Origin of the sequence: Arthrobacter pascens (assembly GCF_030815585.1) — a bacterium.
GTDB lineage: Bacteria > Actinomycetota > Actinomycetes > Actinomycetales > Micrococcaceae > Arthrobacter > Arthrobacter pascens_A.
Genome location: NZ_JAUSWY010000001.1, coordinates 1,999,682 through 2,055,489, shown reverse-complemented (window position 1 = coordinate 2,055,489; position 55,808 = coordinate 1,999,682). Strand labels below are relative to the sequence as shown.

At 64.0% G+C, this 55,808-nt stretch carries 56 protein-coding genes (1 of these 56 cut by a window edge); 26 read left to right on the top strand and 30 right to left on the bottom strand.

The features are described 5' to 3' along the window. Positions 1–21 precede the first annotated feature (21 nt). Entirely contained in the window at positions 22–936 is a 915-nt protein-coding gene (gene purU / locus QFZ30_RS09620; protein ID WP_307075646.1) for a formyltetrahydrofolate deformylase, read from the bottom strand. 121 nt (positions 937–1,057) lie between these two features. Here purU and QFZ30_RS09615 point away from each other — a divergent pair, with 121 nt between their 5' ends. Next, positions 1,058–1,738, top strand: a complete 681-nt coding sequence (locus QFZ30_RS09615; RefSeq protein ID WP_307075644.1) for a GntR family transcriptional regulator — start codon at positions 1,058–1,060, stop codon at positions 1,736–1,738. 366 nt (positions 1,739–2,104) lie between these two features. On the opposite strand, the gene QFZ30_RS09610 is transcribed toward QFZ30_RS09615, so the two are convergent. The 10 genes from QFZ30_RS09610 to QFZ30_RS09565 all read right to left on the bottom strand — a co-directional run bounded on the left by QFZ30_RS09610 (position 2,105) and on the right by QFZ30_RS09565 (position 13,622). Then, the gene (locus tag QFZ30_RS09610) at positions 2,105–4,261 is read right to left on the bottom strand and encodes an amylo-alpha-1,6-glucosidase (RefSeq protein ID WP_307075642.1); all 2,157 of its coding nucleotides are present in this window, start codon (positions 4,259–4,261) and stop codon (positions 2,105–2,107) included. Between the two features lie 214 nt (positions 4,262–4,475). Next, entirely contained in the window at positions 4,476–5,372 is an 897-nt protein-coding gene (locus QFZ30_RS09605) for a dihydrodipicolinate synthase family protein (protein WP_307075639.1), read from the bottom strand. Positions 5,373–5,508: 136 nt separating this feature from the next. Beyond that, the gene (locus QFZ30_RS09600; protein ID WP_307075637.1) at positions 5,509–6,414 is read right to left on the bottom strand and encodes an EamA family transporter; all 906 of its coding nucleotides are present in this window, start codon (positions 6,412–6,414) and stop codon (positions 5,509–5,511) included. 42 nt (positions 6,415–6,456) lie between these two features. Continuing rightward, positions 6,457–7,194, bottom strand: coding sequence for a B3/B4 domain-containing protein (locus QFZ30_RS09595; protein ID WP_307075634.1), 738 nt, complete (start codon positions 7,192–7,194; stop codon positions 6,457–6,459). Next, entirely contained in the window at positions 7,187–7,792 is a 606-nt protein-coding gene (locus QFZ30_RS09590; protein ID WP_307075632.1) for a helix-turn-helix domain-containing protein, read from the bottom strand. The genes QFZ30_RS09595 and QFZ30_RS09590 overlap by 8 nt, the downstream gene beginning before the upstream one ends. Positions 7,793–7,863: 71 nt before the next feature. Continuing rightward, positions 7,864–8,943, bottom strand: a complete 1,080-nt coding sequence (locus QFZ30_RS09585) for a LacI family DNA-binding transcriptional regulator (RefSeq protein ID WP_307075630.1) — start codon at positions 8,941–8,943, stop codon at positions 7,864–7,866. A gap of 38 nt (positions 8,944–8,981) precedes the next feature. After that, positions 8,982–9,887, bottom strand: coding sequence for a carbohydrate ABC transporter permease (locus QFZ30_RS09580; protein WP_307075628.1), 906 nt, complete (start codon positions 9,885–9,887; stop codon positions 8,982–8,984). Further along, positions 9,884–10,765, bottom strand: a complete 882-nt coding sequence (locus tag QFZ30_RS09575) for a carbohydrate ABC transporter permease (RefSeq protein WP_307075627.1) — start codon at positions 10,763–10,765, stop codon at positions 9,884–9,886. The genes QFZ30_RS09580 and QFZ30_RS09575 overlap by 4 nt, the downstream gene beginning before the upstream one ends. Before the next feature lie 43 nt (positions 10,766–10,808). Then, complete coding sequence (locus QFZ30_RS09570) at positions 10,809–12,143, bottom strand: ABC transporter substrate-binding protein (RefSeq protein ID WP_307075625.1); 1,335 nt, start codon at positions 12,141–12,143, stop codon at positions 10,809–10,811. A 42-nt stretch (positions 12,144–12,185) separates the two neighbouring features. Beyond that, on the bottom strand, positions 12,186–13,622 hold the full coding sequence (locus QFZ30_RS09565; RefSeq protein WP_307075623.1) for a GH32 C-terminal domain-containing protein: 1,437 nt from the start codon (positions 13,620–13,622) through the stop codon (positions 12,186–12,188). Positions 13,623–13,938: 316 nt separating this feature from the next. Here QFZ30_RS09565 and QFZ30_RS09560 point away from each other — a divergent pair, with 316 nt between their 5' ends. Both QFZ30_RS09560 and QFZ30_RS09555 read left to right on the top strand, forming a co-directional pair. Then, positions 13,939–14,574 (top strand): dihydrofolate reductase family protein, encoded by a 636-nt coding sequence (locus QFZ30_RS09560; protein ID WP_307075621.1) that lies wholly within the window; start codon positions 13,939–13,941, stop codon positions 14,572–14,574. Positions 14,575–14,657: 83 nt separating this feature from the next. Continuing rightward, positions 14,658–15,161, top strand: coding sequence for an AAA family ATPase (locus QFZ30_RS09555; protein WP_307075619.1), 504 nt, complete (start codon positions 14,658–14,660; stop codon positions 15,159–15,161). A 140-nt stretch (positions 15,162–15,301) separates the two neighbouring features. Here QFZ30_RS09555 and arfB read toward each other — a convergent pair whose 3' ends face one another. Further along, on the bottom strand, positions 15,302–15,724 hold the full coding sequence (gene arfB / locus QFZ30_RS09550) for an alternative ribosome rescue aminoacyl-tRNA hydrolase ArfB (RefSeq protein ID WP_307075617.1): 423 nt from the start codon (positions 15,722–15,724) through the stop codon (positions 15,302–15,304). Between the two features lie 72 nt (positions 15,725–15,796). Here arfB and QFZ30_RS09545 point away from each other — a divergent pair, with 72 nt between their 5' ends. Beyond that, positions 15,797–16,018 carry a nucleotidyltransferase domain-containing protein gene (locus tag QFZ30_RS09545; RefSeq protein ID WP_307075615.1) on the top strand — a complete coding sequence of 74 codons (222 nt, stop codon included), beginning with the start codon at positions 15,797–15,799 and terminating at the stop codon, positions 16,016–16,018. Positions 16,019–16,422: 404 nt separating this feature from the next. Here QFZ30_RS09545 and QFZ30_RS09540 read toward each other — a convergent pair whose 3' ends face one another. Continuing rightward, positions 16,423–16,725, bottom strand: a complete 303-nt coding sequence (locus tag QFZ30_RS09540) for an antibiotic biosynthesis monooxygenase family protein (protein ID WP_307075613.1) — start codon at positions 16,723–16,725, stop codon at positions 16,423–16,425. 66 nt (positions 16,726–16,791) lie between these two features. On the opposite strand from QFZ30_RS09540, the gene QFZ30_RS09535 reads away from it, so the two are divergent. Then, entirely contained in the window at positions 16,792–17,265 is a 474-nt protein-coding gene (locus QFZ30_RS09535) for a YybH family protein (protein ID WP_307075611.1), read from the top strand. Positions 17,266–17,305: 40 nt separating this feature from the next. On the opposite strand, the gene QFZ30_RS09530 is transcribed toward QFZ30_RS09535, so the two are convergent. Then, positions 17,306–18,319, bottom strand: coding sequence for a CapA family protein (locus tag QFZ30_RS09530; protein ID WP_307075609.1), 1,014 nt, complete (start codon positions 18,317–18,319; stop codon positions 17,306–17,308). A gap of 259 nt (positions 18,320–18,578) precedes the next feature. On the opposite strand from QFZ30_RS09530, the gene QFZ30_RS09525 reads away from it, so the two are divergent. The 8 genes from QFZ30_RS09525 (at position 18,579) to QFZ30_RS09490 (ending at position 31,352) form a co-directional block, all read left to right on the top strand. Beyond that, positions 18,579–19,919 (top strand): phosphoribosyltransferase family protein, encoded by a 1,341-nt coding sequence (locus tag QFZ30_RS09525; RefSeq protein WP_307075607.1) that lies wholly within the window; start codon positions 18,579–18,581, stop codon positions 19,917–19,919. Between the two features lie 295 nt (positions 19,920–20,214). Beyond that, the gene (locus QFZ30_RS09520) at positions 20,215–21,264 is read left to right on the top strand and encodes a LacI family DNA-binding transcriptional regulator (RefSeq protein ID WP_307075605.1); all 1,050 of its coding nucleotides are present in this window, start codon (positions 20,215–20,217) and stop codon (positions 21,262–21,264) included. A gap of 421 nt (positions 21,265–21,685) precedes the next feature. Further along, positions 21,686–22,681 carry an ABC transporter permease gene (locus tag QFZ30_RS09515; RefSeq protein WP_307075603.1) on the top strand — a complete coding sequence of 332 codons (996 nt, stop codon included), beginning with the start codon at positions 21,686–21,688 and terminating at the stop codon, positions 22,679–22,681. Next, positions 22,678–23,676 (top strand): carbohydrate ABC transporter permease, encoded by a 999-nt coding sequence (locus tag QFZ30_RS09510; protein ID WP_307075601.1) that lies wholly within the window; start codon positions 22,678–22,680, stop codon positions 23,674–23,676. Before QFZ30_RS09515 ends, QFZ30_RS09510 begins: the two co-directional genes overlap by 4 nt. A gap of 103 nt (positions 23,677–23,779) precedes the next feature. Further along, positions 23,780–25,336, top strand: a complete 1,557-nt coding sequence (locus QFZ30_RS09505) for a DUF3502 domain-containing protein (protein WP_307075600.1) — start codon at positions 23,780–23,782, stop codon at positions 25,334–25,336. Positions 25,337–25,375: 39 nt separating this feature from the next. After that, on the top strand, positions 25,376–27,205 hold the full coding sequence (locus QFZ30_RS09500) for an alpha/beta fold hydrolase (protein WP_307075598.1): 1,830 nt from the start codon (positions 25,376–25,378) through the stop codon (positions 27,203–27,205). A gap of 171 nt (positions 27,206–27,376) precedes the next feature. Further along, positions 27,377–30,733, top strand: coding sequence for an alginate lyase family protein (locus QFZ30_RS09495; protein ID WP_307075596.1), 3,357 nt, complete (start codon positions 27,377–27,379; stop codon positions 30,731–30,733). A 181-nt stretch (positions 30,734–30,914) separates the two neighbouring features. After that, positions 30,915–31,352 (top strand): VOC family protein, encoded by a 438-nt coding sequence (locus QFZ30_RS09490; RefSeq protein ID WP_307075594.1) that lies wholly within the window; start codon positions 30,915–30,917, stop codon positions 31,350–31,352. A gap of 101 nt (positions 31,353–31,453) precedes the next feature. On the opposite strand, the gene QFZ30_RS09485 is transcribed toward QFZ30_RS09490, so the two are convergent. From QFZ30_RS09485 to QFZ30_RS09435, 12 genes are all read right to left on the bottom strand, one after another. Continuing rightward, on the bottom strand, positions 31,454–32,005 hold the full coding sequence (locus QFZ30_RS09485; protein ID WP_307075592.1) for a hypothetical protein: 552 nt from the start codon (positions 32,003–32,005) through the stop codon (positions 31,454–31,456). Positions 32,006–32,192: 187 nt separating this feature from the next. Beyond that, positions 32,193–32,711 carry a hypothetical protein gene (locus QFZ30_RS09480; RefSeq protein ID WP_307075590.1) on the bottom strand — a complete coding sequence of 173 codons (519 nt, stop codon included), beginning with the start codon at positions 32,709–32,711 and terminating at the stop codon, positions 32,193–32,195. Between the two features lie 243 nt (positions 32,712–32,954). Next, positions 32,955–33,053 carry an SHOCT domain-containing protein gene (locus QFZ30_RS09475; protein ID WP_307075589.1) on the bottom strand — a complete coding sequence of 33 codons (99 nt, stop codon included), beginning with the start codon at positions 33,051–33,053 and terminating at the stop codon, positions 32,955–32,957. A 284-nt stretch (positions 33,054–33,337) separates the two neighbouring features. Next, positions 33,338–34,612 carry a cytochrome P450 gene (locus QFZ30_RS09470; RefSeq protein ID WP_307075587.1) on the bottom strand — a complete coding sequence of 425 codons (1,275 nt, stop codon included), beginning with the start codon at positions 34,610–34,612 and terminating at the stop codon, positions 33,338–33,340. Further along, positions 34,588–35,265, bottom strand: coding sequence for a dethiobiotin synthase (gene bioD, locus QFZ30_RS09465; RefSeq protein WP_307075585.1), 678 nt, complete (start codon positions 35,263–35,265; stop codon positions 34,588–34,590). Before bioD ends, QFZ30_RS09470 begins: the two co-directional genes overlap by 25 nt. Beyond that, the gene (locus tag QFZ30_RS09460; protein ID WP_373462888.1) at positions 35,262–36,434 is read right to left on the bottom strand and encodes an 8-amino-7-oxononanoate synthase; all 1,173 of its coding nucleotides are present in this window, start codon (positions 36,432–36,434) and stop codon (positions 35,262–35,264) included. Before QFZ30_RS09460 ends, bioD begins: the two co-directional genes overlap by 4 nt. 8 nt (positions 36,435–36,442) lie before the next feature. Then, positions 36,443–37,804 (bottom strand): adenosylmethionine--8-amino-7-oxononanoate transaminase, encoded by a 1,362-nt coding sequence (locus QFZ30_RS09455; RefSeq protein WP_307075582.1) that lies wholly within the window; start codon positions 37,802–37,804, stop codon positions 36,443–36,445. Next, positions 37,801–38,103, bottom strand: coding sequence for a biotin synthase auxiliary protein BsaP (gene bsaP, locus QFZ30_RS22110; protein ID WP_444875970.1), 303 nt, complete (start codon positions 38,101–38,103; stop codon positions 37,801–37,803). The genes QFZ30_RS09455 and bsaP overlap by 4 nt, the downstream gene beginning before the upstream one ends. Next, positions 38,100–39,158, bottom strand: a complete 1,059-nt coding sequence (gene bioB, locus QFZ30_RS09450) for a biotin synthase BioB (protein WP_307075580.1) — start codon at positions 39,156–39,158, stop codon at positions 38,100–38,102. Before bioB ends, bsaP begins: the two co-directional genes overlap by 4 nt. A gap of 173 nt (positions 39,159–39,331) precedes the next feature. After that, a complete protein-coding gene (locus QFZ30_RS09445) occupies positions 39,332–39,601 on the bottom strand; it encodes a hypothetical protein (protein ID WP_307075578.1) in 270 nt (89 codons plus the stop codon). 95 nt (positions 39,602–39,696) lie between these two features. After that, complete coding sequence (locus QFZ30_RS09440) at positions 39,697–40,281, bottom strand: histidine phosphatase family protein (RefSeq protein ID WP_307075576.1); 585 nt, start codon at positions 40,279–40,281, stop codon at positions 39,697–39,699. Between the two features lie 115 nt (positions 40,282–40,396). Then, entirely contained in the window at positions 40,397–41,743 is a 1,347-nt protein-coding gene (locus QFZ30_RS09435) for an alkaline phosphatase PhoX (protein ID WP_307075574.1), read from the bottom strand. A 33-nt stretch (positions 41,744–41,776) separates the two neighbouring features. Between QFZ30_RS09435 and QFZ30_RS09430 the strand changes: the two genes are divergently transcribed. After that, positions 41,777–42,715, top strand: a complete 939-nt coding sequence (locus QFZ30_RS09430; protein ID WP_307075572.1) for a 5'-3' exonuclease — start codon at positions 41,777–41,779, stop codon at positions 42,713–42,715. A gap of 116 nt (positions 42,716–42,831) precedes the next feature. Then, positions 42,832–43,257: a ChaB family protein gene (locus QFZ30_RS09425; protein WP_307075570.1), complete on the top strand. Its 426-nt coding sequence runs from the start codon at positions 42,832–42,834 to the stop codon at positions 43,255–43,257. Between the two features lie 49 nt (positions 43,258–43,306). Here the strand turns inward: QFZ30_RS09425 and QFZ30_RS09420 are convergent, their stop codons facing one another. Then, positions 43,307–43,894 (bottom strand): hypothetical protein, encoded by a 588-nt coding sequence (locus tag QFZ30_RS09420; RefSeq protein ID WP_307075568.1) that lies wholly within the window; start codon positions 43,892–43,894, stop codon positions 43,307–43,309. A 261-nt stretch (positions 43,895–44,155) separates the two neighbouring features. Between QFZ30_RS09420 and QFZ30_RS09415 the strand changes: the two genes are divergently transcribed. Together QFZ30_RS09415 and QFZ30_RS09410 are read left to right on the top strand one after the other, a co-directional pair. Next, on the top strand, positions 44,156–44,485 hold the full coding sequence (locus QFZ30_RS09415) for a YegP family protein (protein WP_307075566.1): 330 nt from the start codon (positions 44,156–44,158) through the stop codon (positions 44,483–44,485). 150 nt (positions 44,486–44,635) lie between these two features. After that, positions 44,636–45,121: an HAD domain-containing protein gene (locus QFZ30_RS09410; RefSeq protein WP_307075563.1), complete on the top strand. Its 486-nt coding sequence runs from the start codon at positions 44,636–44,638 to the stop codon at positions 45,119–45,121. 17 nt (positions 45,122–45,138) lie between these two features. Here QFZ30_RS09410 and QFZ30_RS09405 read toward each other — a convergent pair whose 3' ends face one another. Then, positions 45,139–45,507: a nuclear transport factor 2 family protein gene (locus QFZ30_RS09405; RefSeq protein WP_307075561.1), complete on the bottom strand. Its 369-nt coding sequence runs from the start codon at positions 45,505–45,507 to the stop codon at positions 45,139–45,141. A gap of 109 nt (positions 45,508–45,616) precedes the next feature. On the opposite strand from QFZ30_RS09405, the gene QFZ30_RS09400 reads away from it, so the two are divergent. The 3 genes from QFZ30_RS09400 (at position 45,617) to QFZ30_RS09390 (ending at position 50,104) form a co-directional block, all read left to right on the top strand. Next, entirely contained in the window at positions 45,617–45,820 is a 204-nt protein-coding gene (locus QFZ30_RS09400) for a hypothetical protein (protein WP_307075559.1), read from the top strand. Positions 45,821–45,907: 87 nt separating this feature from the next. After that, on the top strand, positions 45,908–47,797 hold the full coding sequence (locus tag QFZ30_RS09395; protein WP_307075557.1) for a gamma-glutamyltransferase family protein: 1,890 nt from the start codon (positions 45,908–45,910) through the stop codon (positions 47,795–47,797). A gap of 129 nt (positions 47,798–47,926) precedes the next feature. Beyond that, entirely contained in the window at positions 47,927–50,104 is a 2,178-nt protein-coding gene (locus QFZ30_RS09390; protein WP_307075556.1) for an amylo-alpha-1,6-glucosidase, read from the top strand. On the opposite strand, the gene QFZ30_RS09385 is transcribed toward QFZ30_RS09390, so the two are convergent. Then, on the bottom strand, positions 50,101–50,448 hold the full coding sequence (locus QFZ30_RS09385) for a DUF6510 family protein (protein ID WP_307075554.1): 348 nt from the start codon (positions 50,446–50,448) through the stop codon (positions 50,101–50,103). The genes QFZ30_RS09390 and QFZ30_RS09385 overlap by 4 nt on opposite strands. Before the next feature lie 149 nt (positions 50,449–50,597). Between QFZ30_RS09385 and dtd the strand changes: the two genes are divergently transcribed. Continuing rightward, positions 50,598–51,050, top strand: coding sequence for a D-aminoacyl-tRNA deacylase (gene dtd / locus QFZ30_RS09380; RefSeq protein ID WP_307075552.1), 453 nt, complete (start codon positions 50,598–50,600; stop codon positions 51,048–51,050). Between the two features lie 94 nt (positions 51,051–51,144). On the opposite strand, the gene QFZ30_RS09375 is transcribed toward dtd, so the two are convergent. Next, positions 51,145–51,645, bottom strand: a complete 501-nt coding sequence (locus QFZ30_RS09375) for a MarR family winged helix-turn-helix transcriptional regulator (RefSeq protein ID WP_307075550.1) — start codon at positions 51,643–51,645, stop codon at positions 51,145–51,147. Positions 51,646–51,830: 185 nt separating this feature from the next. Between QFZ30_RS09375 and QFZ30_RS09370 the strand changes: the two genes are divergently transcribed. The 5 genes from QFZ30_RS09370 to menE form a co-directional block, all read left to right on the top strand. Then, on the top strand, positions 51,831–52,769 hold the full coding sequence (locus QFZ30_RS09370; protein WP_307075548.1) for an SDR family oxidoreductase: 939 nt from the start codon (positions 51,831–51,833) through the stop codon (positions 52,767–52,769). Positions 52,770–52,774: 5 nt separating this feature from the next. Further along, the gene (locus QFZ30_RS09365; RefSeq protein WP_307075546.1) at positions 52,775–53,668 is read left to right on the top strand and encodes an amidohydrolase family protein; all 894 of its coding nucleotides are present in this window, start codon (positions 52,775–52,777) and stop codon (positions 53,666–53,668) included. Then, positions 53,669–54,844 carry an acyl-CoA dehydrogenase family protein gene (locus tag QFZ30_RS09360; protein ID WP_307075544.1) on the top strand — a complete coding sequence of 392 codons (1,176 nt, stop codon included), beginning with the start codon at positions 53,669–53,671 and terminating at the stop codon, positions 54,842–54,844. Between the two features lie 81 nt (positions 54,845–54,925). Continuing rightward, positions 54,926–55,381 (top strand): MaoC family dehydratase, encoded by a 456-nt coding sequence (locus QFZ30_RS09355; protein ID WP_307075542.1) that lies wholly within the window; start codon positions 54,926–54,928, stop codon positions 55,379–55,381. Between the two features lie 84 nt (positions 55,382–55,465). Then, a protein-coding gene (gene menE / locus QFZ30_RS09350) for an o-succinylbenzoate--CoA ligase (protein ID WP_307075540.1) crosses the window boundary here: on the top strand, positions 55,466–55,808 show its 5' portion. Its footprint extends 1,196 nt past the window's final position; the window shows 343 of its 1,539 coding nt (coding positions 1–343); its start codon is at positions 55,466–55,468; the stop codon falls past the right edge of the window.

Genomic DNA, 55,808 nt, shown 5'->3' with positions numbered 1-55,808 from the left:
CTGCTGGTTTGGTGGTTTTGCTTACCGGAACACGACGGTGCTGGTTTGATCCAGCAGTACTCGGTGTTCGCAGTGCCACCGCACGGCGCGGGACAGTGCCAGTGCTTCCGCGTCTTGGCCAACCGTTGAGAGGGCGATCGGTCCGTAGCTGTGGTCGACCCTGATGACTTCCTGTTCGATGATTGGCCCCTCATCCAGCTCCGCAGTTACGTAGTGGGCCGTGGCGCCCACCAGCTTGACCCCACGGTCGTAGGCCTGGTGGTAAGGGCGTGCACCCTTGAATCCGGGGAGGAAGGAGTGGTGGATGTTGATTGCCCGGCCTTCAAGGGAGCGGCAGAGGTCATCGGACAGGACCTGCATGTACCGGGCGAGCACGACGAGGTCGATGTTGTGCTCGTCCACCACTTCCAGGAGGCGCTGTTCGGCATCTGACTTCGTCTCGGGGGTCACTGGGAGATAGATGAAGGGGAGGCCGGCGGCCTCGGCCATGGCACGGTGGGTTTCGTGATTGGAAACTACCAGGACGATGTCGCCGCCGAGGCTTCCGCCCCGCCAGCGGAAGATCAGGTCGTTCAGGCAGTGGCCGAACTTGGATACCATCACGAGGACGCGTTGCTTGGTCTGGTCATGAAAGCTGAATTTCATGTCGAAGCGGTCAGCGATCGGACGGAATTCTTCCTGGAGCGTGTCCGGGGTGTGGATGGAGGAACCCGAGAATGCGGTGCGCAGATGCAGAGTCTGGCGGAGGCCGTCGTCGAACTGCTGGTGTTCGTCGATGTTGAAGCCACGCTCAAAGAGGAAGGTGGTGACCGCCTGGACGATGCCCGCGCGTTCTACGCACGACAATGTGAGCACGAACTTCTGGGCCTGGTCTTCCATGTGGGCCTCTGACTGAGGCAGCGTGCTGGTAGATGAGTCTGTCGCCATTAAGGTCATGTCTCCTCCTTTAGATATATTCTAAGAATCACGACTGATATATTAGGGTTGGTCTCAGCGTATACTGGTCAATGGGTGAGGTCAATAGCCTTCTTGGCTTGAACGGAAAGGGGTCCACGCTATGGCTGTAGAAGCTTTGGCAATCGCTGATGATGCCGCAAGGAGGTCATTGGCAGACGTGGCCTACGAACGCATCCGGGACCGTCTGCTGATGCTTGACATCAAGCCCGGCGATCTGCTTAATGACGACCTGCTCGCGAAGGACCTTGGCGTTGGGCGGACTCCGGTGCGTGAAGCCTTGAAGCGGCTGGAGCTCGATCGCCTGGTGGTTTCCTACCCGCGGCGAGGCACTTTCGCGACACGCGTGGAGGTCACTGATCTTGCGTTCATTTCCGAAATCCGCACCCAACTTGAGCCCCTTGCCGCTTCCCGGGCCGCGCGGGTGGCCACCGCATCGGCGAGGGAGAGGTTGCGGGATGTTATGCATGCCGTTGAGTCATTCGAAACAAGTGCGGCGTCAGTCGTCGAAACACTGCGGCTGGATGCCCGTGTGCATCAGGGCATCTATGCGGCTGCCGGCAATCCCCACCTCGAAGATGTCCTGATTCGCTACGACAATCTCGCAACGCGAATCTGGTGCATGGTTCTGGATCGTCTTCCAGACCTCTCCCGCCACGTGCATGAGCACGTCGATTTGCTCCGTGCGGTCATTGACGGGGATGAGGCCAAGGCTGCTGAGCTTGCGCGGATCCACGTCAGCGGCTTCGAGCACGCCGTCCGTGAAGCCCTTTTCGCCGCCTAGCCGCCGTGCTGGTGGTGGGTCTATGCCTTGACCGACCCGCCGAGCCTACGCTCCTGCTTGGATCCCGGCGATGATCCTGTGGTCGAGGAAATCGACCTGACTCCTCCTGACGTGGGCGTTCCCTGCGGGGGAAGGGTCGATGAGTCGATCAACCCCTGTAGCGCATCGCGGGTGCTGAGAAGCTCTGCGATTCGCTCGTCATGATCGCGTAGGCGATCAACGAGGGTGGGCAGCGCGCAGGGCTCAAGGTGCCCCGGATCATGAATGCAGTCCAGGAGGTACCAGCTTCACATCGATGCAACGTTTACGCGGCTCCTTCACGACGCGTACGTGGCGGAACCGCCAGTGGCCCCCTGAGATCTGGTGCTAGTCCTCAGTCCTCATTCCCGCCCGTTCCACTAATTCTGTCAGCCAGGGTCGGTGCGCACGGTGGAAAGCTATTCCTTCGGGCAGCCCCTGCACGGAAGGTTCGGAACCGGCAATGTCGATGGTGATCCGTCCTCCAGCCAGCGGCGCGTTGGTGATGTGCAGGTCGCCGTAGGATTCCGGGATTACCGGATCCATCCAGAAGCCGCCACGGGAAATATGGGCGTCGTACCGCATCAGGCTGGTCACCAGCATGATCGGTGTGGTCGCCGCCCACGCCTGCGGGGAGCAGGCCGTCGGATACGGCACGGGCTCTGCGGCTTGGTCCCGGCTGAAGCCGCAGAACAGCTCCGGGAGCCGCCCGTTGCTGTATTCGGCCGCCTCCAGCAGGGCCGTGGAGATCCGTTGCGCCTCCTCCACAAAGCCGTAGCGCAACAGGCCTGCCGCGATGAGCGCATTGTCATGCGGCCAGACGGAACCGTTGTGGTAGCTGGCCGGATTGTAGGCGCCCATGTCGCTGGCGAGGGTCCGCACGCCCCACCCGCTGAACATCTCGGGGGACATGAGCCGTTCGGCCACCAGCGGTGCCTTATCCTCATCGACAATGCCATGCCAGAGGCACTGCCCCATGTTGGATGCACACGCGTCGACCTGCCGCTTCCTGCCGTCCAAGGCGATGGCGTAGTAGCCGCGGTCAGGCATCCAGAACTCTTCGTTGAAGCGCTTTTTCAACTGGGCCGCTTGCTCGGTGAGCTGGGCACCCAAGGACGCGTCTCCGGCGTCGTACGCCATCCATGCGCGGGCCAGATACGCGTCATAGACGTAAGCCTGGACTTCGCAGAGTGCGATCGGTGGTTCAGCCAGTGTCCCGTCCGCGAAGTTGATGCCGTCCCAGGAGTCCTTCCAGCCCTGGTTGATGAGCCCCTGTGGGTTAAGGCGCTCATACTCGACGAACCCGTCACCGTCCTTGTCGCCATAGTCCCGGATCCAGTCCAGAGCCCGGTCGGCGTGGGGCAGAAGGGCGGCGATGGTGTCCTTGGCAAAGCCCCAGCGGCTGACCGATCCCAGCGTCATCACGAACAGCGGCGTGGCGTCGACGCTGCCGTAGTAGGAGGACTTACCGCCCAGGGACAACCCGCCCGAGACACCGAGCCTGACCTCGTGCAGGATCTTGCCCGGTTCCTCCTCGCTCATCGGATCCACCACACTGCCCTGGCGATCAGCGAGCGTCTGCAGCGTTCCAAGGGCCAGCGACGGGTCCACCGGCAGCGCCATTTCCGAGGCAAAGAGCGAGTCCCGGCCGAAGAGGGTCATGAACCAGGGCGCGCCGGCGGCCACGACGATCCGCTCTGGATGGTCGGGGTCCTCGATGCGGAGCGCGCCCAGGTCGTCGTAGCTGCGCCGAAGGGTCTGTTCGATGGAATGGTTGCCCATATGCAGCTTCGGAATCTTGGCCACCCACTCCTGGCGGCGGCGGTCGCGCGGAGACATTTCTCCCGCAGCCGGATGGACGAATGATGCCACCGGTACTCCGCCATTTAGGGTGGGCGCCACGGTCAACAGGGTGCTCCAGTGTCCGTGCGGCGGGACAACCAGCCGGTACGTCACAGCCTCCGGTGTGATATCGGCGCCCTTTGCCCTGACGACGACGCCCTTCCGGACCGCCTGCCAGACGGCGCTGATAGTCAGCGAATCCCCGTCCGGCAGGCGGGATTCTTCCCAGAGCCGCTGGACGCGTGCCTCCTTTACCTCAAAGAGGTCCGCGAAGTCCGATTCGACGCTGAGGGCGATCACGCATTCGGCTGGTTCCGGGGAGTAGTTCCGAAGGGTGACCTCCTCTACGATTCCCGTCCCGACTTCGCGCAGGCGCTCCACGATCAATGGACTGTCCGCGTACCCGTCCGAGCGGGGAACGCGGCCAATAAACAGGGCCCGATAAGGCTCCTTCGTCTCCGCCGTCAGGGGCTCCAGCGGCTGCCCGTTCACGGTCAGGTTCCAGCGTGACAGGATGCGCGTGTCCTCATGGAAAACCCCGTGCGGATGTTCCGGATGGATGTCCCCGTTCGCCAGGGAAATACAGAAGGATGAACCTTCCACCAAGGTGAGAGTCCCCGCCCCTAGCGGCCCGGCGGCCGTGTCGGCGTTCCATCCAGCCATCCCGGCCTCCTTCAACGGCTCATTACCGGGCGGCGCCGTGCGAATCCGAGCCCAACCGTCGATCGCCGCCTTGATCTGTTAGATAGACGCTACGCCTGTACCCCCCTTGAGACTAGGTACGGAGCCTCACCGAAGTGAGGGTAGCGCCCGGAATGATTGCGCTGGCTCTGACATCGGCGCCAGTCTCAAGGGCAGCCATTCGGGTCTGTAAGGGCTACCGGTGGAGGCCGAGTGCATCGATAACCCTGGCAACGCGTTCACGCTGGTCCTCGGTCAAGCCCTGGATGGGAAGCGGCAGGCTGGCCTGGGGTGCCAGTCCCAGGTGTTCTGCTATGGCGGCAACCACCCGGATGCTCCCGCCGAATTCGGTGAAGAGTTCCCACAACGGGGAAAGCCGTTTGGATGCGGCGACGGCGTCCGGGAACCGTCCTTCCCGGGCCGCCCGGGTGATTTCCATGGCAAGGGCCGGCAAGGTGCCGCCCATGACCGAGTACCAGGCATGGCATCCGGCGGCCAAGCCGGCGGCGGCCTTGGCGTCTCCGGACACTCCGATGGTCACGTGCTCGGGGATGGCCGCCCTGATTTCCTGGACCCGTGCTTGTGCCTGCTCCGGGACGGCCGGTACGCCGGGGATCTTGATGGAAGCGATTCCGGGCAGTTCGGCGATGCGTCCGTACAGTTCGGTGGTGAAGGTGAAGTGGGTGGTGCCCGGGTTGTCGTAGACGATGACGGGCAGCGATGACTGCGCTGTGACGGTCCGGAAAAGTTCGAACACATCATCATCTGTAAGGGGCTGATACGTCATCGGTGCGAGCAGAAGACCGGCGGCTCCGGCTTTCTCGGCGTTTTCCGCGTTGGTGAGGACCTGTGAGGTCCGCAACGCACCGATCCCGATGAACACGGGTGTTCCGCCGGCGTGCTCGACTGCCATGCGGGCGACACGCTTTCGCTCCTCGCTGCTGAGGTACGCGTAGGAGCCGGTGGATCCAAGCGCCGTAATGGAGTCGACCTTAGCCTCCGCGAGCCGTTCGATCAGGCGAACGAAAGTTGCCTCAGCTACTGCATCGTTTTCAAGTGGTGTGAGGGGAAAGGCGCTTAAGCCGGTGAACATCGTTCTAACTCCTTTGTTGAATCACGCGTGGAAGCAGTATGCGCGGTGCGGGCCGCGATCGCTGTGCGCGGGCTTGGCGGAGTGGGATACATGGACGCGAGGCGCGGTGCAGGTTGTGCGTCGCCCGGCTGGGCGGTTAGCCAACGAGGTCGAGCTGGGCGGGGCTGCCCATCTGTTCGGTCGACCGCGGCCGGCGTCGGCCACCGCGTTGCGCGGCGGCTCCGGCGAGGACGACGAGCAGGATCCCGAGGACCTGGATGGCCGAGGGCTGCTGGTGCATTATGAGCAGTCCGAGGAGGACGCCGAGGGCCGGTTCGAGGGCCATCAGGGTTCCGAACGCGGTAGGCGTCATCCTGCGCAAGGCGAGCATTTCCAGCGCGAACGGCAGCACGGGCAGAAGAATGGCCAGACCCGCCGCGGCGGCCAGGATCGCAGGGGTGAGGTGGCCGGCGGCCTGCGGTATGCCGACAACCGCTGCCGTCACGGCGGCGATGGGGACAGTGAGTGAGAGTGCTCCGATCCCGGTGAAGCGATCACCGATCCGCTGGGTGAGCAAAATATAGGCGGCCCACCCGATAGCAGCAAGCGCCGTGAACCCTACACCGGTGGGGTCGAATCCGCCCTGCCAGGGCTGGGTGAGAAGAACGACCCCGAGCAGCGCCACGGCTGGCCAGATGAGCGCCCTTCGGCTGTGGCTGCGGATGGCGGCCACCGTCAGCGGGCCGAGGAATTCAATTGCGACGGCGGTTCCGAGCGGGATGTGCTCGATCGCGGCGAGGAACCCGATGGTCACCAGACCGGTAGTTACGCCGAGGCCGAGCAGTGCCGGGACGTCGTGCCAGCGGACAGTGCGCAGCGGCGGGCGGGCTATCGCCAGGAGGATGACCGCTCCCAGGCTGAGTCTCAGCAATGCGGTTCCGGCCGGGCCGACGGCATCAATCAGATCGACCGACAGGGCTGAGCCCAGTTGGACCGACAGCATCGCCGTCACGGCCAGCCCCCACGCGGGGACCCGGGCATTGATGGAGGCGCCTCTGGTCATGGCCGGTACACCCAGCGCGTTTCGAGCGGCTGGTAGGGCATCTCAGTTTCCTTCGTTGAACGAATTGGCGGCTATCAGCCGGCCTGCGATCCTGACGTCGGGACCGAGCCGCGCCAGATGGGCGGTCAGGTCTTCAGTTGCGGCATGAAGTGCCCCGTCAGTCATTGGCTCAAGCGCGTCGATGATGAACAGGGCTGTGGTGGTGTCCGCGCGGAGCTGGGTGCGCCGTCCCTGGCGCCAGCTCCAGCGCCGGCAGGTCACACCGGCATCGTCGCACCAGGCCACCTCGCCAGGTTCCGGGTGCTCGATCACCCCGGCGCCGCCCGCGACAGTGTCGAAAGGCTCCCTGCCGGTGGCCCGGATAAGCCGCGGTGCACCGGTGTAGCCGGTCAGGTCCTCGCCGCCCAGCGGGACCTGGTGCAGAACCGAGATTGCATTGTAAATGTCAGTAAGCCGGTTCACCCGGGGGAGGCCGGACCCCGCACGGCGCAGCAGCGATTCAAGGCTGTTGCGCGTGCGCTGCGGCTTTGCTCCGAACGACTTGTAGGCCTCGCGCCACGACGCCACACGGGGAAGGTCCTCCACCTCCCGGATCTCCAGCGCTTCACGGGCCGAAGTCTCCGCTGCGTGCAACAGCATTTCACTGGCATCGTCGCTTGGGCCCGGGACCAGCCCGTCCACCGCCAGCAGGACGGCACGGTAATCCGGCCGCAGCGAGAACACTGCTGGCTCAACCCGGGCGCCGTCCAGGAATTCCTGAATCATCCCCAGCTCACGCATCAGTTGCCTCCGAGCGGTGTCCCGATCCCACACCAGGCTCAAAGACCGCCAAGGAGAACCTTGCCGGTTCCGTGCCCGGATTGGCGTATGAGTGCCCAACATCACCAGGGAACGAAACAGCATCACCAGACTCGAGGATGAACGACTCGTCGGCCACCACAACCGTGACGGTTCCCTGCTGGACCTGGAGCAGCTCCTTCGTACCCCGCGAATGGGCCTCGCTCACGTGATGGTCCCCAGCACCCAATGTCCAATCCCAGAGCTCAACGACATCCGGCGACTCAGTCCCGGCCACCAGCACACCCAGGCCACCTGACTTAGAGCTCCACAAGGCCGCACCCCCACCATTCCGGGTGACCGTCACAGGCCTGGGCCGAGGCAACTCGACCAACGCCGGCAGTCCAACACCCAGCGCGTCACTGATCCTCAGCAAGGTACCGACGCTGGGATTCGCAGCGCCCTGCTCGACATTGACCACCATCCGGCGGCTCACCCCCGCAGCTTCTGCCAGCTGATCAAGTGTCCAGCCCTTCGACCGCCGCTGCTGCTTGACCCTTCCACCAATCGCCGTTGCCAAAGCCGTTGTAGTTACATCCATAAGTGCATCATACTGCACTTGGAGTGCATTATGCAGTAAGGCTCCATTTCTTCGCAGTCGCCCGGGGCTGACTAGGCGGGGGTCAGTACCCGTACCGACTTTCGTTCCACGGTAGGACAGTGGATTTTTGCCGGGCCACTGGCCGGCGGTTCTTCAAGGCCGAGCAGCATCCTTACTCCGGCTGCGCCCAGTTCGTAGTGGGGGAGGGACACGGTGGAAAGTGGGGGCCGGAGGTGGGCGGCTATGACTTCTTGGTTGTCGAATCCCACCACTGCTAAGTCGTCAGGGATGGAGAGGCCGTGCTCTCGCAGCCCGTCGTATAGCCCCATCGCCATTCGGTCGTTGTAGCAATACACGGCTGTGACCTCGCGCTTGAGGAGTGCCTCGGTCGCTCCGTACCCGCCTTCCTGGTCCGGATAGGCTTCAAGGACAAGGCTCTCGTCGAAGGGGATGCCTTCCGCTTCCAGCGCTTCCTTGTAGCCCTGGAGTCGTCCATCCTTCGCCGGGGCGGGGAGGGTGGCGTTGATGAAGGCGATCCGGCGGTGGCCGTGCTTCAGCAGGATCTCTGTGGCTGAACGGCCGCCTTGTATTTCGTCTGGGACGACAGCCCGGGTGCCCGCTTCCTCAGAAAAGCAGTTGACGAGGACAAAGTCCGACTCCCGGAGGGAGGCCGGCAGGTCGGTGGCTCGGTGGAACCAGGTCGAGTAGAGGATGCCGCGGACCTTGTATTCAAGCATCATGGCAATGGCGTCCGTCTCCAGCTCATGGTTGCCTTCGGTGTTGGCGATGAGAAGGGCGTAGCCATGCTTCCAGGCCTCATCCTGGGCGCCGTGGATGATCTGGCCGGCGAACGGGGTGGTGGCGATGGCGTCGGCGACGAGGCCGATGAACCGGGAACTCCCGCTGACCAGTGTTTGCGCCATGGCATTTGGCCGGTAGCCCAGATCCCGGATCGCGTCCCGGACCCGCTTGCGGGTCTCGTCGGAAATCCGGGCAGCCTTTTTCTTGTTGACGACCAGAGAGACGGTGGCTGTGGAGACGCCCGCGGCCTCGGCTACTTGACGCAGGGTGACGGGTTGGGCGCGCTGGCTCTGTTGCAAGGGGGCAGCCGCACCCGATGGCGTGCCCGGACTGTTCTCCTGCGAAATCATGTGCCCTCCTCCAGGAGTATATCGGCCTGTTGGTGCTGTCATCCCTTGGTCGCCCCGCTCCCCAGGCCTTGGATCATTGCCTTGTTGAGCACCAGGAAGACCAGCAGCAGGGGCGTGATGGTGACGCAGACGGCGGCGAACGTGGCTGTCCAGTCGGTCTTGCCCATGGCGCCGATGTAGTTCTGCAGGCCCAGCGGGATGGTCTTCAGTTCCTCCGAGAGGACGAAGGTATTGGCGAAAATGAAGTCGTTCCAGATGAAGATGCTGTTAACGAGCACCACCGTCACGACAGTATTTACCGAGAGGGGGAGAGTGATCAGTCCGAAGATGCGGTAGGGCCCTGCTCCGTCAAGAGAGGCGGCTTCGTAGGTTTCCCGGGGGATGTACTCAAAGAACGAGGAGAACAGGTAGATCGACATCGGAAGGGCGAAGCCGGCCAGCGGGATGATCATCGACGGGTAGGTATCAAGCAGGTTGATGGTCGAGTAGTCGATGAAGAGCGGTACGAGCGCGATTTGCACAGGCACGATGATGCCGATCAGGAAAAGGCTGCGGACGAACTTGCTGTAGCGGAAGCCGAGGACCTGTAGAGCGTAGGCGGCCATCATGCCCAGGAGCACAATCAGGAGGTTGGCGCCCATCGTCACGATGAAACTGTTGAGGATGTTCATTCCGAGGTTGCCCGTCTCGAAGGCGCGGGCGTAGTTGTCGAAAGTGATCGCCTTGGGGAGTGCGAAAGGGTCGCCGGTCGCGAAGTCGTGTTCCGTGCGCAGGCTGGTGATGAAAAGCCAGGCCAGTGGGTAGACCTGAACGATGACGATGAGGGCAATGATTACCCTAGACAGTGTGCTGTGGAGGTTGGGCTTGCGCCTCCTGCGGAACGGAGGCGGGCTATCTGACTGGGCTGCAATGGGCCTTGTAGCCGGAGCTGTTTGCGCGATCATGCGTCCGCCTTTCGTTTGAGCATGAAGAGGATGAGTCCTACGGCGACCAAGCACTCGACGACGATGAAGACGGCGATGGTACTGGCGTATCCGAAGTCGGTGCTCGTGAATGCCGTCTTGTACATGTAGGTGGTCAGCAGCTCCGAGGACTGTCCGGGGCCGCCGTTCGTCATGAGGTACGGGATGTCGAATCCGCGCAGGCCATAGGTTGTTGCCATGATCGTGGTGGTGATCCAGACGGGCATGATGTGGGGGAAGCGGATCTTGGTGAACAGCTGCCACCGCGAGGCGCCGTCGAGGCGGGCGGCTTCCTCCAGTTCCTGCGGGACAGACAGCAACGCCGCATAGATGATGAGCATATAAAGGCCGGTGAACCGCCACCCTTCGGGGGCCGATACTGCGACGAGGACGCTGTTGATGTCCGAGAGCCAGGGGCGTTCAAGGGCGCCGAGGCCGATCCAGTGCAGGAGCTGGTTGAGAAGGCCCACCGGCTCGATCGAGTAGATGCGGACGAAGAGGAAGGCGATGGCCACCGTGGAGATCACCGCTGGCAGGAGGTAGAGGGTTTTAATCAGCTCGCGGCCGCGTCGCATGGAGGTAAGGAGGCTGGCGACGAGCAGGGCGCCGCCGAGCTGCAGAACCAGGCAGATGGCGAGATAGCCGACGGCGTTGAAGAAGGAGCGCCAGAAGATATCGTCTCCGGTAAGCATCCGTACGTAGTTGGCGAGCCCCACGAACTCCATGTCGCTGATGCCGTTCCACGAAAAGAAGCTGAGGAATAGCGACTGCATGATGGGGAACAGGACTGCGACGCCGTAAAGCAGCAGGGGTGGGAGCAGGAAGACCAGGATAGAGAGTCGTGACCTGTTGGGGAGCATGGCTAGGCCTTTCGGGTGGGGGCCGCAGCCCCCACCGCTGTGATTACTTGAAGAACTTCGGGGCGTTCTGTGCGATGGTGCTGTCCATGGTCCTGGTGAACTGTTCGGGCGTGATGTTGCCCTGAACGAGGAGCACCAGCTCCTGCTGCAGCCTGCCGTTGGTTGTCGGATCGAGCTGGGTGTCCCACGGCATGGCCTGTTTGCCGCCGAGGTCCTTGGCCTTCTCCAGGGCCTTCTTGTACAAGGGCGTGGCGTTGGCCGGTACGGTCGTCTCTACGTTTGTAGTGGGCGAAAGCGCACCAGTGGCCGCGTATTCGGCTGGGTACTTCGTCAGGGCGAACTTCAGGAAGTCGCTCACGAGCGGGTCGTACGTCTTGGAGTTGACGGCCATTCCAATGCCGGACGGGGAGACGAACTCGTTGGCCGCCGTGACGGATCCTTCAGTCGTCGGCAGGGTGAAGAAGTCGATGTCATCACGCACCGCAGGATTCAGCTTGTCAGTTGCCAGGCTTGGCAGCTCCCAGGTGCCGATGTTGTACATCGCTGCCTGGCCGGCTGTGAACTGGTTCTGGGCGTCGGAGTAGCCCTGTGAGGAGAATCCGTCCTGGAAGCACTTGGCCTTGCCAAGCGAAGCCAGCCATTCGACAGTCTTCTGGCCTGCGGGGTCAGAGAACTTCGCTTCGCCCTTTTTGAGCTTTTGAACGAAATCCGGCCCGGCTTCACGGAACGGCTGGTAGGCGACGTACCGCTCCAGCGGCCATTGGTCCTGCCCGTCAATGGCGATGGGGGTGATGCCGGCACTGCGCAGGGCGGTGCACATGGCCGGGATGTCATCGAGGGACTTCGGGACGGAAACGCCCGCCTTCTGCAGCAGGGCCTTGTTGTACCAGATGAACTCCAGCTCGAATTGGAACGGAATCATGTTCAGCGACCCGTCGTCGAAGCGCTGGTAGTCCAGTGCAGCGGGCCGGTAGTCGTCGTAGACGTCCAAGGACTTGAGCAGCTTTTCGGCATCCACCATTCTTCCTTGTTTGGCCAGTTGCTGGGCAAAGGGTGTTGCGTCGGTATCAAAGAGTTCGGGCAGCTTGTTCGCGGCGGCGAGGGTCTCAAGCTTCTGTATGTAAGAGGGCCTGTCCGGGGTGGTGATCAGGTTGAGCGAGAAACCCGGGTGGTCCTTGGCGTAGTCGTCCGCGATCTTCTTCATGATGTTGATGACGGCCCCGTCGGCCGGCCGGGACAGCAGCCACGAAATTTCACGGGGCTTGATCTCCCCGGTGGGGCTGACGTTGGAAGGGTCACTCGCTGCTCCGCCGCCGCATCCGGCGAGAGCGAGGGCTGCGGCCGTAACCACAGCGGCGGTTCGGAATATCTTCTTCATGGGACAATCTCCTTTGATTCGAGGCGAAAATGGTGTGCGTTTTTAGTTGTCTGTGCGCTGACGTATCTGAAGTTCGGTAAGAGTTGCGGACCCCTCCCCGGCGAAGACGCCGATCCGCCCGGCCGGCAAGTCGTAGATCCTGGTGCTGAGGGCGACCTGCCGATCCACAACGGCCACACACAAGTCCCCGTCAACGACGAGTTCGAGGGTGTGCTCCCCAGGTGCCAGATCGCAGGGGCGTTCCAGCTCGACGTCGAACGGCATGTCCCCGGAGACATGCCATTGCGCGTCACCGGTGACTTTCCGCGGCCACCGATCGAACACCATGCGGCCGCGCTTCGGTTCCAGGCGCAGAACGTAGGCTTGGTCCCCGTCCTGGCTTGAGCGCAGCAGCAGCCCGCATTCGGTGGTGTCGGGTGCGATGTCCAGTACTGCCGTGGCGTAGAACTGGCTGGGCAGTTCTTCGTCGGAGACGATGGCGGTGTAACCGTCCGGTACTTCCAGTCGTCTGGGCAGTTCGTCTGTCAGGGAAACCGGGATGTCATCCCAGAAGCTGTCAACGAGTTCGTCGGCGAAGGCAAATCCCAGTGTTCCGTCGGTGTTTTGCCGGGCTTCCAGGACGGACATAGTGCCGGCCCACTGCCAGGGCCCGTCGTCGGTGTTGCCCTCCTTGCTGGCAATCCATCCGAAAAAGAAGCGGCGTCCGTCGCGTTCAGCGGTCTTGGATGCGTAGAAGGCGCGGCCGTCGACGCTGTCCAGGTTCGGTACGCGCCATGGACCGTCGGGGCTCTTGGCCATGCGGTAGCGGGTCGTGAACGATTCGGAGAATTCCGAGTAGACCATGTACCACCAGTCGCCCCAGGCGAAGACGTCCGGGCATTCATGGGTGATGTAGCGGCGTGGGTCCCAGAACGGTTCCGTGTGCTGCCAGGTCACCAGGTCGCTGGAGACGCACTGGGCTATAACACCGCGGCGGCGATCGGGCCCCGCGGAGTGCCTTGCCGCCAGCAGCATCCGCCACTGGCCTGTGATCTCGTCCCGGAACACGAACGGATCCCGCCAGTCGCCGGACTCGTAGCCGTCCGGGGCGCCGAAGGTGAGTTCCGGGTGCTTCACCCAGGTCTGCATGGCATCGGTGCTCGTGGCGTGCATGACGAGCTGAAGGGGCGCACCGTCCGGTCCGACGTTGGCCGGGTTTTGGCCCGTGTAGAACAGATGGTGGATGCCGGTGCCATCGACGACGACGCTGCCTGTGTAGGCGTTGAAGTCCAGGTCGATTTCACTTCCGTGCTGGAGGGAAACGCCCTGGTCCTCAAACTGTGTGAGGTCTTTGGTGGTGACGAGGTTCCACGAGGTTCCCGGCTTCGGGTCTGTGCGGACCTCGTGAAGATAGAAGAGCCAGAACTCCCCGTCCTTCTCGAAGGGGATGAGATCTCCGACCCATCCATGGGTGGGCTGGAAGAAGACTGAGCGTTTCATCGCGGTGATGTCCATTCTGCTAAAGCGTTTTACCATCTGCAACCTAGCGTTAATTCGGATGCTGATCAAGCGTTTTAGCAAAGTCGATGTTGTGTAGGGTTTCGCACAGCCAGGCAGTCCTTTCGTGAGTCAACGAGACCCCTTGAACGTCTGATCGCTCGAGGGATAGCATTGCCGGCACGGGCGTCGATGCCGCACCTGGACAGCATGGTGCCGGTCCTGGACTTGAGGGTAGGGCGCTCGGCTAGGCCCGGAACCGGCTGTCCCTGGACGAAGGGCCCACGGGACACCGACGTCGAAGATCGAGGAGACTGCCATGGGCGAGACAACCGCAGAGGCGTCATCAGCGGGCCTGATGATCGACCTGATCATCTCCCTGGACGGCTATGCCTCGGCTGAGGGGTGGCCCGGCTGGTGGGGTCTGGAGGGGCCGGAATACCTGGCTTGGCTGGAGAAGGAGGGGGAGAAGGAGTACACCTTCCTCTTGGGGGCGAACACATATCGGCTGATGTCCAGCATGTCTGAGGAAGCCGCAGCCGAGGACTCGGGATTCTCCGAGGATGAGGGGGCCAGCCTGACCGGCCTTGTCGCCGTGCCCAAGATCGTCTTCTCCTCCACCCTGAAGGCTCCCCTGACATGGCCGAACTCGGAACTGGTCACCGGGGACGCGGTCGCGGCTGTGGCGGAGATGAAGCGGACAAGGACCGGCCCCTTGAGCACCCTCGGCAGCCTCAGCCTCAGCCGGTCGCTGCTGGCCGCTGGCCTGGTGGACAGGTTCCGGCTGGTCGTCTTTCCGGTGATCACGGGCCGCACCGGGCGGGAGCGGATCTACGACGGCTATCCGGACGTCTCGCTCGAGATGGTGAACAGCAGAACCTTCGACGGCCGGCTCCAGCTGCTGGAGTACGTCCCCACCGTGCTCAGCGGACCGCCGGGCAGCGGTCCGAGGTGAGTCAATCCGGGGGAATCCCTCGGGTCGATGAGGGCGGCGTCCACCCCGACGGCGTTGGGCCAGCTGTCCCGGCGCGCCGCCTCGTGCTCATCATCGGACCGATCGCCTCAGGAAAAAGCACGTTGGCGACCACCCTCGCTGACAAGCTGCGCAGCAGCGGCGAGGCGGTGGTGGTGGTCGGGCTGGACACCGTGGCCGAGATGGCCTTGCCAACACTGGCTGACTGGACCTGGGCGCACGAGGTCCATGGGCAGCTAGTTGGTGCCTGGCTGGAAAAGCCGATCCCGACCGTGATCGCCGAAGGGCCTGGAACACCTGAGGAGGTCGAGCAGATCATGCGTCATGTTGGCTCGGACGTCAGCGTCCGGAAGGTGCTGATTACAACGAGGTACGAAACCGCCCTGGCACGCGCCACCGCCGACCCGACCCGTGGGATATCAAAGGACCCGGAATTTCTGCGGCGGATGCACCGAAGGTTCGAGCAGACGCGGCCGGACATTGCCCATGACCTCCACTTCGACACCGAGGAATTATCCTCGAATGAAATTGCGCAGCGGGTCATGGAGGGACTTCCCAAGCTGCGATAGTCGCCCGGGGGGCGTTCAAAGTAATCTTTTCCGTCTGCCCGAAGGAATCTCCATCCCGAGTTCGCCTATTTCAGCGCGAACAGGTCTCTATCCAAACGTTGCCGGGTCCCCGCGGCTGGAATTTGTCGACTGGATGGTGGCTACTCGGCGGACGGCCGCTGTCGTTGCCGTTTGGTCGCCGACCGCTGTTCTTTTGCGGCGAGACGCCGGCGGTTCGAACCCCGGGTGGGTTTCGTCGCCCGTCGGGGAGCAGCTTCGGGAGCGAGACCCTCTGCCACGAGGTCGGCGAGCTTGGCCAGGGCGATCTCGCGATTGCGCAGCTGGGAGCGCCGCTCGGAGGCTGTCACAGTGATCACTCCGGCGATGAGACGTGGTTCGAGACGCGTGATCAGCATCAGGCGCTGGCCGTCGGTAAGCGCCGCGGAGTCTCCGATGTTCCACGAGAGCTCGACGCGGCTGTCCGAGGTGTTGACGTGTTGACCGCCTGGCCCGGACGAACGCGAGAACCGCCAGCCGAGTTCCGACGTGGGAATCGTGAGCGCGGGTGACACCTCCAAATCCATGCAACCAGCGTTGCACAATATGGGCGCGGTCGGTGCCTGGAAGGGCTAAGTGGAGCTGCTTAGACTTCGAGCATGCTTGATCACAATGAGATCGTTCGGCTGTATGGGCCCTGGCCGCATCGGACCCCGGCCGATGCGGTCGACCTCTTCAGCGGATACCCCGGGTTGTGGTGGATCGCTGGCGGATGGGCGATCGAGGCATTCGCGGGGATACCGCGCCCACATGGCGACCTGGATCTGAGCATCCCGCGCTCCGACGTCGGCCTGCTGCGAGAGCACCTCAAGCAGCGGTAGGACGTATGGGCTGCTGACAAGGGGAGCCTCCGCCCACTCGCCGGCCAGGTAGACGAACCGCTTCCGCCGACGTGTGGGAATCTGTGGGTGCGTGCGAGTGGAGCAGATCCATGGGAGTACGACGTCATTCTCATGGACGCGACCAGTTCGACGTGGATCTACAAACGGGATGCGCGTGTAAGCCGTCCAACCGAGGATATTCTTTGGAACCGCGACGGGATCAACTATCTGCTGCCTGAGATCCAGTTGTTGCACAAGGCCCCGGGTCTCCGGCCGAAGGACCAGGCGGACTTCGAGGCCTGTCTGCCGTTGCTAAACGCAGCCGGCCGACGATGGCTCCGGTCAGCCTTGGATGTCGCCCATCCCGGCCACCCGTGGCTCAACGAACTCTAAGCCCGGGCACTCTACCGCGCATCAGAGTTGACCAGCTCGTAGTGTTCGACGTTGGGAAACGGCTCGTAGAAGCGGTGCAACAGCTCGCGCCACTGCTGATACTGGGCGGATCCCCTGAAACCAACGGTGTGATCCTCCAGACTGTCCCATTTCACGAGCAGTAAGTATGTGCTGGGAGTTTCGATCGAACGCGAGAGCGACAACGAGACAAATCCGGGCATCGAGGCAATGATCAACCGGGCCTGATCGAACGCCTCCTCAAAATCTTCTTCCAGCCCGGAAATGACGGGTAGCAACGCGTGTTCGGTAATCATTGGGCAAGTCTGGCAGATTCCCTTGACTGATGGGTGCACTGGTTGTCCGCTGGCGCCGGGGAGCGGATGATTGGCCTCGGAAGGATCTCTACGGGGGAGCGGAGGCGTGAGATGTCGGTGGACTTCGATAGGGCAGTCACGGATTCCCGGCGCGCGCTGGACGAAATTCTGCGCGGCAATGCAGGCGGCTACAAGGAGCTCTACTCCCGGCGGGACGAGATCACCTTGGGCAACCCCTTTGGCGGCTTTGGCCGTGGGTGGGACGGCGTAGAGGAGCAGCTGGACCGCGCCGCGTCGTACTACCGCGACGGAGAGGCTACGAGTATCGACACGATCAGCCAGGTCGTTGGTGCGGACATCGCCTATTGCGTTCTCATCGAGCGGGGCAGGGCCAAGGTCGGCGGCAGCTCCGAAATCAGCGATCTGGCCGTTCGGGTCACATGTGTCTACGCACTCGAGGACGATGGCTGGAAGTTGGTGCATCGTCACGCCGACCCGCGGGTGGGTCTGCTTCCTGCTGAGGCAGTCCTGCAGGCATGACCGCAGATCTCAAGACTGCAGATCTTCAGCTGGTGACTTCCTAGCCGGGATTGACGGCGAAGGACCTGTTCCCCGGCTGATCTGTGCCGAACCGTATTTCCAAGACATTTTCGCCCTCGATCCAGCTGCTCCGCGTGCCGAGTTGGCTGCTCAGCTGTTGCATCCGCCCGGAAATTTCCCTGGCGTTGCGACGGGCGAGCCGGGTTTGTAAGCGGATGATGTTCGTCGGATGCAGGCGTAACGTGCGGGGCACGCCTCCGGTCGTTTCCAAGAGGAAGACGAATGACTGGTCGTTGCGTTCATCAGGGTCCACGGCGTAATCATCGATGAAGTCGCCGGCGCTGTAGATAATGGGCCGGTTCCTGTAGATCTCGATGCCGCGGAAAATGTGGGCCGAATGCCCGAACACAACGTCGGCCCCCGCATCCATCAGCGCGCGGGCCAAACTCTGATGCGCGGACGGGACATCGGATCCCCAATTGGCGCCCCAATGGGCCGAGACGATCAGGAGCTGGACCCGGCGCTTCGTCCGCCGGACCAGTTCCAATAAATCCGTCACCCGGCGGTCGCGGGCGTCCACAGGCACGTAGTGGATTCCCGGAGCGCGGACGGTTGCCTCCCAGCCGGGGTGATTGTCAGCAAAAGCAATGAAGCGGGCCACCGCCTGGCCCACCCGTCGGACTACTGGCCGCCGGGCAGCTTCCAGTTCCATCCCTGCCCCGGTCCGCAGGATCCCGTGCTGGTCGAGTGCCGACAACATCTCCCGCAGCGCATCAACTCCGAAGTCCAGCACATGGTTGTTGGCCAGCGATACCACATCGATCCCCGCGGATCTCAGGCTCTCGACGTTCTTGACGTCGGAACGGAAGTGGTACATCTTGCCGGGCATTGGTGTTCCATCGTCGGCGAGGACGCACTCGAGGTTAGAGAACCTGATGTCAGCCTGCCGGAGGAGTGGGAGGGTATCGCCCCAGGGATAGGCTGGGTCGGCCATCCTCAGCCGGTCGTTAACCAGCCGGCCCAGCATGACGTCCCCCAGGAGCGCGATCTGCATGTTCCACCCTCCAACGTTGCACGGCTTTTGCTATCAGGATGGACCGCCTTTCTGTCCGTTGCCAGTTCGATGACGGAGGCGGCCGCCGTCGGACCGCCCAGGGAGCGCTTTGGCTGCTTCTGACCGGAAAAGGCCTCGCTTGGTCCGGATTCGTGAGGGATAGTTGGAGCAGGAGGCCGCTGCGCCTCTGCTCCCTGGCTTGCTGATCTCTTGTCGGGACGGGGCATGCGGCCGCTGACCTGATGGGAACGTCGCGGCGATGGGCATATTTGAGGACAGGGTTGATGCCGGGCGGCAGTTGGGGCTGCGGCTTGCGCATCTCCGCGGCCGCGACGCGGTAGTCCTGGGGCTGCCGCGCGGCGGGGTGCCCTTAGCGTTCGAGGTTGCAGCGGCCCTGGACGCGCCGCTGGATGTGATCGTGGTGCGCAAGTTGGGGGTACCGTTTCAGCCCGAACTCGCGATGGGAGCCATCGGGGAGGACGGCGCATATGCCCTCGACCAGCGCGTCCTCTCCGTCATAAGCGTCAAGCAGGAAGACCTGCGGGCTGTTGAACAACGGGAGCGCCGTCTGCTGGATGATCGGGTGGCACGATTCCGGGCCGGCCGGACCCGCTTTGATCTCAACGGCCGCATCGCGGTCATCGTCGATGACGGGATCGCCACCGGGTCAACTGCCCGCGTGGCATGCAGCATCGCACGCAAACGGGGGGCCGCGAGAGTGATTCTGGCTGTTCCTGTTGCCTCTGCCGAGGTTCTCGCCACAATGACGGAGCCGGACGACGTAGTGTGCCTTGCCACGCCCCGGCACCTCACCGCTGTCGGACACTACTACCGTGACTTCTCACCGACCGCCGACGACGAGGTGGTGCGGCTGCTCCACGCCGCTGCCGAACGTCTGCATCGAGCGCCCTCCACCGCCAGGAGCAACGGGCTCGATGAAGATGTACAGATCCCCTCGGAGGAGGCGTTGCTCCAAGGACACCTGCACCTTCCCGAACCGGCTGCCGGCGTGGTGGTGTTTGCCCACGGAAGCGGCAGCGGCCGCCACAGTCCGCGGAACCAATTCGTCGCCTCGAGGCTCCAGCGGGCAGGGCTGGGCACCTTGCTGCTAGACCTGCTCAGCCCCGGGGAAGAACTCAACCGCGCCAACGTATTCAACATCGAGCTCCTTGCCCGCAGGCTGACCGCGGCAACGGACTGGCTTGGCAGCCGGCAAGAAACTACATCAAGCAGCGTGGGCTACTTCGGCGCGAGTACCGGAGCCGGTGCCGCGTTGTGGGCGGCGGCCGAACAAGGAGCGCAGATCCGCGCCGTCGTCTCAAGAGGAGGCCGACCGGACCTGGCCGGCGCCAGGCTTGCCCTTGTCCGCGCACCCACGCTGTTGATTGTCGGCAGCGCAGATCACGGGGTCATCGAACTCAACCGCCAGGCGCAAACCCTGATGCGCTGCCCCAACCGGCTGGACCTTGTCCAGGGAGCCACCCACCTCTTTGAAGAACCCGGGACACTCGAAGAGGCGGCCATTCTGGCCACGGACTGGTTTGTGCAGTACCTGCTGCCGGGCCAGGGCGGGCGGGCAGCCGAGGCTTCGGATGAATAGCTCTGGGTCTGGTCGCCCAACCTCCCAGGGCGGGGCGGACGTAGGACCGCCATATCCGCAAAGAAGCACATCCCCTCCAGGTCTGCGCTTCTTGCGCTTTTGGAGGCTCCTTCCAGCTTCAAATCGGCCCAAGAGGAGATCGCTGATCTTGTGGCCCCTTCTTGATATCGATATCATTTAGGGGCCACACGGCATGGAAGGCTTGCCACACAGCCGGCCCGCTCCGCCACTGTCCCTGACCCTTCCGGGATAACCTTTCACTCAGAGGCCGACGCTGAACTACGGGGGACTAACCATGAGGATTATCAAGGACGACCGTCCGCCCGTCATTGCTGACGTAGCGAAGCTGGCAGGCGTTTCCGTGCCCACGGTCTCTCGTGTGCTGACGGGCAACATCCCCGTCAGCGAGGAGCGGCGGAAGCGGGTCCTGGCGGCAATCGAGGAGCTGCAGTACCATCCGAGCCCGCTGGCACGGGCTCTCAAGAGTGGTCAGCGGACCATGATCGCCATCTTCGCGGGAAGCACTGAAACGTATGGATACGCATACACGATTGCCGGAATTGAAGAGGCTGCCAAGGCCGCCGGCTACTCGATAGTCATTTCCGCCGTGAAATCGGCAGACCCGTCGGACGTTCAGGCTGCTCTTGAACTCGCCCTCCAGCAGCAGCTCGCCGGAGTCATCGTGTTGGATTTCGATCCCTCGGCTGCGGAGGTGCTCAGGCAGCTGCCGGGAACTGTTCCGACTGTTGCGGCGTCCGGATTCCCGACAGGACAGGCCGGCTTTCCTTACGCCTTCATCGATGAATACGCCGGAGGGCGGGAAGCAACAGAGCATTTGCTCAAACTCGGACACCACACGGTCTACCATCTCGGGCTCTTCCCCCTCAGCCAGTTTTCGGGCCGATACCAAGGCTGGAAGGACGCCCTCACCGATGCCGGGATTGCCCCTCCTCCGGTGCTCGAGGCCTCCCGCGAGGCACTCTCTGGCTACGACCAGGGACTTCGGATCGCCGCCGACCCCGACATCACAGCCGTTTTCTGCTCCAACGACGGCCTTGCTATCGCCGCCCTGCGCGCACTATTGGAGAAGGGTGTCCGTGTCCCGCAGGACGTGTCCATCGTTGGCTGGGACAACCAGCCGTTCAGCCAATTTACGTGGCCTGCGCTGACTACCGTCGCCCCGGATTTCAAGGGTTTGGGCCATAGGGCCTTCGGACTGCTGCAGCAGAGCCTGTCTGCCCCCGAAGACGTTTCCGACTCCACCGCAGTGCCCCGCCTTCTGGAGCGCGAGTCGACGGCGCAAGCGAACATCCGCCGTCGGCACGTTCCGTCACAGACACCCTGACCGGGGTCCCTTCGCGGCGCGCAGCCGCCCCTCTCCCTGGCCGCCCCACGGCATCATGTCCATGCACTGGCCTCAAGCCGGGACGGCGTAGCCAGGGGATCTGTCGCAGATCCACCATCGCCTGTCTCAATCCGACGCAAGGGATTGCGCAATCCGAAATCTGCACTTATTCTGATATCGATATCAGTGATGAGGATCTCATGACGGCTTGCAACTGACATGAGATCCGGCGCCCGTCGCAACACCCGAGACCCGAGCCCCCGTGAACAGTGCGCCCTGGGGGTTCACCGCGTCAGGATAACGTTTTCTTACCCGTTATCCGAGGTAGGTCTCCCCAAGACAGATCCAAGCTCCTGTGGGCGGCACCCCTGGTACTCCGGGAGGCCGAAACGTTCAACTTCTACACTCAAGGGAGAGTGCCATGCCCGAAAGCATGACAGCTCAACAAGGGAAACCTTCACTCAGTGACGAGTCCTCCCGCAAACCGCACATCAAGCGTGCCCGCCCTCGAAGGAGCCGCGGGTCCGGAGTGCTGCTGCTCCTGGCCGCTCCCGGAATCGTGTGGTTCCTCGTCTTCGCCTACGCCCCCATGGCGGGGCTGGTAGTGGCTTTCAAGAATTTCAGTGTCAGTGAGGGCATTTTCGGCAGTCCGTGGAGCGGTCTGGACAATTTCAAGTACTTCATCGAAAGCGGCGACGCTCCGGCCATTGTCCTGAACACCCTGGTGCTGAACGTCCTTTTCCTTGCGGCGACGCTGGGAGCCGGACTGATGCTGGCTATCATGCTCAACGAACTGCGGGCCCGGGTCTTCAAGAAGTTCATGCAGTCCGCGATCTTCTTTCCGTACTTCGTGTCCCCGATCGTCATCAGCATCATCCTGCAGGTCATTCTCGCCGGTGCAGGCGGGCACGGGGGAGCCGTCAACGACGCCCTGGGGATCTTCAGCCTCCCCGAGGTCAGTTGGTACACGGAGGCAGGGCCCTGGCCATGGATCCTCACCATCGTCAAGGTCTGGCAGCTGGGCGGGTACATGTCCGTGATCTTCCTCGCGGCCATCACCGCCATTCCCGAGGACGTCTACGAAGCGGCAATGCTCGACGGCGCCAGCCGGGCAAGGATGGCGCTGTCCATTACGCTGCCGCTCCTGAAGCCAACGGCCGCCATCCTCATTGTGCTCGGCGTCGGAAGAATCTTTTACGGCGACTTCGGCACCATCTTCGCCATCATCGGCGACAACGGCACGCTGTTCTCCACCACGGACGTCATTGACACGTACGTCTTCCGTTCATTGAGGACCATCGGAGACTTCGGCACCACCGCAGCGATTGGCCTGTTCCAGTCAGTCGTCGGGTTCATCCTCGTCACAGCGGCCGTGCTCATCCAGCGCCGCTATTCCAAAGAAAGCAGCATCCTGTGAGCACCTCCACAACTCCATCGATGGTCCAAGGCAACCAGCCGATGTCGATCGGGCTGAAGTCCCCACGGCAGCACCGCCGCGGCTTGTCCAGGATAAAAGGCCCGACGCCGGATGCCCGACTCAGTGGCCGAAGAAAGGTAACACGGATCGAACCGTTCACTGCCGTCAGTTATGTCGGTGTCACCCTTTTTGGTTTCTTTGCCCTGATTCCGTTGTGGATGATCGTTGCGGGATCCCTGACTGCCGAGTCCACGCTGGCCCGCAGCGGCTACAGTTTCTTTCCCGAACCGTTCTCCTTGGATGCGTACGCTGCCATCTTCAGCGGTACGGCGGTGTTCAAAGGCTATGCAGCCACACTGTTCATCACTTTCATCGGCACCGCACTGTCGCTCTGTGCGACGGCGTCGCTGTCCTGGGTGATCGCGCGCCGCATGCCGCGGATCAGCCGGCCGCTGACGATCTTCGCGTACCTTCCCATGCTCTTCTCCGGCGGACTCGTGCCCATGTACCTGCTGGTCACGCAGGTGCTCCAGCTGCAGAACAGCTGGTTCGCCGTCATCCTTCCGCACATGATGGCGCCGTTCCTGGTGTTTGTGGCCGTCAGCTTCTTCCGTCAGCTTCCGGAAGAAATCCTCGATTCCGCCAAGGTGGACGGAGCGGGTGAGCTTCGGGTGTTCTTCGAGATTGTCCTGCCGTTGTCCAAACCGATCCTCGCTGTCATCGGCCTGTTCTACGCCGTGTCCTACTGGAACGAGTGGTTCACGGCAATGCTTTTCATCTCCGATCCGGACAAGTATCCCCTGCAGCTGATGCTGCAGAACCTCATAGCCAACGTCACCAACGCCACCATGCTTCCCGGCTCAGGTTCAACCGCACCGATCTACCAGCTCCGGCTGGCCCTGACGGTGGTCACGATAGGCCCCATCCTGCTCGCCTACCCGTTCGCCCAGCGCTACTTCGTCAAGGGCCTTACGCTTGGCGCCACCAAAGGCTGAGCAGTCTGCACCAGACGTTTCCGTTCCATCTCTCGCGTTCCATCCCTAACCCCAAAAGCAGAACCCTGGCCCCTCGGCGCCGGCGTACAAAGGAGTGCAACACATGATCCCCAACACAGCAGTTTCCCGCCGCGGCTTCCTTGGCCTGGCCGGCGGGCTCGGCGTCGCGGCGGCCCTGGCCGGCTGCGGAACCTCCGGCGGCACCTCCACGGGGGGAGCCGTCTCGGGCACATCAGTGGCGGTCCTTCCCAGCACCGCCCCGGCCACCTGGAACGCGGTTCTGGCCAAGGTCAACGGCAAGCTCAAGGCCGACCTGGGCTTCGAGCTGGACGCCCAGTTCATCAACTGGTCCAACTACCAGCAGCAGTCCCTGCTCAAGTTCACCGCAGGGGAGAAGTTCGATTCCGCCCTGCAGGCACTGTGGCTGAACATGGCGCAGCTGCAGCAAAGCGGCTCGCTTGCCGACCTCACCAACGAGATCTCCAAGTACAAGAACCTTTCCGCCACGCTGCCCAAGAAGCTCCTGGAGTCCAACAGCTGGGACGGCAAGCTGTGGGGGATCCCGCAGGTCAACAGCGCCGCACGTGTCCAGCACTTCGTTATCCGCCAGGACATCGCCGACACCCTCGGCTTCTCCACCATCACCGACTTCGAGCAACTGGAGCGCTTCTTCTACGCCGTGAAGCAGAAGAACGACGGCACGGTCGCTTACGGGGCAGCCTCCAACAGCGGATACCTCCACGCAGTCCCCGTGCCCACAGGAATGTTCAACGCCACCTCCTGGGAGAACCCGGACACCATCGCCCGCGCTTTCAGCGGCAAAGGCATGTTCTTCCTGCTGGCCAAGAATGCGTCCAAGACCGGGTCCTCCGCGCCCAAGGCGTTCTGGGACGACGAAGGTGTGGTTGATGCCCTGCGCCGGATCAGGAAGTACTACAACGACGGCATCATCAACGCCGACGCCCTCAATACTGACGCGGCCACCCTGAAGAGCCAGTGGGCAGCAGGAAAGTACGCCGCGGGCTGGGCCATGACCGACGGCACCTCCAGCAACACACTCACCACCCTGCAGAAGGCCGTTCCCAAGGCAGCCCTGGCCAACATCATGCCGCTCAAGGGCGGGTTGTCGGCCAAGCCAAACCAGACCTTCCAGGCGGACAACCTGGTGGTGGTCAATTCCAAAGGCGGCAACCTGGACCGGACCATGCAGCTGCAGGACTGGCTCTCCATCAAGGAGAACCACGACCTCGTCTGCTACGGCATCGAAGGCACCGACTGGGAACCTGCCGACGGCAACAAGTTCAAGCCGCTCAACGACTATGCCTTCCCCGGCTATGCCCTGGCCTGGCGGCCAAGCCTGGAGCGGAAATCGCTGTCGATCAGCCCCACTGAAGAAAAGATCTTCGACTGGGCACAGAACTTCGACAACTTCACCCTCGACCCCTTCGCGTCCTTCATCCCGGACACCACCCCGGTAAAGCAGCAGGTTGCCGCCATGACCAACGTAATCACGCAGTACGCCAACCCGCTCTTCTACGGCGCTGTCGACGTCGACGACCAGCTGGACAAGCTGAAGAAGGCCGCCGACGGAGCCGGGGTAGCCAAGCTCCAGGAGGAAATGCAGAAGCAGGCCGACGCCCACCTCAAGAAGCAGTCGTGACGCACCGTACTGGAAAATTATCTATGGAGAGGGTTTTGGGTGCTGTCGTATCGACTGTTGCTGCCTGAGGCACCGGCGAGTGCCGTCGTCGTCGCGGTTCATGGCCTGATGGAGTCCGCGGAATGTCTGGAGGCCGCCTTTCCGGACTGGATTTCGCGCCGGTGGGCGGTCCTGGCTGTCGATCTCCGGGGACACGGAGGCTCCCCCCGCTGGTCTGACGAGGATCTTCAGAAGCGTCCCGGCGATGTCATGGTCCAGGACCTCCTGGAAGTCCTGCGGGGCCCTGACCTCCATCGGATAGCGCACCTCCCCGCTCTTTACTACGGGCATTCGGCGGGCGGTTCCGTGGCCGCTGCCGTGGCGGCCGCCTCGCTGGAACAGACGGCTGCCGGATTCCGTCCGGCAGCCGTCCTCCTGGAGGATCCATTCTGGCGGCTTCCGGTCACGCCGCTGCAGGACCGCAGCGTGGCGGAGGAAGCCTATGCGCACCTCATTGATGTCCAATCGCGCACAGCAACCGAACGCGCCGACATCAGAAGGCGGCAGTGGCCGAACTGGAACGAGGCGGAGATTCAGCGCAGCTGCAGGGCGCAGGAGGACTGCGACCCCCGCCTGGTCCTGAACGGCAACGTCATTCCTACGACGCCCTGGCCGGATCTGGCCGCCACGCTGGCGGCTTCCGCTGTCCCCACGCTGATCATCACCGGGACGGTAAGGACCGGCATCACACCCGGGCACCAGCGGATCGCCCGCTCCGCCGGCGCAAGGGTGGAAGTTTTCGACGGCGCATCGCACTTCATCCGCCGCGACATGGAGGACAGGTTCACGCGGACCGCTGCCGCTTTCTTTGCAGAAGCACTGGCGGTGACAGGACAACCGGCACTGAAGCCTGTCGCCATGGCTGTCATGGCACCCGCTGGCCTCCTCTCCAAACTCATGTCGCCGGATGCGATCCGAGACCTGGCGCGGATCGTGGACCTCCGCGGCCCGGTTTTTGAGGACTTCGCTTCCGTGGAGGCGCAAGCGGCGCTGTCCGACGTCGAGATCCTCATCACCGGTTGGGGTTGCCCAAAAATCGGTCTCGATGTCCTGGAAGCCGCGCCGAACCTGCGGGCAATCATCCATGCCGGCGGGGTGATTTCGGACAAGTTGCCGCCCATCCCTGCAGGCCGGAGCATTGTCGGTTCCAACGCCGGCGATGCCAACGGCCGCCCGGTTGCTGAATACACACTGGCCATGGTCCTGCTTGCCAACAAGCAGGCTTTTGAGAGTTCGCACTTGTATGGGCGGCGCCGCGCCGAGATAGACCGTGAACAGGAGTTTCCGGAGGCCGGAAACTACCAGAAGACGGTCGGGCTTGTGGGGGCATCCCGGATCGGGCGCAACGTCGCAAAGTTGCTCCAGCCGTTCCAGCTTGAGGTGCTTTTCTACGATCCATACCTGACCAGTGCGGACGCGGCCGCCCTTGGGGTGGAGCGGGTTTCACTGGAAGAGCTGATGTCCAGAAGCGATGTCCTGTCCGTTCATGTGCCAGTGACACCTGAGACCACCGGGATGATCGGCGGGCCGGAACTGGCGCTGCTGAGGGACGGAGCCACTGTCATCAACACTGCCAGGGGCGAGATCATGGACCAGACGGCGCTCGAGGCAGAGCTGGTCTCCGGACGCATCAACGCGATACTTGACGTTGCTGTCCCGGATGTACTCCCTGCCGACCATGTGTTCTATGACCTGCCCAATGTCTTCCTGACCCCACATATTGCTGGATCCATGGGGACTGAACTGCTTCGGATGGGCGACCACATCGTGGCCGAGCTGCAGCGCTACGTCTCCGGCCAGCCGCTTGCCTATCCTGAGGAACTTTCCTAAGTAAGCCCGCAAGGCCGTTTTCCGGGGGACCCGCGTGGTCCTTTTGGAAGGCTGTGGCCCTTGGCCACGGAGAAGCCGGGCGGCGCCGCGGCGCGCCATGTCACTTCCAAGCACATACCGTTCCGCACTTTTTCATCCCGTGCAGCCCTTTTCACCACATAGGAGTCTGAAATGAAAACAGAGAAGTTTGAATTCAGCCGACGCAGCCTTCTGCACTCTGCAGGCCTGGCAGGCGCGTTGGCTGGCGTCTACCAGTTTGCGTTCATGGCTACAGCGCAGGCGTCCCCGGATGCCGGGCATGACCCTTTCACAGGGGGATCAGGGGCGGGACCAGCTTTTAGCCACCCGGGCATCCTGCATCGCGGTGAGGACCTTGAGCGGATGCGGAAGGCGGTGGCGGCCAAGGAGTCGCCGATGTATGAGGGCTATGCTGCCATGGCAGCCAGCCCGCGGTCTTCGTTTTCCTACGCAGTGCAGAACACCGGCCAGATTGAATCCTGGGGACGGGGACCGTCAAACTTCACCGGCCAAGCGGTTGGCGACGCAGCGGCTGCCTATCAGAACGCGTTGATGTGGGTTCTGACCGGAGATCGTCGGCATGCGGACAAGTCTCGGGACATCCTGAACGTTTGGGCTCGCAGCCTCCGGTTCATCACAGGTGCCGACGGCCAGCTCGGGTCAGGCCTTCAGGGCTTCAAGATGGCGAATGCTGCTGAGCTTCTGCGACATTCAGGGTACGACGGCTGGCCCGAGGAGGATTTTCAGGCGTGCGTACGCTCCCTGCGAACTGTCTGGTACGAGTCTCTCTCCGGCTATGCGCATTTTGCCAACGGGAACTGGGACGATGCTGCGCTGCAAACGATTCTGGCGGTAGCGGTCCTGAGCGATGACAGGGTGATGTTCGAGAACGGGCTTCGCTTTGCTGCCTATGGCTCCGGCAACGGGTCCGTGCTGCACCGCGTGGTCAACGAATCCGGCCAGGGGCAGGAGAGCGGCCGGGACCAGCCCCACGAGCAACTTGGCCAGGGTTTGCTCGGATACTGTGCCCAGGTTGCCTGGAATCAAGGCGTGGATCTTTTCGGAATGGCAGACAACCGGATTCTTGCAGGGTATGAGTACAACGCCCGCTACAACCTCGGCTTTGACGACGTTCCTTTCGTCGCTGATCTGGACCGCACAGGCAAATACCTCAAGGAAAAAGTGTCCCCGACGGGGCGTGGGCAGTTCCGTCCGATCTATGAACTGGCCTACTCCCACTATGTGAGTCGCCTGGGGCTTTCCGCCCCGAACACCACGGCGGTTGTTTTTCGCGGTGCCGGAGGCTCCCGGTTCATTGAAGGTTGGCATGAGGATGATCCGGGCTGGGGAACCCTGACTTATGCCCGTCCAGCCATGGCTGCCGGCGTACCGGCGTCGCTTCCCGGCGTTCCCAGCGGCCTGCGCGCGACCGGGACCGGTGACGGAGTATCGCTGACGTGGGTCGGTTCTGTTGATCCGGTCAGCGGCGCAGCCGTGCAAAGCTATGGAGTCAAACGGGCTGAGGGCAGTGACGGTGCCTTCCAGGTGATCGCCACCGACGTGCCCAACACGGAATACGTGGACCGAACGGCGCGTCCCGGCAGTACGTATATCTACGCTGTCACAGCCACCAATGCGGCGGGTACCACCGATGACTCTGCTGCTGTCGCTGGCACAACGGGACTGCCCGCCGGCTGGGAATCCACAGCAATCGGCATCGGGTCAGGCGCAGGTAATGCGGTCTTCGACGGCGAACGCTTCATTATTGAGGACCAGGGAAGCGACATCGCCGGAAATGCCGACGGCTTCCGGATTACGTGTACCCGCCTTGCGGACGAAGCGGTGGTGACGGTCCGGATCGCACATCCCCCGAGCTCCCAGTACGCCAAAGTCGGTGTGATGATCCGCTCATCCCTTGATGCGGGATCGGCGCATGCAGCCATGCTTCTGCAGGGCCTGCCGTTGCACACCTGGAGCGGCGTCTGGACAATACGGACGACGGCGGCTGGCACCACTACAGGCAGCGGCCGTGTTCCGGTGCCGCCCTCCCAGCAGCTGGCCATTACCGTAAAGGCCGGGTTTCCCATCATGGATCACGGGTCGCTCCCGAAATCCGCCACTCCGTTGGCAGCGCCCTATGTGGAGGGCGCCGGCGACGGCTACCGCCTCCGCATGCCGTATTGGGTCCGGATCGTCCGCGAGGGAAAACGGGTTACGGGGTCGATCTCCCCGGACGGGAAATCATGGGCGGAAGTAGGCTCGGCCGAGCTGGATCTTCGAGGTGATGTGTATGCAGGCCTCGCCAGCTGCTCATGTCTCGGGGAAATGGAGACAGGAACCTCAGCGTTCGACAATGTCTCGGTGGGGGCTTGGTCAGTGCCAAAGCCCGGGCAAACGGCGCAGGGGCTGTCGGCCGCCGTCGGTATCGCTGCGATTGACCTGACCTGGAGCGACCCTGATCCGGCAGCACGCTACGTCATCAAACGATCAGAGTCACCCGGCGGACCATTTAAGGCGATAGCGGGCGACGTCGGCCCTGTGGGGTTTGGTGTTCGCCTGCACTACTCGGATCCCACGGGCGTTCCTGGCCGCGACTACTATTTCAGGCTTGCCAAGACAAACGTCTCTGGCGAAGGTCCGGAAACCGAACCGGTTTCAGCCCGCATGCCTGATGCGGTAAATCCAGTGTTGCAGGGTCCCGTCGAGACCTACGCCACCCTCGGAACGGCATTCGAATACCCGATCCGGTCAACGCCCCCTGCTGGTCGCTATTGGGCGCGGAACCTTCCACCCGGCCTGATCGCCGACAACCGGACCGGTCTCATCTCGGGGACCCCCCGACAGGCGGGCGCATTCGACGCGACTCTGGGTGCCGGCTCCTCGTCAGCAGCCCTGAGGATAACTGTGGGGGAGGCTCTTCCTTCCCTGTGGCACTCCGCTGATTTTGGCGACCTTGTGCTGGATGAACGCGCACTCGGCGCGGTAGGCGTTTTGGCCCTTCGCGTGCAGGGCGTCGCCCACGAGAGTTCCGGGCAATTCGTAGTCCGCGGGGCCGGCCCTGGCCTGAACGTCAACAACCAGGGAATGGTGGCACATGTGGCGCACCAGACGGTGCACGGAGACAAAACAATCACTGCACGCATCGCTGGCCGGGTCGATGCGGGGTCCGGTTCCCGAGTCGGCGTCATCATGTCTAAATCCCTTTCTCCGTTCGACCTCATGGCCGCAACGGTCATCGCTCCCGGGGGAGGCGGCGAGTTCGTCCGTCGTCCGGTGGTGGCCGGGCGTGCCACCATCAGCGCAGGCGCTTCCGGGACGTGGGTGCGGCTGGCACGGACAGGGAACGTATTCGCAGCGGCGGTTTCAGCAGACGGAACCACATGGGCAAGCTTGGCTGAGCAGGACCTGCCGGCCTTCGGCGATGCGCCCTATTACATCGGGCTGGTGGTTTGCTCCGGGGGCCAGAACACTCTCACAACGGGGGCATTCGAGGCCGTAGCCATCTCCTGACAGACGGAGGTCAGCCCAGTTGGCAGGATGCGAACCTGTCAGCTGGGCTTGGGCTGCACGTTCGAACCCTAGTTCGGTCCCTCGAAAAGCTATTGTTTTGCATCGTGATTTCCCGGGGCTTGTTCGATCAGATCCCTGCCCCTACTGGAGCTATTCGCCCCGGCTCGGTAACGTGCAACGCATGGCCATCAAATTTGAGAACGTCGGCATCGCCGTTCGCGACCTCGAAGCAACGATCTCCTTTTTCACCGACCTCGGTCTCACAGTCGTCGGCCGTGACACAGTCAGTGGCGAGTGGACCGACACTGCCGTCGGCCTTGACGGCAACCATGCCAACATAGCGATGCTCCAAACGCCTGACGGTCACGGTCGCCTTGAGCTCTTCGAGTACATTCACCCCGAAGCGATCGAGTCGGAGCCCACTCGTCCCAACGAGATTGGCATGCACCGCGTCGCGTTCTCAGTTGACGACTTGGACAAAGCCCTGGAGATAGCCGCGAGGCACGGCTGCGGTCCGCTTCGGGGCGTGGCGACCTATAAGGACGTCTACAAGCTCACCTACGTCCGCGGTCCCAGCGGCATCCTCGTGATGCTCGCCGAGGAACTCAAGAAAAACTGAGGGCCCGCTCGGCGCAGTTCAGCGTGTATTGCTCGGCCTCAGGCTTCAAGTCTGCCCGCTGGGCCACCCCGTTAAGGGCGGTCCTCAGTTAAGGGCGGTCCTCAGTCCTCGACGATGGACATCGGCAGGCCGAACCCGTGCACGGAAGGGGCGATGGTGTCTAGCTGCCAGCCATCCGTGGATGCCCGGAACGTCGCGGTCTGCGGTAACGAGTAGCCCGACGGGACGTTGCTCGGGCCATTCGCTGTCGAGGCGAGGTATTCCTCGGTCAATTCCTTGAAATGGATGATCGCCTCCGAGCCAGTCACCTCGATGGATTCCACCATAACCGTCGTGGAAAAGGACGTATACCAGAAGCCAGATGACTTGAATCCGGCCTTCGACCGGGTCACCACCGGGAGGTCGCGTATTCGCTTGGCCCGGTAGGCCGCGGTCGTCTGCCCATCGGCGAGGCGCGGAGCCGGGAGAGTCTCGAGGACGGTGCCGTTGCGATCCTCTACAGCAGCCTGGATGATGGCCGCGAACTCGGACGACGACGAACTGGGCACCGCAGCGGGCGATTCCACCGTGAGCGACCCGGCGGGCTGACACCCGGAAAGGGCCAATCCGAGCAACGCCGCGACGGCGGTCAAGGTGCGCGGGTATTTCATCATGGTCCCCCTCGTCATTCATGTCCTCACAGCCTGCCCTGCCGGCCGCACCCGGTCAACGGCGCTCAGCATGTCCCGTTCTTGGATTGCGCGGGACAACCCACCCTGCTGCGAATCTGTCCCGTTGAGGGTTCGGCTCCTGGCTGGCTAAGGAATTGATCCGGCTCCATGGGCACGGGCTGGACTCACACTAGTGAAAGGGAAGCTCTGCGCCTTGTTGGAAAGGCCACACTCCTTGTGCGGGGGTCATGGTGAACCACTCGCCGCCCTGCTTGGTCGCAAAAATGATGACTCTCTGAGCGGTATCGAGCGGATCGCCGTCCGGGTAGGACTCTCCTACAGTGCAGGTCGGGGGCATGGAGGAGATGCGGAGCTTCCCAACTCCGGGGTCCCCTTTGAGTACCTGCTCGACTTCAACAAGGTGGGTCGTGGCCTTGTGACCGTAAATGCTGGTCTCACCGGCCTGGCTTACAGACCTTCCGATGAGCACCGCGCCGGCCTTGTCGTATTGGTCTTGAGGGGTTTCGAATCGGACCCACTCAACGCACGCGAAGGGGCCACCGCTTGGAACGGGGTTGCTGGTAGAACCAAGGATTGAGCCGGTCGGCGCTGGGGAGTTGTTGGGGGAAGCGGAGCTGGTGGAGTTCTGCGTGGGTTCCGCGGTTCCCGGTCCGCCCGTCATGTTGTCGCCGCATGATGTCAGCAGCATGGTGAGAAGTAGGTAGGGAACTATGCATTGCCACAACCGAATGCGTTTCATTGTGCTCCCCGTAGATGGACGCTGATCGGAGCATATAAGCTGCGGGACCTGTATTCATAGGATGCCGCTCTCGGAGCAGCACACGCTGGGACAGGAGGACTGAGGATCAGCTATCGAGGCGGCGCTTGGCGGCCTCAAATTCTGCCGGGGAGAGCGCCCTGCGAATAGGCAATCGCAGGAACTCCTGAATTATCAGCCTTCAAGGATGCGGCGCTTGGCGGCACTGAATTCCTCATCAGAAAGCGCGCCCTTCATACGGAGGTCTGCAAGGAGGGCAAGTTCTGACGCCACGGACTTTTTGCTTCGTATCTAGCATTGAACGGTGGGCCGGGAAGATTAGGGGCCCGGTGATCTGCTCGTTGGCTTTTTCTAGGGCGCGTCCGCCGAACCGCTGGACCATGCAATTACCGAGGCGTATTACTGGTCCTTAGGTCAGATGAGTCGCCTGTTGCAGGATGCCGGGTTCGAGGTCCTCGACGTCGAAACGCGCCAGGATCCGGCAGACGACCGCACGCAGCTTTCGCCGCGATTGCCGGGTGAGGGTTCAATGAACGGGGAGTCTACTCATTACTGTTCTACTCGACGTTTTGCAGTTTGTGGGGCAGCTGCTCGAGGATCCCGGCCACGTCACCACGCACCACGGTGACTGTCCGGGGTGCCTGAAAGGATAGGAGCCGGATCCGTTCGGGCTCATGGTCCCGCAACTGTATCCCGGGCAGTGCTCCGGCCGTTTCCTGGATGATGATGGCCGCCTCCAGTTCTGCGAGCTTGGCCCCGAGGCAGCGGTGGATACCGGAGCCAAACACCAGGCCGTGGCCGGTGGATTGTCCTCGCCGGGCCGCCTGCGCAGGTATGGGCAGGCTCCCGGTTTCGGCCGGTGCCGTGATGTGGTTGCCGCTCAGCTCCAGCAGGATTTCGGCGCCGGCAGGGATCGCATCGCCAGCAAGGTTCGTGTCGTGGGCTGCCACCCGGCGCCAGGTCGGGACGGATGATTCGGTGGCAAGCACGTGCCGGAGCATGGACGCGGACCCCGCTTCAGACGAGGCGTCCTTCCAATCCACAGGCGCGGACCCCTCCAGGAGCCGGAACAGGGTGGTGCTGATCAGCTGGGTGGTTGTTTCCTGTCCGGCAATCAGCAGGAAGTAGCCCAGCGAGCATATTTCCGGCGTTGACAGGCCATGCTCGGCCAGGGATTTGAACAGGTTGCGTCCGGGGGCCGTCCTGGATTCTGCTACGAACTTCCTCAGCCAGACGTAGAAATCTGCGGCGCTGTGGGCCAGATCGAGTTGCCGGTCCTCGTCAGGCCAGCCCCAGAACAGCTCCATGGAATCAAGGCCCCACCGCTTGAGGGCGGCAAGATCCCGAACAGGCAGCCCGAGGAGTTCGAGCATGACGACTGCCGGGGGAAACGCCGCGACCGTCTGCACCAGGTCCACATGACCGGAAGAGTCCAGTCGGTCCGCAGCGTTACCTGCCGCTTCCCGTGCCAGTTCACGGATCCTCGGTTCCATCGCGGCGACGGTGGCCGGTGTGAAGAAGCCCGCCACGACCTTGCGGATCCCGCCGTGGGTGTCCGTGTCGTTGCTGGCCAGCACGGGAGGCAAGGCAAAGCGCACACTCTGCAGCACGCGCAGGGCGGGCCCTTCCAGGGGTGTCACCGCGACCAGGGCATTCGCGGGGCTGAAGTCGGCAGGCCTGTGCAGGACTTCACGGACGGTGTCAGGGTCACGCACCACGAGGTACGGGCAGCGGGCCGGGTCAGGGGATTCCGTGAGCCCCGGGGTTTCCACCAGCGGCTGCGCGCGGGCCGCTGTTGATGCCGGGTTCATGCTGGCAGATCGATCAGCCAAGCGGCCGCTCCGGCACGGAAAGCAGCCGGGGACAGTTCCGAGGCCTGCTCGGGAAGGGCTCCAAGGAAGGGCACCGGCAGCGATCCGAGAACCTGGCGGTTGCTGTGGTGGACAAGCTCAGGGTTGCCCGGCCAGCTTCCCAGCACGACGCCGAGGACCTGTTGGCCCCGCGCCTCCAGCGCCTCGAGGGTCAGGGCGGTGTGGTTCAGGGTGCCGAGGCCGGGCCGGACGACAACCATGAAGGCCGCCGCCAGGAGCGATCCAAGGTCCGCCAGCGTGCCGCCGTCGGAATCCAGGTCCACCAGCAGGCCGCCTGCGCCCTCAACCAGGACGTGGTGGTGGGATCCGGCGAGCTCGCGGATTCTCTCGGCGTGCGCCGCCACCGGGGGGAGCTGGATTCCGTCGACGGCGGCTGCGGCGGCGGGCGCCAGGGGCTGCTGCAGCACGACTCCGGTTTCTGCTGTTACGGCGCCGGCGAGCCGGATAATCTCGGCCGTGTCCGAATCGCCGGCGGCAGCTCCTGACTGGCACGGTTTGTAAACCGCGACGCTGCGACCCGTTCCGTGGAGGACGGCGGCGAGGGCCGCCGTCGTGATCGTCTTGCCGACGCAGGTGTCCGTACCGGTGACCAGAATGATGCCGGGCAGGTTCATGGAAGTTCCTCCAAAATGCCGCGCAGCACTGCGCAGCTGTCTTCGATTTCCTCGGGCGTAAGGGTGGCTCGGGCAGTGAGCCGCAGCCGCGAGATCCCGTCGGGGACGGACGGCGGGCGGAAGCAGCCGATCCGGACGCCGGCAGTGCGCGCGGCCCCGGCGGCCGCCAGGACGGCTTCGGCGGAAGGCATGGCGATGGACTGGACGGCCCCCGCCATTTGCTCGACGACGGGCTGGTCGACGGCGGTGCCGTGGGCTGCAAGGGCCGGGGCGAGCCCGGCGGCAAGTGCCGCAGCGTTCCTGCGGACGGATCCGGCCCGCCAGGGTTCGTCGCGGATAATGCGTACCCCGGCGAGGGCCGCTGCGGCGGAGGCGGGCGCCAGGCCGGTGTCGAAGATGAAGCTGCGGGCCCGGTTGATGAGGTGTTCGCGCAGCAGGGGTGATCCCAGGACTGCTCCGCCCTGGCTGCCCAGGGCCTTGGACAGCGTCGCCGTCACGATCACGTTCGGATGCCCGGCAAGGGCGGTTCCGGCCACGGAGCCGCGGCCCTGGAAGATACCGGTGCCGGTGACTCCGAGGCTGTGGGCCTCGTCGATGAGCAGCACGGCGTCGTTCTGCTCGGCCAGGGCCAGCAGGTCAACGAGCGGCGCTTCGTCGCCCAGGACGCTGTAGAGGGATTCGACGGCGATGAGGGCGCGCGGCTCCGACCGGTCGGCAAGCAGGCGGCCGGCTTCCTCCACGCTGTTGTGGGTGAACGGTTCGGTGCGCGAGCGGCTGAGCCGCATGCCGTCGATCATCGAGGCGTGGCAGTGTTCATCCGCGACGATCAGGGTCCCGGGGCCGCCCAGCGCCGTGATCACGCCGATGTTTGCCAGATAGCCGGAGGAGAACACCAGCGCCGTTTCCATCCCGGCGAGCGCTGCCAGTTCCTGCTCGAGCTCAAGATGCAGCCTGGTGGTTCCGGCCACCAGGCGCGAGGACGTGGCGCCTGTGCCCCAGAGCGATGCGGCCGCCGCAGCGGCCTCTGCAACCCGCGGGTCCGCCGCGAGTCCCAGGTAGTCGTTGCTGGCCAGGTCGATGAACTGTTCGTCCGCCGCCCGGGGGAGGGGGCGGCGGACCAGGCCCCGGCGTTCCCGGACCGCGGCCTGAGTCTCGAGCCATCGGGTCATCGACGCGCTCATGCCGCGTCTCCGGACCGTGCCGAGGCGCGTTCGTGGACTTCGGCGACAGCCCCCGTCATGCCCGCGGTGATCTGCCCAACGTCCGCCGCGGTGCTGATGTACGGAGGCATGGTGTAGACGAGGTTCCGGAACGGGCGGACCCAGACCCCGTGCCGGATGGCCGCCGCAGTGACCGCCGTGACGTCGACGTCGTCGTGGAGCTCGATGACCCCGACGGCGCCGATAGTGCGGACATCCCGGACGGCCTGGAGTGCCCGGGCGGGGGCGAGCCCGGAGGCCAGCCCCGCGCCGATCCGGGCAACGTCGGTCCGCCAGCCGCCGTCGTCGATGATGCTGAGACTGGCGTTGGCAACCGCACATGCCAGCGGGTTGCCCATGAAGGTGGGCCCGTGCAGCAGGGCACCGGCCTGGCCACGGGAAACCGTTGACGCAACCTCGCCTGTGCAGAGCATCGCGGCGAGGGTCAGGTATCCGCCGGTCAGGGCTTTACCTACGCACATGATGTCTGGCACGACGCCGGCATGGTCGGCCGCGAAGAGCTCGCCGGTGCGGCCAAAACCCGTGGCGATCTCATCGAAGATCAGCAGCAGCCCATGCCGGTCCGCCACCTGCCGCAGCGCTGTCAGGCACTCGGCCGGGTAGGCGTGCATGCCGCCGGCACCCTGGAGGACCGGTTCGACGATGATCGCGGCCAGCTCCCCCGAGTGCGCAGCCGCGATGTCCCCGAGCTCCGACGCCCACGCCATCACAGTCTCCGGAGTCGCGGACGCCGCGGCGGGGGGACGGGGAGCAAACACGTTGCCGGCCGGCAGGCCCGGGAAGGCGGAGTGCATGCCGTCCACGGGATCGCAGACCCCCATTGCGGCAAAAGTGTCGCCGTGGTACCCGCCACGAACGCTCAGGAACCGCTGCCTCTGCGGGTGCCCCGATGCGGTCTGGAACTGCACCGCCAGCTTCAGCGCAACCTCCACGGCCACCGAACCCGAGTCCGCGAGGAACACCCGCTCCAACCCCGGCCGGCCGGGAGCGGCAGGGGCCATGCCCACCAGCCGCTCGGCCAGCTCCACCGCCGGGGCATGCGTGAGGCCGCCGAACATCACATGGCTGAAGCTCTCCAGCTGCCGTCTCACAGCAGCATCCAGCACCGGGTGGCGGTAGCCGTGGATCACAGACCACCACGAGGACATCGCATCAACCACCTGGTGGCGTCTGCCGTCCGCGCCCCTAAGCCGCAGCCGCACGCCGTCGGCGGCCTCCGCCTCCCACAGCGGAAGGTCCGGGGACGCCGGGGCGTAAGGGTGCCACAACCGTGCGCGGTCCCGCTGGATCAGGCTCAGCGGCGCCATGCCTTCCGTCATGGTTCAAGCACCCCGTGGCGGGAGCATTCCGCGGACCATCCCAATGGCGTGACCTGGACTTTCATGCGGCGCCGGCAGGCGGCGCAGTAGCGCGGCGGCTCCATGGCGAGATGTTCGGCGCAGCGGCGGTGAACGTCCGACGTCGGGGTGGCACCGCCGTCGGACGGCTCGCCGCAGTGCCCGCAAAACCCGGCGGTTGAGCCCGCCGGAAACCCGCCGGTTGAGCCCGTCGAGCCTGGGGCCACGACCGCCGGGTTCCCTGGCCGAGCTTGCGACGTTAGGGAGCGGTTGGGGATCATAGCGTTTGCTGGAGCTCCTTGATGGGCATGTTCAGCTCGACGAGCAGGTTCAGGTCGGCGGTGGCCGGGCGGCCCAGGGTGGTGAGGTAGTTGCCCACGATGACGGCGTTGATTCCGCCCATCAGTCCCTCGCGCGTTCCCAGATCGCCGAGGGTCAGCTCGCGGCCGCCGGCGTAGCGCAGCACCGTTCTGGGCATGGCCAGCCGGAAGGCGGCGATGGCGCGGAGGGCGTCCTTGCCGTCCATGATTCCCTGGTTTTCGAGGGGAGTTCCGGGGCGTGGGTTGAGGAAGTTCAGGGGGACCTCATGTGGTTCGAGGGCGGCAAGCTGGGCTGCCAGTTCGGCCCGCTGTTCCAAGGACTCGCCCATGCCGATCAGTGCCCCGCAGCACAGTTCCATGCCGGCGGCCTTGACCATGTTGCACGTTTCGAGGCGTTCTTCGTAGCTGTGCGTGGTGACCACCTCGGGGAAGTAGCTGCGGGCCGTTTCCAGGTTGTGGTTGTAGCGGTGCACGCCCCAGCTGGCGAGCTGGTCCACCTGCCGCTGGGTGAGCATGCCCAGGGAGCAGGCGATGTTGATGTCCACTTCTTCGTGGATGCGGTCGATCGCGAACTTGATCTGGTTCATCAGTTTGATGTCGGGGCCGCGGACGGCGGCGACGATGCAGAATTCGGTGGCTCCGGTGGCGGCCGTTTCCTTGGCCGCTTTGACGAGTTCCGGAATGTCGAGCCAGACGCCGCGGACAGGGGAGTCGAAGAGGCCGGACTGGCTGCAGAAGTGGCAGTCCTCGGGGCAGCCGCCCGTCTTGATTGAGATGATGCCTTCCACCTCAACGTCTTCGCCGCAGTGCCTCAGCCTGACCTCGTGGGCCAGCTGCAGGGCCGCCGGGAGCGCTTCATCCGGGAGGCTGAGTACTTCCACGAGCTGCGCCTGGGTCAGGCCGACGCCGTCTTCCAGGACCTGCTGGTGGGCAGTTGCCAGGATGTCGTAGCTAGCGTTGTTGCTCGTTTCGTCGCTCGGTTTTTCGCTCGCGGCGATGTTTGCCTGAATCGTCATCGATGGGTCCTTTGCGCTTGCTGGCTGCGGATATTCCTCCGAACCGACGCTAGTTCCCCGTTGGGGACAAGATTTTGTTGGCTCCCGACAAGCAGGAGTACGTGATGTTAGACGGACCACCCTATGGCCCCGGCGGATGACCGGGCGCCGGCGCCTTCCACGAGCCTGTGCTGCTACGTTTCGTGCGTCGTCACGATGTCATGGAAAGCTGCCCATTCGCTGACGTCCCGGCGTTCGATCGCGGCGGCCATCAGCTCGGGAAACAGATCCGGCGTGCAGGCGAAGGCCGGCACGCCGATTCCGGCGAGGGCAGCGGCATGGTTCGAATCGTCGTTGCTGCCGGTATCGGACCATGGACCCGGACGCGCGAGTTTTCGGGCGGCTGCCAAGGAAGATTGGTCGGGCGCGGTGCCGATCACCTTTTCCTCGCTCCAACGCCCCATGAAGCACATTCTGCCCGACGCCCCCGGTGCCGCAACAGAGGCAAGGCGGTGTGTGGCTCGCTTTGGGCAGCAAGGTTCTTCCGGTCGTGGCCTGCTCAGCCCTGAACGGCGGCCACTACCCGCTCCCCGTTGAAGTATTCGAGCTGCCAGCCGTCAACGGCGTGGTGGTGGGCGAGGTTGAGCACGGCGTTATCGATGCTTTGAAGGGTACGGGCGACGGCGCGGCCGAGGCTCACGCGGATGAGCGTGCCATGGGCGACCACCAGGACGCGACGGCCGCGGAACTCCTCGGCCAGTCCTTCCAGTGCGGCCAACCCGCGGCAGGCTGCCTCGTCCTCGCTTTCGGCGCCGCGGAAACCGTTGGGGATGCGCAGTGCATCCAGTTCGGGGCCGGCCTGCAGGCCCTCCGCGGGTCCGAAGCGGCGTTCGGTGAGCTCAGGCACACGCCGGGCCACGCTGAGTCCCAGCCCGGCGGCAATCAGGTCGGCGGTTTCCGCGGCCCGGCTCAGCGGGGAGGACACGATCGCGTCCCACTCGTAACCGGAAAGGACGGCGACGGCGTCGCGCGCCTGGTCGCGGCCGGTATCGTTGAGCGGAATGTCAGTGGATCCCTGCAGCCGGCGCTGCGCATTCCAGTCTGTCTGGCCATGGCGGATGAGGGCGAACGTCGTAAGGGTCATGCGTTCCATTCTGCCTTGAAGTGGGCCGGCCCCGGACAGCCCGGCTAGCCCGGGGACTGCAGGCCCCGCCCGCACCGCGGAGCGGGGCCTGCAGCCACTCTAGGAGAGTGCTTGGCTAGCCGGCTGTGGCCGCGGCGTTGGACGGCCGGGTCCAGGGACCGGTGATGGCCAGCGTAAAGCCGGGGGACTGGATGTTGGCGAAGAGCCACTTTCCGTCCTTGCTGAACGCCGGGCCGCAGAACTCCGAGTCGTTGTATTCGTTGCGGGCCAGCGGGTAGGACATGCCCTCGCTGGTCACGCCCACCAGGTGCGAGACGCCTTCGCCGTCCTCGGCCAGGATCAGCCCGCCCTGCGGTGCAACCGTGATGTTGTCAGGCCCGTCGAAGTGCCCGTCCACCTCCGTGTCCGGGTTCACTCCGAAGATCGTCGTCAGCGTGATGCTCTCGGTGGCCGGGTCGTAGAGCCAGACCTGGCCGTCGTGTTCGTTGACGGAACCGTCGGAATTGCGGGCGAAGCTGGAGACGAAGTACGCGCCGTTGTCGCCCCACCACTGGCCCTCGAGTTTGCGGGCACGGGTGATTTCCTCATTCGTGAACTGCTTGCGCACCGAGGTGGTGCGGGCGTCACGGTCCGGCACATCGATCCACTGGACCTTGTAGCGGGTGCCTACTTCGGTGGCCTCGGAGAGGTCCTTGATGTGGGTGGAGCCGCGGAAACACTTCATCGCCTGCAGCCGCCCTGCGACGTCACCGCCGGAGGACTTGGCGAGCGCGTGCAGCGCCCCCTTGCCGGGGATGAAACCGGCTGACGGCGTCCACCGCAGGTAGAGGCCGTTGGGGTTTCCGGCGTCCTCGGTGAGGTAGATCTGGGTGGTGGCGGGGTCGATCGCTACGGCCTCGTGGGAATAGCGGCCCAGGAATTTCAGCGGGACCGCGGCGTGGCCAATGTTGGCCTCGCGGCTGGCGGGATCTACTTCGAAGACGTAGCCGTGGTCTTTGGTATTGGTTCCGGAACCGGCGCGCGCCTCGGTTTCCTCGCAGGTCAGCCAGGTGCCCCACGGAGAGATTCCTCCGGCGCAGTTGTTGTTGGTGCCCGCGACGGAGGTGTACTGGGCCACGCGGTTGCCGTCGGCATCCACGATGAGGGTGGAGGTGCCGCCCTTGGCCCCGGGGTCATAGGTAAGACCCTCGACGACGGGGACCGGGTAGGGCTCGGCGCCGCTGTTCTCGTGGTTGCAGATCAGAACGGATCCGCCGCTGGGACCATCAAATACGCCGATGCCGTCAGGATCGGAGGGGTGGACGCCCTCAGCGGTGGCGGTCTGCCCCGAGCGGGCCAGCAGCTTGTAGACGAAGCCCTCCGGCAGAGCCAGGATGCCCTTGGGGTCCGGGACCAGCGTGCCATAGCCGAAGGCGTTGCGGGTCGCTGCGTTGGCGGGCCGCGGGCAAAGGGCGAATGACACGGGCGTGAGCTTGGCATCTGTATAGGATCAGTTATGTCCAACCGCCTGATGCTGCTCGACACTGCGTCGCTGTACTTTCGTGCTTACTACGGCGTGCCCGACACCATCCGCCGCGCCGACGGCACACCGGTGAACGCCGTCCGCGGCCTGCTGGACATGATCGCGCGCCTCACCACCGACTACGACGCGACGCACCTCGTTGCCTGCTGGGACGACGATTGGCGTCCGCAGTGGCGGGTGGACCTCATCCCCACCTACAAGTCGCACCGGGTCGCAGACGTTGTAGCAGGGTCCCCCGACGTGGAGGTGGTGCCGGACGCGCTCGAGGCGCAGATTCCGATGATCCGCCGGATGCTCGAACTCTCCGGCATCGCCGTCGTGGGGGCCGCGGACCATGAGGCCGACGACGTCGTCGGCACCTACGCCAGCCACGCCGAGCTGCCGGTCGACGTCGTGACGGGCGACCGCGATCTCTTCCAGGTGGTCGACGACGCCCGCCAGGTGCGGGTGATCTACACCGCCCGCGGAATGAAGAACCTCGAAGTCGTCACCGACGCCGTCGTCGTGGGCAAGTACCGGGTGCTGCCCGAGCAATACGCCGACTACGCGACCCTCCGCGGCGACGCCTCCGACGGGCTGCCGGGCGTCGCCGGCATCGGGGACAAGACCGCCGCGTCCCTGCTTGGGGAGTACGGCACGCTTGACTGGCTGCTCGCGGCGGCGGCGGATGCGGGAAGCGGGCTGTCCACCCCTGTGCGGTCGAAACTCGCCGCGGCCGCGGACTACCTCACGGTGGCTCCCGCCGTCGTCAAGCTTGTCCGCGACCTCAAGCTGCCAACCCTTGAGGAGGCGGGCGCACAGCTGCATCCTGTTAGCGGCGAGCCGCGCGCCGAACTGGAGCGTCTCGCCACCGAGTGGAACCTTGGCGGCTCGGTCAGACGACTCCTCGAAGCGCTCGACCAACGTCACTGAGAGCGTTTCCCCGTCTTGTTTGTTTGATATTGGGCGAGGGCAGCCAGCCAGAGGATCCGTGACTAAGCTGGGTGCATCCGGATGATCAGCCTGCTGATGAAGGAGTGTGGGGCGCCATGCCGAAGACCGGAAAAAACGATCACGCCCGCAAGGAAGAGCTTCCCTCGACCCTGCAGCGCTCTGAACAGAAAGCCCAGGACACTTTCGCCAAAACCTACGATTCTGCCCTCGAGTCCTACGACAATGACGAGAGCCGTGCTGCCCGTACAGCCTACGCATCGTTGAAGCACAGCTACGAGAAGGTGGGCGACCACTGGGAGCCGAAGGAGGAGCGCGGCCCCTCCGACAAACGCGCGGAGGAGGGGATTGATTCATCTGAGCCCACCGCTGCGGGCGTGGACGCGAACGCGTCGAAGGAACACCTTTACAAGCGAGCCCAGGAGCTGAATATCGACGGCCGATCGAAGATGGATAAGGACGAACTGGTCCAAGCGCTGCAGAAGGCCAACGACGCCGCTACCCGGAAGGCACGTGGAGGCTAATCCAGGGGCACTGTGCCGACGATTGAGGCGTAGGGTTCTGCCTGCATGCCTAGCCGCCGTCGGCTGCCGGCAGGAGCCGGCCGTTCCTGATCCGTGATTCGCCAAACTCCACGGTCAGTGGCTGAATCTGCCAGGATCCGCGGTGCAGGGTCTTTGGGCGGCCCACGGCCACGTGGGGTACCCAGCGCGGATACCTGTAGCCAAGTGCGCGTGAGCTGAGGATAAAGTCATCCACATTGTCCACGAGCAGCTCGTCCAGCAGTTCATGCAGGCCCTGCACCAAGGACACCTGGTGGTCATGCACATGCTGTGGCACGTCCACCTCGAGTCCAGAGATGCTTCCGCCTCCGAGCACGATCAGTCGGTCCGCCGTTCCGGAAAAGCCTTCCGATACCGGCAATGCCTTCAACCAGCTGACCGTCCGTCGGGCGGCGGCGCCGGCACTGGTGATGCCTTTGGTCCAGTCCGCGACGTCCTGGGAGAAGTCCTCCAGGACGCCAAGGTGCAGCAGAGTCATGTGCAGGCCCTGCGGCCTGCGCAAGGCATTGACGTAGCTGCCCAGTTCCTCGTAGTCAGACGGCCCGGATCCCACGCCGAGCACCGGCACCTCCACTGTGATGCGCGGAAGCGTTTGCATCCGGACCTCCTCAACCCGGCGCTGTCCCGCCGAGGTCTCGCTGCAATTATCCTCCACTGCGAACGCTTGGAGTGCTGGCGGAAAAATTGTCCCGTTTGGTCTTGCGGTCACTGGCCACCTGCGCCAGACTCTTTAGCAATTGTGAATTGATAAATTGGCATCGCAGGACAAAACCAGCGGGACGGGGACGCAAGGGTGCGTCCCTGTCTGTTCCGTGGCAAAGACGCCGCGGAGAGAATCCCGCAGACCGGGAGGATTGTCATGGCCGGAATGTTTGAGCTGTTCGTTGACGCGGAGTCGTGTTTCAGGTTCCGTCTGACAGCGCCGGATGGCACGGTGATGGCTGTTTCGAAGGCTTTTGACGACAAGAGCGCAGCTGTTGCCGGCATTGCCGCCGTGCGTGAGTACGCCGGCATGGGACTTGTTACCGACCTTTCCCCGATGGCCTGCGGGGCGGCGCCGCCGGAGGCACGGGACGTTTCGGTAGCCCCGGTCCGTGAAGTCCGGCGCATCCCCGACGCCGATCTTCACGCCCGCGCCAGGGCAATCCGCCGGGAGGCCAACGGTCCTCGGTGGGCCCGGGCTGTCTGAACCCGCTGGGGGAGTGGGGCTGTCCCGGCGCGCTGGCTGTTTCTGCGTTTGTGACTGTTCATGGAGCCTTCTCAGCGTGACAGCACGAGGAGAAGGCATCTTCCCATGGCGGGTATTTCCCGAGCGGATGCGCCAGCTAGTGTCCCGTTCATGAAGCTGCTGATCCTTCTGGACATTGATGGGGTGCTGAACCCAGTCGCGCGTGCGGCCGGTCCCGGCGGAGAACCGGAGCTGGTCCTGTCCGAGACGAGGATCGCCCTGGTGAGAAGGCTGGCAGCGCTGGGACGGATCGCCTGGGTCTCGACGTGGCCTGCGGAGCAGAGAGCCGGGCTGGAGAGGCAGCTGCAGCTGCCGCTTGAACCGCTCCGGGTTCCGCTGTCAGGCTCGCTGAGCGAGTCCGATGCGGCGACGCCGAAGCTCCGGCCGGTGAGTCGTTGGCTGAAGAAGATGGAACTGCTGGGCGAAGCTGAGTGGGATGCCGTCGTCTGGATTGATGATGTGCTCGGACCCGACGCGCGCGAGTGGGCGCACCAATACAACCAGCCGGTCCTGCTGGAGAGGCCGTCGCCGGCCCAGGGCCTGACGGAAGTGCACGTCGTGGCGGTTGAGGTCTTCGTTGACGGCGACGGCGGCTGAGTTCAGGTGAGATGGGTTCAGGTGAGCTGCGAGAACATGTCGTTCCCGCTTGCCGTCGTAGCCGGGACTTCCTGCAGCACGTCCCAGTGCTCGATGATCTTGCCGTCGTCACTGAACCGGAAAATATCCACCCCTGCAGAGTTGAACGTCTTGTTATGCGAGTGGACGGCGACCAGGTCACCTTCGGCGATCACGCGATGAACTTCGACGTCGACCGGTCCGAACTGTGAGAAGAAGTCCTTGACGGCCTGCAAACCATCGCCTGCCTGCGGGTTGTGCTGCTTGTAGTCCTGCACGATCAGCTGGTTGAAGGCCTCGGTGTCACCTGCCCGGAAGGCATCGAAAAGCCGCGCCACCGTCTCCTTGTTGGCTTCGCTGGTGGCCATGGTGAGTCCTCCTGACAGCGGGTATATGGCTCACAGAGTACGCGCGGCTGGTCGGGTCAACAAGCTTGTTCGAGGAGTAGGGTTTGCCTTGGCTGACGAAGGGGTCCACATGAGCTATAAATATCGAACCGTCCGGGTGCGCGGCACCGACCTGGTTGGCACCATTGCGCGCAAACACGGGAGCGGGGCCGAGATCTATGAAACCTCCAAAGACCCGAACACGTCGGTAGTTCCAGTGTTTTTCCCGGCCACTGGCGAGGTCCGATTCTTCGACCGGTCAATGCTGGAGGATGTCGTAACGCCTGCCGGTTAGAGTTTCAGGGCAGCGTTGAGAGTCGCACCACGGCGGAGTAACGTGGCCCTCACCTCCACCGTGCATCACCCTGACTCGGGAGCACCCATGCCATATGTGAGACGTCAATTTGCTGCAGTCACGGCGGCCCTGGCAATGAGTGTAACGAGCGGCGCTGTCGTCAGCCCCGCGTTCGCCGATCCGCGGGTGATTGATAAGACCGCGACTGCCACCGGGTACGGCGGCGCGGTGAGCACCGTGGATCCGGAGGCATCCGCCGCGGCGATCGAGGTCCTCCGCGAGGGCGGCAACGCCGCGGACGCCGCCGTCGCAGCAGCCGCAACCCTGGGCGTGACCGAGCCGTACAGTGCCGGGATCGGCGGTGGCGGCTACTTCGTCTTCTACGACGCGAAGACCGGCGAGGTCAGCACGATCGACGGCCGCGAGACCGCACCGGCGGCAATGCCGCGTGACGCATTTATCGATCCCTCCACCATCACCCCTGAAAAGCCGGCCGGCAGCCCCTACAGTTTCGCGGCTCTCGTCTCAAGCGGCGTCTCCGTGGGGGTGCCCGGCACCCCGGCAACCTGGGAGCGCGCACTTGAGCGGTGGGGGACGCTGAGCCTCGGCGAGGCCCTCGAGCCTGCGATCGAAGTCGCGGACCGTGGCTTCGTGGTGGATGAAACGTTCCGCCAGCAGACCCTCGACAACGCTGTCCGCTTCTCGGCATTCACCTCAACCAGCAGCCTCTTCCTCCCAGGTGGTGACGCACCCGCCGTCGGCAGCGTCTTCCGGAACGACGACCTCGCCCAGACCTATGGGCTCCTCGCGAAAGAAGGAACGCAAGGCTTCTACGGGGGCCCGCTGGCGGCGGAGATCGCCGCGACAGTTCAGGCTCCGCCCAAGGACCCCACTTGGACGCCTCCCGTTTCGCAGCCCCCATTCCCGCCGCTCCCCGTCCCGCCCGGCTACATGACGACGGCGGATCTCGCCGCCTACCGCGCCCTTGACCAGGCGCCCACGCACGTGGAGTACCGCGGCCTGGATGTCTACGGGATGGCGCCGTCGAGCAGCGGAGGCACAACAGTGGGTGAGGCCCTGAACATCCTCGAGCCGTTCAACCTCTCGGAAATGCGTAATCCTGACGGCACGAATCCCGAGGCCCTGCACCATTACCTCGAGGCGAGCGCACTGGCCTTCGCAGACCGCGCCAAGTACGTGGGCGATCCGGCCTTTGTGGACGTCCCCACCGCCGCACTCACTGACCCGGTGTTCGGTAAGGAGCGCGCATGCCAGCTCAACCCGACGGTGGCGGCCCTGAAGCCAGTCCCGGCAGGGAATGTGGCCTCGTACGACGGCGCGTGCCCTGCCGCCGCCGCTGCGCTCACCGATGAGAAGGACACCGAGAACATCTCGACCACCAACCTGACGGTCGCGGATAAGTGGGGCAATGTGGTCGAGTACACGCTCACGATCGAGCAGACCGGCGGGTCCGGCATCGTGGTGCCGGACCGCGGATTCCTGCTGAACAACGAACTCACGGACTTCTCGACTGTGTACGATCCGACCGACCCGAACCGGCTGGAGCCGGGGAAGCGCCCGCGCTCCTCGATGTCGCCCACCATCATCCTCAAGGAGGGAGAGCCGTTCCTCGCGCTCGGCTCGCCAGGCGGATCAACGATCATCACGACTGTCTTGCAGACGATACTGAACCGGGTGGATCTCGGCATGAGCATCCCCGCAGCACTCGCCGCCCCCCGTGCGGCGCAACGGAACACCGTCAATGTCACGGCGGAACCGGAGTTCATCACGGCGTACGGAGACCAGTTGGCACCGTACGGTCATAAGTTGGTGCCGGCGGGTGACGCCTTCACGTCAGCAGCAGAGATCGGCGCGGCCACCGCAATCGAGTTCGGGCCCGGCAAGCGGATGGTCGCCGCGGCTGAGCCAGCACGGCGCGGAGGCGGCTCGGCGATGGTGGTCAGACCGTCGCCGTGAGCCCTGCCGTAAAACCTCCGCCGCCGCGAGGTCCAGTATCGAGGCAGGCCCGTCTGGCGTGCAACCAGGCGCCGGCGTAGATTCAGATCAGCACAACGCGACGGATTCGCTTTCACGTGGGAGCCAGTGATGGCCGGATGGAATGCAGACAATGCGGCCGGGCCTGCCGGGCACGGGGCCGTAACTCTGGTCGAAGGCTCCTCGTTCTGCATTTCGCTGGATAACGGGGATATCCTTCCCGATCGTCCCCATGGAGTCTTCCATCAGGATACGAGAGTCCTCTCCCGGTGGGGCCTGACCATTAACGGCCAGCCGATGGAGCCCCTGGGCGCATGGACGCCTTTCCCGTTCCAGGGAATCTTCGTCGGCAGGACAGTCCGTGCCGACGGCCGGGCCGACAGCCCGTTGACGGTGGAACGCAGGCGGGAAGTAGGTGCCGGGATCGTCGAAGAGATCACGATCCACAACTATTCCCTTGAACCTGCCGGGTGCGACGTCGAACTGTCCGTTGACGCGGACTTCGCTGACCTCTTCGAAGTAAAGGACGGGCGGTTCCAGCGGCGGTGGACACAGACTCGGCGGACCGAGGACGGAGCGTTGACGATCGAAGCCGTCTGGCACGGCCTGCAAAAGGGTATCGTCGTCAGCGTGACGGGCGGCGACGCCGGTTTGGAGGGGCTCCGTCTGCGCAGGGACATTCCGGCGCAGGGGACGTGGACTATCTTGGCGACCGTGGCGCCCCTGTTCGCCGAAACCGACCACACCTCCCGAACCTTCGGGACTTCACCCGATGCCCTGTCACCGCAGGCACTCCGGCAGCAAGCGTGGGACACGCGTATTCCGCTTACGCGCGTCGGCAATCCGTCCGTCGAACGAAGCCTCCTGCGCAGCCACAATGACATCGGGGCCCTGCGGATCGTCGATCCGCAGCATCCCGACCGCGTGGTGGTCGCGGCTGGGGCGCCGTGGTTCATGGCACTGTTCGGGCGGGACTCATTGCTGTCCTCCTTCATGGTTCTGCCCGTCGACGCGTCGCTGGCATTGGGCACGCTGCAGACCTTGGCCGACCGGCAGGGCTCGGTGGTTGATGTCCTGACCGAGGAACAGCCGGGTCGGATTCTGCACGAGGTGAGGTTCGGCGTCGGCACGGGCCTGGCACTGGGCGGGAAGTCCGCCTACTACGGCACCGCCGATGCGACCCCCCTGTTCGTGACCCTGCTCGGCGAAGTCAGCCGTTGGGGAGCTGCCGCCGACGACATCGCCGCGCTGCTGCCCCATGCAGACCGCGCTCTGGAGTGGATCCGGGATTACGGAGACCGTGATGGAGACGGGTACGTCGAGTACCAGCGCCTCAATAACCAGGGGCTCATCAACCAAGGCTGGAAGGACTCCTGGGATGGGATCAACTTTGCCGACGGCCGGATCGCGGAGGCTCCCATCGCATTGTGCGAGGTGCAGGGCTACGTGTACAGCGCCTACATCGCCCGCGCATGGATGGCGCACGCTGCGGGCGACTGGGCACTTGCCGCGGAGCTCCGGGATCGTGCCGAGCGGCTGAAGAAGCAGTTCAACGAACAGTTCTGGCTGCCGGACCGCGGCTACTACGCCATCGCCCTCGATAAGGACAAACGGCCCGTCGATGCCTGCGCATCCAACATGGGCCATTGCCTGTGGTCGGGAATCGTGGATGAGGACAAGGCGCCGCTGGTCGCCGAGCGGCTGATGTCCCCGGAGATGTTCAGCGGTTGGGGTGTGCGGACCCTGGCCACGGACATGGGTGCGTACAACCCGGTCAGCTACCACAACGGCTCCGTCTGGCCGCACGACAACGCGCTCATCGTTGCCGGCCTGATGCGCTACGGCTTCGTGAAGGAAGCACAGCAGCTTTCCTCAGCACTTGTGGAAGCCGGCGAACATACGGATAACCGCCTGCCCGAACTGTTCTGCGGCTTCAGCCGGTCCGACTACCCGGAACCGCTCCCATACCCCACAGCCTGCTCCCCGCAGGCGTGGGCATCGGCTACCCCGGTGATGCTTATCAGGAGTCTCCTCCGTTATGAGGTGGATGTCCCTTTGGGCGGACTGTGGGTGGATCCGGTTTTACCGGAAGCCTGGGGGAGCCTGCACACCACAAACCTGCCTGTCGGCGAGGCATGGATCAAGCTCGATGTGACAGGATCCCGGGTTACGGTGGATGGCTTAGCCCCGGGCATGATGTTCCACAGGGGAACGAGGCCATTGCTGGTCGATCTCTTGGACCCGGAACGGCATCGTCCTAGGGAAGTGAAGGGGTCCCGCCCCAACTAGCCCTCGCGGTCGATCTGCAGATAGCTGAGTCCGCTGACGTCGAGCCAGTACCAGGTGGGAGTCTCTACCAGGCGCAAGAGGACACCCCCGCAGGAAGTGCAGCGCACAACGATTCCCGGGCCGTCGGCGTAGACCGATGCCTCCCCGAAGGCCCGGATGGCGCCGCAGTGCTTGCACCGTCCGATGGCTGCAATGATGTCGATGCGGAACAGTTCCCACAGCGGTCCTGCCGCAGCGTTTCCATCGAGATGAGGTATTGGATTGGCCGCGGTTCCGGCGATGTCCTGGTCCTCGAGGCGCGGGTCTTCAGCGCCCGGGGAAGCGGAGCCGTTGTTGCCAGTCACCGGATCCCTCCCGTTCCGCCGAAGCGTTCTGTCTTGACGGGACACAGCATGAGTATCCACCCTCGACCGGACAGAATATAGGCCGTCCCGGCGGACTGGAATCGGGCCCGGACCGACATCAGGTGTCCGGTCTCCATTAGGGTTGATTCGTGCGAGCCATCCTTCAGCGGGTCACAAGGGCCGAGGTAACTGTCGACGGCGAAACGGTGGGGGCCATCGACCGCCCCGGGCTGGTAGTCCTGGCCGGCGTCACCCACAAGGACACCATTGAGGACGCGGCAGCCCTCGCTGCCAAGATCTGGACCCTGCGGATCCTCGACGGCGAGAGGTCATGTGCCGACCAGAACGCACCCTTGCTGGTGGTTAGCCAGTTCACCCTGTACGCAGACACAAGGCGTGGACGGCGGCCCTCCTGGTCCGACGCAGCGCCGGCGGACATCGGCGGGGCTTTGGTTGACTCCCTTGTGGCCGCCCTGCGTGACCTCGGAGCGGAGGTGGCCACCGGTCGGTTCGGGGCCATGATGCAAGTGTCCCTGATCAACGATGGTCCCTTCACGATTAGCCTGGACACCGCCGACTTCTCATCGCCTCGCCGCGGCTGAAAGCGGGGACGCTTCGGTTCGTTGCAAGCCGGGACGTGATCACGAACCCGACCGAATCCGGGAATGTACTGCAGAGTCCTGGTCCGGCAGATGCCTAACCAGCCGGAGTAAAAGCAATCCTGCGGAGCAGGCCGCGGAGCTGATCACATTCGTCGACAGTCAGAGCTTCGAGGGAGCTGGCTTCGGCTTCTCGAACGGCCCTAGAGGCATTTTTGTACAGCTTCTTGCCGGAAGCAGTTGCCCGGATGGCCTTGGAGCGCCGATCGTTCCTGTCGCCGATGCGCTCCACAAGGCCGCGCTGCTCCAGTGCGTCCACGATCGCGACGATTTGGCTGGGCACCAGGCACAGGAAATCAGCCAGTTCCCGCTGGGACGGAGCTTCCGCCGTGCAGGCGAGGGCGAGTACGGAATAGGACCGGACCTTCAGATCCAGTGGGGCCAGCATTGAGTTGGCCCGTGCCGTTCCGATGCTGACGGCGCGGGCGGCGAGGAACTCGATTTCAGTGACAAGTTCACTCGCAAGCAACGGATCGGCAGACGCCGGTGTTGAGGGATCAAATCGGTTCTCAATACTGTCCGCGAATGTTCCGGTCATGGGTCCTCGTCTCTCTCGCAGGGTCATCAACGGCTTCCCCTAGGATACAGCGAACGCAGAAACAGAATAGTTTCAAACAGAATGATTGACTTTTTGAATGGCATGGGTTGTTATTGAGATGACCCGATGTGGACCGGTCGAGCCGGTTGAAACGGCAGCACGCATCCCACAACTCAAGGAGAGACATGAGCCTCGAAGGAAAAGTAGCAATAGTCACAGGGAGCGGACGTGGACTGGGACTGGCCTACGCCCAGGAACTCGCCCGCCTGGGTGCAGCCGTGGTCATCAACGACGTTGACGCGGCCGTCGCAGCAGAGGCAGTGCAGAGCATCACCGCCGCAGGTGGCAAGGCTGTGGCCGTCGCGGCGGCAGTCGGATCCACCGAAACCGCCAGGCAGTTGGTCAGCGCTGCCGTGGACACATTCGGCCGCCTGGACATCCTGGTCACCAACGCGGGGGTGCTGCGGGACAAGTCACTTCTGAAGATGACCGACGAAGACTTTGACCTGGTCATCAACGTCCATGTGCGGGGGACCTTTACATGCGTCCGCGAAGCCTTCGCTTACTTCAAGGAAAACAACGTGGCTGGGCGGATCATCACCATTGGATCCCCCACCGGGCAGCGCGGCAACTTCGGCCAGACCAACTACGCCGCCGCGAAGGCGGGCATCGTGGGCATGGTGCGCACCTGGGCCCTGGAGATGAAGCGGGCCGGGGTGACCGTCAATGTGGTGATCCCGGTGGCTGCCACCGCCATGACGGAAACCGTTCCGTTCTTTGAAAAGGCCGTCCAGGCTGCCGCCCGCGGCGAAGCGATGCCGGAGTTCTTCCGCAAGGATCTTGGATTCGGCACAGCCGCAGACGTCGCAGGGCTCGTCGCTTTTCTCGCCTCCGATGAGGCGGGCCAGATCACCGGCCAGGCCATTGGAGTCGGCGGAGACCGCCTGCAGCTCTGGACCCACCCGGAAGCCGCGGCCACGGAATACCACAACGGCGGCTGGAGCTACGAGGAGCTCATCTCCAGCTTTGACGGCCTTTTCGGACACAAGCTGCAGAGCGTAGGCGAGGAATTCCCCGAGCTCCCTGCAGAGCTGCGTCCCGAACCGGCCGCCGCGGCCCATTAAGCGCCATGAGTTACGTATCCGCACTGGATGTTGAGTCGCTGGCTGCGATCGACATGCACGTCCACGTCGAGGTGGATGACCACGGGCACAACGCCCTGCCGCAGGAACTTGTGGACGCGGCCAGCAAATACTTCAAGGCCCAGGGTCCGCGTCCCAGTCTGGATGACATCGCTGAGATGTACCGTGAACGGAACATGGCAGCCGTCGTCTTCACCGTCGATGCCCACCGGGCGCTGGGCCACCAGCCCAACAGCAGCGAGGAAATCGCGCTGGGTGCGGCCCGGAACAACGATGTGTTGATTCCGTTCGGTTCGGTGGATCCGACCAGCGGGCCGGAGGCCCTCGAGAGGGCCAGGCTGCTGGCGGGGGACTATGGCGTCCGGGGTTTCAAGTTCCACCCCACGGTTCAGGGCTTTGATCCCTCCGGCCAGCAGTTCTACCCCCTGTGGGAGGTCCTGCAGTCCTTGGGCCTTCCGGTCATTTTCCATACGGGTCAGACCGGCATCGGTGCCGGGCTGCCGGGCGGCTTCGGGCTGAAGCTGGGTCTGTCCAACCCCATCCTGCTTGACGCCGTGGCAGCGGACTTCCCGGAACTGCAGATCATCATGGCCCACCCGTCGGTGCCGTGGCAGGAAGAAGCCATTGCCGTGGCCACGCACAAGGCCAATGTGTGGATCGACCTCTCTGGCTGGTCGCCCAAGTACTTCCCTGAGATCCTGGTGCGGCAGGCCAACTCGGTCCTGCAAAACAAGGTACTGTTCGGCTCCGACTTCCCGCTGATCAGCCCGGACCGCTGGTTGAACGACTTTGCCGAACTCACTTTGAAGGACGAGGTCCGGCCGAAGATCCTCAAGGACAATGCGGTGCGGCTGCTGGGCTTGAATGACCGGGTGGCATAAATGACCGGGTTCTACCCCTCGGACCAGTACGGCTTCTCAACCCTCCTCACGGAGGATGAGCGCCAGGTGCTGGGCCGTCTGCGGACCGTCCTTGAACAGCAAGTCCAGCCACTCCTGGCTGACTGCTGGGAGCGGGGCGAATTCCCCGAACAGATCATCAAGCCCCTGGTGGCCCTGAACCTGATGGATCCGCCTGAACTGACCCGGGGCGGCGCCCTGCCGGGTGGCCTCTTTGGCGGGTTCCGGAACTTTGAACTTGCCCGCACCGACGCCTCGGTGGCCACGTTCTATAACGCCCAGTCCGGGCTGTTCCGAACAGCGGTCAACCTGGGCGGCAGCCCCGAACAGGCGGCGGAGTGGGACCCGCTCATCCGCAGTTTTGAAATGACCGGCGCCTTTGCCCTGACCGAGCCCCACCATGGCTCAGACATTGCCGGAGGCCTGGAAACCAGCGCCCGTCACGAGGGCGACGCTTGGGTGATTAACGGCGCCAAACGCTGGATTGGCGGCGCCTCAACCGCCGATTACCTGGCTGTTTTTGCCCGCGACGAGGCGGACCGCCAAGTCAAGGCGTTCCTGGTCCACACGGACACCCCGGGCGTCGCGCTCAGCAAGACCGAGGGCAAGATGTCCCTGCGCATCATGCAGAACTCAGACATCACACTCAGCGATGTTGTGGTGCTGGAAGATCACAGGCTGCAGAAGGTGAACGGATTCAAGGACGTGGCCGGGCTGTTGCGGAACATGCGCTCAGACGCAGCCTGGATCGCCACCGGGCTGCAGGCCGGCGCCTACGAGGCCGCGCTGCGCTACGTCAATGAGCGTAGACAGTTCGGCCGGCCGCTCGCCGGATTCCAGCTCATCCAGGAAAAGCTCGCCGCCATGCTGGGGAACGTCACAGCGTCCCTGGGCATGGTGGTCCGCCTGACCCAGCAGCAGGACGAGGGCATCTACAAAGACGAAAACTCCGCCATGGCCAAGATGTGGTGCGCCGCCCGGGCACGGGAAACCACCGCCCTGGCCCGTGAAATCTGCGGCGGAAACGGCATTCTCCTCGACACGGGCGTGGGTAGGTTCTTCGCCGACGCCGAGGCCGTCTACTCCTACGAAGGCACCCACGAAATCAACTCACTCATCGTGGGCCGCGCCCTCACCGGCATCAGCGCGTTCCGTTAGCCGCATTCCGTTAGCCGCATTCCGTTAGCCGCGTTCCGTCAGGCATTGCGCAGACCAACACCAACCACAGCAAGGAGCATCATGAGCACCACCACCGTAACTTTCGAAGAACTGTCCGGCATGGCAGGGCATGACCTGGGCTACACCGACTACATCGAGGTATCCCAGGGGCAGATCAACACCTTCGCCGATGCCACCGGCGACCACCAATGGATCCACACGGACCCGGAGAAGGCCAAGGACGGACCGTTCGGGGTACCCATCGCCCATGGCTTCCTCACGCTGTCCCTGGCTATCCCTTTCTGGACCGAGCTGCTGGAGGTCACAGACGTGAAGACCAAGGTCAACTACGGACTCGACAAGGTCCGCTTCCCCTCGCCGGTGAAGGTGGGCTCCAAGATCCGCATGCGTGCCACCATCGCCAATGTCACCGAAATCCCGGGTGGCATGCAGATCGGTGTGGACCAGAGTATCGAGGTTGAAGGCGCCGCCAAGCCCGCCGTCGTCGCGCATTCCCTCTACCGCTTTTACTCCTGACAGAACCCGCCGACGGCGGTGGGCCGGGAATCGATGCCGGCCCACCGACGTCGGCGTCAGAATTCATAGGAAGGTTCCGGCTACATGTACAACCAGGGAGTGGGCTCGTGGCTGCAGCGTCGCAGGGCGAAATCCGCCAGCAGGACTGCACTGATCTACCGCGACAACCCCGTCAGGTACGGCGAACTGGCCGACCGCGTGGACAGGCTCGCGAATACCCTGCGCGAGCGCGGGGTCCGGGAAGGGGACCGGATAGCCTACTTGGGCGAAAACCATCCCTCCTTCCTGGAGACGTTCTTCGCGGCCGGGACGCTCGGCGCGATCTTTGTTCCGCTCAACACCCGCCTGGCCCCGCCGGAAATCCAGTTTGCCCTGCAGGACTCGGGATCCGTCGTCCTCGTCAACGCAGAGGCCCTGGACGGACTGG

Bases quoted from the DNA above. Each gene is read 5' to 3' on its own strand.
- QFZ30_RS09405 (WP_307075561.1), bottom strand. From the start codon at position 45,507: ATGGCCACCAGCGAAGCCAACAAGGAGACGGTGGCGCGGCTTTTCGAT.
- QFZ30_RS09455 (WP_307075582.1), bottom strand. From the start codon at position 37,804: ATGACGGAAGGCATGGCGCCGCTGAGCCTGATCCAGCGGGACCGCGCA.
- bsaP (WP_444875970.1), bottom strand. From the start codon at position 38,103: ATGATCCCCAACCGCTCCCTAACGTCGCAAGCTCGGCCAGGGAACCCG.
- QFZ30_RS09520 (WP_307075605.1), top strand. From the start codon at position 20,215: ATGAGGATTATCAAGGACGACCGTCCGCCCGTCATTGCTGACGTAGCG.
- QFZ30_RS09615 (WP_307075644.1), top strand. From the start codon at position 1,058: ATGGCTGTAGAAGCTTTGGCAATCGCTGATGATGCCGCAAGGAGGTCA.
- QFZ30_RS09525 (WP_307075607.1), top strand. From the start codon at position 18,579: ATGGGCATATTTGAGGACAGGGTTGATGCCGGGCGGCAGTTGGGGCTG.
- QFZ30_RS09360 (WP_307075544.1), top strand. From the start codon at position 53,669: ATGACCGGGTTCTACCCCTCGGACCAGTACGGCTTCTCAACCCTCCTC.
- QFZ30_RS09440 (WP_307075576.1), bottom strand. From the start codon at position 40,281: ATGACCCTTACGACGTTCGCCCTCATCCGCCATGGCCAGACAGACTGG.
- QFZ30_RS09415 (WP_307075566.1), top strand. From the start codon at position 44,156: ATGGCCGGAATGTTTGAGCTGTTCGTTGACGCGGAGTCGTGTTTCAGG.
- QFZ30_RS09580 (WP_307075628.1), bottom strand. From the start codon at position 9,887: ATGATCGCGCAAACAGCTCCGGCTACAAGGCCCATTGCAGCCCAGTCA.
- QFZ30_RS09565 (WP_307075623.1), bottom strand. From the start codon at position 13,622: ATGAAACGCTCAGTCTTCTTCCAGCCCACCCATGGATGGGTCGGAGAT.
- QFZ30_RS09595 (WP_307075634.1), bottom strand. From the start codon at position 7,194: ATGCGTGAGCTGGGGATGATTCAGGAATTCCTGGACGGCGCCCGGGTT.
- QFZ30_RS09530 (WP_307075609.1), bottom strand. From the start codon at position 18,319: ATGCAGATCGCGCTCCTGGGGGACGTCATGCTGGGCCGGCTGGTTAAC.
- QFZ30_RS09460 (WP_373462888.1), bottom strand. From the start codon at position 36,434: ATGACCCGATGGCTCGAGACTCAGGCCGCGGTCCGGGAACGCCGGGGC.
- QFZ30_RS09400 (WP_307075559.1), top strand. From the start codon at position 45,617: ATGAGCTATAAATATCGAACCGTCCGGGTGCGCGGCACCGACCTGGTT.
- QFZ30_RS09420 (WP_307075568.1), bottom strand. From the start codon at position 43,894: ATGCAAACGCTTCCGCGCATCACAGTGGAGGTGCCGGTGCTCGGCGTG.
- QFZ30_RS09445 (WP_307075578.1), bottom strand. From the start codon at position 39,601: ATGGGGCGTTGGAGCGAGGAAAAGGTGATCGGCACCGCGCCCGACCAA.
- QFZ30_RS09560 (WP_307075621.1), top strand. From the start codon at position 13,939: ATGGGCGAGACAACCGCAGAGGCGTCATCAGCGGGCCTGATGATCGAC.
- bioB (WP_307075580.1), bottom strand. From the start codon at position 39,158: ATGACGATTCAGGCAAACATCGCCGCGAGCGAAAAACCGAGCGACGAA.
- QFZ30_RS09540 (WP_307075613.1), bottom strand. From the start codon at position 16,725: ATGATTACCGAACACGCGTTGCTACCCGTCATTTCCGGGCTGGAAGAA.
- QFZ30_RS09545 (WP_307075615.1), top strand. From the start codon at position 15,797: ATGCTTGATCACAATGAGATCGTTCGGCTGTATGGGCCCTGGCCGCAT.
- QFZ30_RS09600 (WP_307075637.1), bottom strand. From the start codon at position 6,414: ATGACCAGAGGCGCCTCCATCAATGCCCGGGTCCCCGCGTGGGGGCTG.
- QFZ30_RS09505 (WP_307075600.1), top strand. From the start codon at position 23,780: ATGATCCCCAACACAGCAGTTTCCCGCCGCGGCTTCCTTGGCCTGGCC.
- QFZ30_RS09495 (WP_307075596.1), top strand. From the start codon at position 27,377: ATGAAAACAGAGAAGTTTGAATTCAGCCGACGCAGCCTTCTGCACTCT.
- QFZ30_RS09425 (WP_307075570.1), top strand. From the start codon at position 42,832: ATGCCGAAGACCGGAAAAAACGATCACGCCCGCAAGGAAGAGCTTCCC.
- QFZ30_RS09585 (WP_307075630.1), bottom strand. From the start codon at position 8,943: ATGATTTCGCAGGAGAACAGTCCGGGCACGCCATCGGGTGCGGCTGCC.
- QFZ30_RS09570 (WP_307075625.1), bottom strand. From the start codon at position 12,143: ATGAAGAAGATATTCCGAACCGCCGCTGTGGTTACGGCCGCAGCCCTC.
- QFZ30_RS09485 (WP_307075592.1), bottom strand. From the start codon at position 32,005: ATGATGAAATACCCGCGCACCTTGACCGCCGTCGCGGCGTTGCTCGGA.
- QFZ30_RS09430 (WP_307075572.1), top strand. From the start codon at position 41,777: ATGTCCAACCGCCTGATGCTGCTCGACACTGCGTCGCTGTACTTTCGT.
- bioD (WP_307075585.1), bottom strand. From the start codon at position 35,265: ATGAACCTGCCCGGCATCATTCTGGTCACCGGTACGGACACCTGCGTC.
- QFZ30_RS09410 (WP_307075563.1), top strand. From the start codon at position 44,636: ATGAAGCTGCTGATCCTTCTGGACATTGATGGGGTGCTGAACCCAGTC.
- QFZ30_RS09605 (WP_307075639.1), bottom strand. From the start codon at position 5,372: ATGTTCACCGGCTTAAGCGCCTTTCCCCTCACACCACTTGAAAACGAT.
- purU (WP_307075646.1), bottom strand. From the start codon at position 936: ATGACCTTAATGGCGACAGACTCATCTACCAGCACGCTGCCTCAGTCA.
- QFZ30_RS09590 (WP_307075632.1), bottom strand. From the start codon at position 7,792: ATGGATGTAACTACAACGGCTTTGGCAACGGCGATTGGTGGAAGGGTC.
- QFZ30_RS09365 (WP_307075546.1), top strand. From the start codon at position 52,775: ATGAGTTACGTATCCGCACTGGATGTTGAGTCGCTGGCTGCGATCGAC.
- QFZ30_RS09370 (WP_307075548.1), top strand. From the start codon at position 51,831: ATGAGCCTCGAAGGAAAAGTAGCAATAGTCACAGGGAGCGGACGTGGA.
- arfB (WP_307075617.1), bottom strand. From the start codon at position 15,724: ATGGATTTGGAGGTGTCACCCGCGCTCACGATTCCCACGTCGGAACTC.
- QFZ30_RS09395 (WP_307075557.1), top strand. From the start codon at position 45,908: ATGCCATATGTGAGACGTCAATTTGCTGCAGTCACGGCGGCCCTGGCA.
- QFZ30_RS09355 (WP_307075542.1), top strand. From the start codon at position 54,926: ATGAGCACCACCACCGTAACTTTCGAAGAACTGTCCGGCATGGCAGGG.
- QFZ30_RS09575 (WP_307075627.1), bottom strand. From the start codon at position 10,765: ATGCTCCCCAACAGGTCACGACTCTCTATCCTGGTCTTCCTGCTCCCA.
- QFZ30_RS09515 (WP_307075603.1), top strand. From the start codon at position 21,686: ATGCCCGAAAGCATGACAGCTCAACAAGGGAAACCTTCACTCAGTGAC.
- QFZ30_RS09480 (WP_307075590.1), bottom strand. From the start codon at position 32,711: ATGCTGCTGACATCATGCGGCGACAACATGACGGGCGGACCGGGAACC.
- QFZ30_RS09375 (WP_307075550.1), bottom strand. From the start codon at position 51,645: ATGACCGGAACATTCGCGGACAGTATTGAGAACCGATTTGATCCCTCA.
- QFZ30_RS09535 (WP_307075611.1), top strand. From the start codon at position 16,792: ATGATTGGCCTCGGAAGGATCTCTACGGGGGAGCGGAGGCGTGAGATG.
- QFZ30_RS09610 (WP_307075642.1), bottom strand. From the start codon at position 4,261: ATGGCTGGATGGAACGCCGACACGGCCGCCGGGCCGCTAGGGGCGGGG.
- QFZ30_RS09490 (WP_307075594.1), top strand. From the start codon at position 30,915: ATGGCCATCAAATTTGAGAACGTCGGCATCGCCGTTCGCGACCTCGAA.
- QFZ30_RS09390 (WP_307075556.1), top strand. From the start codon at position 47,927: ATGGCCGGATGGAATGCAGACAATGCGGCCGGGCCTGCCGGGCACGGG.